The 57671-nt window shown below is 37.0% G+C and carries 59 protein-coding genes, 1 other RNA gene and 1 pseudogene (2 of these 61 cut by a window edge); 33 read left to right on the top strand and 28 right to left on the bottom strand.

All coding sequences use genetic code 11. The features are described 5' to 3' along the window. From ESU54_RS03395 to ESU54_RS03385, 3 genes are all read left to right on the top strand, one after another. Window positions 1–227, top strand: the 3' portion of a protein-coding gene (locus ESU54_RS03395) for an ExbD/TolR family protein (protein ID WP_160113255.1). The gene continues 325 nt to the left of window position 1, outside the view; the window shows 227 of its 552 coding nt (coding positions 326–552); its start codon lies beyond the left edge, outside the window; the stop codon is at window positions 225–227. 213 nt (window positions 228–440) lie between these two features. Then, on the top strand, window positions 441–2114 hold the full coding sequence (locus ESU54_RS03390) for a SulP family inorganic anion transporter (protein WP_111843739.1): 1674 nt from the start codon (window positions 441–443) through the stop codon (window positions 2112–2114). A 16-nt stretch (window positions 2115–2130) separates the two neighbouring features. Then, complete coding sequence (locus ESU54_RS03385; RefSeq protein ID WP_111843971.1) at window positions 2131–2700, top strand: DUF4256 domain-containing protein; 570 nt, start codon at window positions 2131–2133, stop codon at window positions 2698–2700. Window positions 2701–2742: 42 nt separating this feature from the next. Here the strand turns inward: ESU54_RS03385 and ESU54_RS03380 are convergent, their stop codons facing one another. The 10 genes from ESU54_RS03380 to ESU54_RS03335 all read right to left on the bottom strand — a co-directional run bounded on the left by ESU54_RS03380 (window position 2743) and on the right by ESU54_RS03335 (window position 11447). Further along, a complete protein-coding gene (locus ESU54_RS03380) occupies window positions 2743–4008 on the bottom strand; it encodes an MFS transporter (protein ID WP_111843738.1) in 1266 nt (421 codons plus the stop codon). 70 nt (window positions 4009–4078) lie between these two features. Continuing rightward, the gene (locus ESU54_RS03375; RefSeq protein ID WP_111843737.1) at window positions 4079–4693 is read right to left on the bottom strand and encodes a YqaA family protein; all 615 of its coding nucleotides are present in this window, start codon (window positions 4691–4693) and stop codon (window positions 4079–4081) included. Window positions 4694–5360: 667 nt separating this feature from the next. Next, window positions 5361–5669, bottom strand: coding sequence for a DUF1456 family protein (locus ESU54_RS03370; protein ID WP_111843736.1), 309 nt, complete (start codon window positions 5667–5669; stop codon window positions 5361–5363). Window positions 5670–5734: 65 nt separating this feature from the next. After that, entirely contained in the window at window positions 5735–6193 is a 459-nt protein-coding gene (locus ESU54_RS03365) for a universal stress protein (protein ID WP_111843735.1), read from the bottom strand. Between the two features lie 18 nt (window positions 6194–6211). Beyond that, window positions 6212–7738 (bottom strand): FMN-binding glutamate synthase family protein, encoded by a 1527-nt coding sequence (locus tag ESU54_RS03360; protein WP_111843734.1) that lies wholly within the window; start codon window positions 7736–7738, stop codon window positions 6212–6214. Window positions 7739–7763: 25 nt separating this feature from the next. Beyond that, complete coding sequence (locus ESU54_RS03355) at window positions 7764–9506, bottom strand: thiamine pyrophosphate-dependent enzyme (RefSeq protein ID WP_111843733.1); 1743 nt, start codon at window positions 9504–9506, stop codon at window positions 7764–7766. A gap of 146 nt (window positions 9507–9652) precedes the next feature. Beyond that, on the bottom strand, window positions 9653–9853 hold the full coding sequence (locus ESU54_RS03350) for a helix-turn-helix transcriptional regulator (RefSeq protein WP_111843732.1): 201 nt from the start codon (window positions 9851–9853) through the stop codon (window positions 9653–9655). Then, window positions 9850–10299 (bottom strand): hypothetical protein, encoded by a 450-nt coding sequence (locus ESU54_RS03345; protein WP_111843731.1) that lies wholly within the window; start codon window positions 10297–10299, stop codon window positions 9850–9852. Before ESU54_RS03345 ends, ESU54_RS03350 begins: the two co-directional genes overlap by 4 nt. A gap of 197 nt (window positions 10300–10496) precedes the next feature. Then, window positions 10497–11150, bottom strand: coding sequence for a hypothetical protein (locus ESU54_RS03340; protein ID WP_111843730.1), 654 nt, complete (start codon window positions 11148–11150; stop codon window positions 10497–10499). 87 nt (window positions 11151–11237) lie between these two features. After that, window positions 11238–11447, bottom strand: coding sequence for an adenylosuccinate synthetase (locus ESU54_RS03335; protein WP_111843729.1), 210 nt, complete (start codon window positions 11445–11447; stop codon window positions 11238–11240). A gap of 126 nt (window positions 11448–11573) precedes the next feature. Here ESU54_RS03335 and ESU54_RS03330 point away from each other — a divergent pair, with 126 nt between their 5' ends. From ESU54_RS03330 to ESU54_RS03315, 5 genes are all read left to right on the top strand, one after another. Next, a complete protein-coding gene (locus ESU54_RS03330) occupies window positions 11574–12440 on the top strand; it encodes a sigma-70 family RNA polymerase sigma factor (protein ID WP_111843728.1) in 867 nt (288 codons plus the stop codon). 101 nt (window positions 12441–12541) lie between these two features. Continuing rightward, on the top strand, window positions 12542–14368 hold the full coding sequence (locus tag ESU54_RS03325) for a sodium:proton antiporter (RefSeq protein ID WP_111843727.1): 1827 nt from the start codon (window positions 12542–12544) through the stop codon (window positions 14366–14368). Window positions 14369–14379: 11 nt separating this feature from the next. Continuing rightward, window positions 14380–15270, top strand: a complete 891-nt coding sequence (locus ESU54_RS03320; protein ID WP_111843726.1) for a mechanosensitive ion channel family protein — start codon at window positions 14380–14382, stop codon at window positions 15268–15270. 38 nt (window positions 15271–15308) lie between these two features. Then, a complete protein-coding gene (locus tag ESU54_RS17765; RefSeq protein WP_170253255.1) occupies window positions 15309–15446 on the top strand; it encodes a hypothetical protein in 138 nt (45 codons plus the stop codon). Window positions 15447–15540: 94 nt separating this feature from the next. Then, the gene (locus tag ESU54_RS03315; protein ID WP_111843725.1) at window positions 15541–16383 is read left to right on the top strand and encodes an OmpA/MotB family protein; all 843 of its coding nucleotides are present in this window, start codon (window positions 15541–15543) and stop codon (window positions 16381–16383) included. 80 nt (window positions 16384–16463) lie between these two features. Here the strand turns inward: ESU54_RS03315 and ESU54_RS03310 are convergent, their stop codons facing one another. Then, on the bottom strand, window positions 16464–17189 hold the full coding sequence (locus ESU54_RS03310; RefSeq protein WP_111843724.1) for an SDR family oxidoreductase: 726 nt from the start codon (window positions 17187–17189) through the stop codon (window positions 16464–16466). A gap of 70 nt (window positions 17190–17259) precedes the next feature. Here ESU54_RS03310 and ESU54_RS03305 point away from each other — a divergent pair, with 70 nt between their 5' ends. Then, complete coding sequence (locus tag ESU54_RS03305) at window positions 17260–17874, top strand: M15 family metallopeptidase (RefSeq protein WP_111843723.1); 615 nt, start codon at window positions 17260–17262, stop codon at window positions 17872–17874. A 62-nt stretch (window positions 17875–17936) separates the two neighbouring features. Next, the gene (locus tag ESU54_RS03300; RefSeq protein WP_111843722.1) at window positions 17937–18677 is read left to right on the top strand and encodes an SDR family NAD(P)-dependent oxidoreductase; all 741 of its coding nucleotides are present in this window, start codon (window positions 17937–17939) and stop codon (window positions 18675–18677) included. A gap of 61 nt (window positions 18678–18738) precedes the next feature. Here ESU54_RS03300 and ESU54_RS03295 read toward each other — a convergent pair whose 3' ends face one another. Then, window positions 18739–19662 carry a mechanosensitive ion channel family protein gene (locus ESU54_RS03295; protein WP_111843721.1) on the bottom strand — a complete coding sequence of 308 codons (924 nt, stop codon included), beginning with the start codon at window positions 19660–19662 and terminating at the stop codon, window positions 18739–18741. 114 nt (window positions 19663–19776) lie between these two features. Here ESU54_RS03295 and ESU54_RS03290 point away from each other — a divergent pair, with 114 nt between their 5' ends. Next, window positions 19777–20055 (top strand): DUF3817 domain-containing protein, encoded by a 279-nt coding sequence (locus ESU54_RS03290; protein WP_111843720.1) that lies wholly within the window; start codon window positions 19777–19779, stop codon window positions 20053–20055. Next, window positions 20055–21317: a mechanosensitive ion channel family protein gene (locus tag ESU54_RS03285; RefSeq protein ID WP_111843719.1), complete on the top strand. Its 1263-nt coding sequence runs from the start codon at window positions 20055–20057 to the stop codon at window positions 21315–21317. Before ESU54_RS03290 ends, ESU54_RS03285 begins: the two co-directional genes overlap by 1 nt. Window positions 21318–21319: 2 nt before the next feature. On the opposite strand, the gene ESU54_RS03280 is transcribed toward ESU54_RS03285, so the two are convergent. Genes ESU54_RS03280 through ESU54_RS03270 form a run of 3 tightly spaced genes read right to left on the bottom strand, consistent with a single transcriptional unit; the run spans window position 21320 to window position 23295 of the window. Continuing rightward, on the bottom strand, window positions 21320–21709 hold the full coding sequence (locus tag ESU54_RS03280) for an acyl-CoA thioesterase (protein WP_111843718.1): 390 nt from the start codon (window positions 21707–21709) through the stop codon (window positions 21320–21322). Continuing rightward, on the bottom strand, window positions 21710–22597 hold the full coding sequence (locus ESU54_RS03275; RefSeq protein WP_111843717.1) for a DUF72 domain-containing protein: 888 nt from the start codon (window positions 22595–22597) through the stop codon (window positions 21710–21712). It abuts the gene before it with no gap. A gap of 5 nt (window positions 22598–22602) precedes the next feature. After that, window positions 22603–23295: a hypothetical protein gene (locus ESU54_RS03270; RefSeq protein WP_111843716.1), complete on the bottom strand. Its 693-nt coding sequence runs from the start codon at window positions 23293–23295 to the stop codon at window positions 22603–22605. Window positions 23296–23373: 78 nt separating this feature from the next. Here ESU54_RS03270 and ESU54_RS03265 point away from each other — a divergent pair, with 78 nt between their 5' ends. Further along, window positions 23374–24150, top strand: coding sequence for an outer membrane lipoprotein-sorting protein (locus ESU54_RS03265; protein ID WP_111843715.1), 777 nt, complete (start codon window positions 23374–23376; stop codon window positions 24148–24150). A 94-nt stretch (window positions 24151–24244) separates the two neighbouring features. Next, complete coding sequence (locus tag ESU54_RS03260; protein WP_111843714.1) at window positions 24245–27337, top strand: WD40/YVTN/BNR-like repeat-containing protein; 3093 nt, start codon at window positions 24245–24247, stop codon at window positions 27335–27337. 88 nt (window positions 27338–27425) lie between these two features. Here the strand turns inward: ESU54_RS03260 and ESU54_RS03255 are convergent, their stop codons facing one another. Then, window positions 27426–28787 carry an NAD-dependent succinate-semialdehyde dehydrogenase gene (locus ESU54_RS03255; protein WP_111843970.1) on the bottom strand — a complete coding sequence of 454 codons (1362 nt, stop codon included), beginning with the start codon at window positions 28785–28787 and terminating at the stop codon, window positions 27426–27428. Between the two features lie 143 nt (window positions 28788–28930). Between ESU54_RS03255 and gcvT the strand changes: the two genes are divergently transcribed. The 5 genes from gcvT to ESU54_RS03230 all read left to right on the top strand — a co-directional run bounded on the left by gcvT (window position 28931) and on the right by ESU54_RS03230 (window position 33030). Then, window positions 28931–30013, top strand: a complete 1083-nt coding sequence (gene gcvT, locus ESU54_RS03250; RefSeq protein ID WP_111843713.1) for a glycine cleavage system aminomethyltransferase GcvT — start codon at window positions 28931–28933, stop codon at window positions 30011–30013. Next, window positions 30013–30927, top strand: coding sequence for a glutaminase (locus tag ESU54_RS03245; RefSeq protein ID WP_111843712.1), 915 nt, complete (start codon window positions 30013–30015; stop codon window positions 30925–30927). Before gcvT ends, ESU54_RS03245 begins: the two co-directional genes overlap by 1 nt. Window positions 30928–30948: 21 nt before the next feature. After that, window positions 30949–31806 carry a sugar nucleotide-binding protein gene (locus ESU54_RS03240; protein WP_111843711.1) on the top strand — a complete coding sequence of 286 codons (858 nt, stop codon included), beginning with the start codon at window positions 30949–30951 and terminating at the stop codon, window positions 31804–31806. Between the two features lie 41 nt (window positions 31807–31847). Then, complete coding sequence (locus ESU54_RS03235; protein WP_111843710.1) at window positions 31848–32129, top strand: 4a-hydroxytetrahydrobiopterin dehydratase; 282 nt, start codon at window positions 31848–31850, stop codon at window positions 32127–32129. Window positions 32130–32307: 178 nt separating this feature from the next. Next, on the top strand, window positions 32308–33030 hold the full coding sequence (locus ESU54_RS03230) for a YebC/PmpR family DNA-binding transcriptional regulator (protein ID WP_111843709.1): 723 nt from the start codon (window positions 32308–32310) through the stop codon (window positions 33028–33030). A 74-nt stretch (window positions 33031–33104) separates the two neighbouring features. On the opposite strand, the gene ESU54_RS03225 is transcribed toward ESU54_RS03230, so the two are convergent. The 6 genes and pseudogenes from ESU54_RS03225 to ESU54_RS03205 all read right to left on the bottom strand — a co-directional run bounded on the left by ESU54_RS03225 (window position 33105) and on the right by ESU54_RS03205 (window position 38767). Then, entirely contained in the window at window positions 33105–34133 is a 1029-nt protein-coding gene (locus ESU54_RS03225) for a hypothetical protein (protein WP_111843708.1), read from the bottom strand. 141 nt (window positions 34134–34274) lie between these two features. After that, window positions 34275–34811: a 1-acyl-sn-glycerol-3-phosphate acyltransferase gene (locus ESU54_RS03220; RefSeq protein WP_111843707.1), complete on the bottom strand. Its 537-nt coding sequence runs from the start codon at window positions 34809–34811 to the stop codon at window positions 34275–34277. 20 nt (window positions 34812–34831) lie between these two features. Further along, the gene (locus ESU54_RS18050) at window positions 34832–35890 is read right to left on the bottom strand and encodes an iron-containing alcohol dehydrogenase family protein (RefSeq protein ID WP_235004554.1); all 1059 of its coding nucleotides are present in this window, start codon (window positions 35888–35890) and stop codon (window positions 34832–34834) included. Window positions 35891–35935: 45 nt separating this feature from the next. Next, a pseudogene (gene kdsB / locus ESU54_RS18045) lies at window positions 35936–36646 on the bottom strand (3-deoxy-manno-octulosonate cytidylyltransferase); the annotation flags it as partial. A 51-nt stretch (window positions 36647–36697) separates the two neighbouring features. Then, on the bottom strand, window positions 36698–37276 hold the full coding sequence (locus tag ESU54_RS03210) for a DUF4126 domain-containing protein (RefSeq protein WP_111843705.1): 579 nt from the start codon (window positions 37274–37276) through the stop codon (window positions 36698–36700). 69 nt (window positions 37277–37345) lie between these two features. Further along, window positions 37346–38767 carry an ATP-dependent DNA helicase gene (locus ESU54_RS03205; protein WP_111843704.1) on the bottom strand — a complete coding sequence of 474 codons (1422 nt, stop codon included), beginning with the start codon at window positions 38765–38767 and terminating at the stop codon, window positions 37346–37348. A gap of 127 nt (window positions 38768–38894) precedes the next feature. Here ESU54_RS03205 and ESU54_RS03200 point away from each other — a divergent pair, with 127 nt between their 5' ends. From ESU54_RS03200 to ESU54_RS03190, 3 genes are read left to right on the top strand one after another with little or no spacing between them, the layout of a single operon-like run. Beyond that, a complete protein-coding gene (locus tag ESU54_RS03200; protein ID WP_111843703.1) occupies window positions 38895–39557 on the top strand; it encodes a hypothetical protein in 663 nt (220 codons plus the stop codon). Between the two features lie 43 nt (window positions 39558–39600). Beyond that, window positions 39601–40356 (top strand): DUF3822 family protein, encoded by a 756-nt coding sequence (locus tag ESU54_RS03195; RefSeq protein ID WP_235004544.1) that lies wholly within the window; start codon window positions 39601–39603, stop codon window positions 40354–40356. Beyond that, window positions 40357–40890, top strand: coding sequence for an RsmD family RNA methyltransferase (locus ESU54_RS03190; RefSeq protein WP_111843701.1), 534 nt, complete (start codon window positions 40357–40359; stop codon window positions 40888–40890). Between the two features lie 394 nt (window positions 40891–41284). On the opposite strand, the gene rnpB is transcribed toward ESU54_RS03190, so the two are convergent. After that, window positions 41285–41611, bottom strand: an RNA gene (gene rnpB / locus ESU54_RS03185) — RNase P RNA component class A. Between the two features lie 91 nt (window positions 41612–41702). On the opposite strand from rnpB, the gene ESU54_RS03180 reads away from it, so the two are divergent. The 11 genes from ESU54_RS03180 (at window position 41703) to ESU54_RS03135 (ending at window position 53145) form a co-directional block, all read left to right on the top strand. Next, complete coding sequence (locus ESU54_RS03180) at window positions 41703–43544, top strand: DNA polymerase III subunit gamma/tau (RefSeq protein WP_111843700.1); 1842 nt, start codon at window positions 41703–41705, stop codon at window positions 43542–43544. 78 nt (window positions 43545–43622) lie between these two features. Beyond that, the gene (gene miaE, locus ESU54_RS03175) at window positions 43623–44204 is read left to right on the top strand and encodes a tRNA-(ms[2]io[6]A)-hydroxylase (RefSeq protein ID WP_111843699.1); all 582 of its coding nucleotides are present in this window, start codon (window positions 43623–43625) and stop codon (window positions 44202–44204) included. Window positions 44205–44224: 20 nt separating this feature from the next. Beyond that, the gene (locus ESU54_RS03170) at window positions 44225–45535 is read left to right on the top strand and encodes a chloride channel protein (protein WP_111843698.1); all 1311 of its coding nucleotides are present in this window, start codon (window positions 44225–44227) and stop codon (window positions 45533–45535) included. A gap of 132 nt (window positions 45536–45667) precedes the next feature. After that, window positions 45668–46441 carry a type II CAAX endopeptidase family protein gene (locus ESU54_RS03165; protein ID WP_111843697.1) on the top strand — a complete coding sequence of 258 codons (774 nt, stop codon included), beginning with the start codon at window positions 45668–45670 and terminating at the stop codon, window positions 46439–46441. A 140-nt stretch (window positions 46442–46581) separates the two neighbouring features. After that, window positions 46582–47424: a DUF4595 domain-containing protein gene (locus ESU54_RS03160; RefSeq protein WP_111843696.1), complete on the top strand. Its 843-nt coding sequence runs from the start codon at window positions 46582–46584 to the stop codon at window positions 47422–47424. Window positions 47425–47528: 104 nt separating this feature from the next. After that, window positions 47529–48140 (top strand): class I SAM-dependent methyltransferase, encoded by a 612-nt coding sequence (locus tag ESU54_RS03155; RefSeq protein WP_111843695.1) that lies wholly within the window; start codon window positions 47529–47531, stop codon window positions 48138–48140. Window positions 48141–48161: 21 nt separating this feature from the next. Then, window positions 48162–48299, top strand: a complete 138-nt coding sequence (locus ESU54_RS17760; protein ID WP_170253254.1) for a hypothetical protein — start codon at window positions 48162–48164, stop codon at window positions 48297–48299. Between the two features lie 45 nt (window positions 48300–48344). Then, window positions 48345–48926: a hypothetical protein gene (locus ESU54_RS03150; RefSeq protein ID WP_111843694.1), complete on the top strand. Its 582-nt coding sequence runs from the start codon at window positions 48345–48347 to the stop codon at window positions 48924–48926. Window positions 48927–49028: 102 nt separating this feature from the next. After that, window positions 49029–49487 carry a tRNA (cytidine(34)-2'-O)-methyltransferase gene (locus ESU54_RS03145; RefSeq protein WP_111843693.1) on the top strand — a complete coding sequence of 153 codons (459 nt, stop codon included), beginning with the start codon at window positions 49029–49031 and terminating at the stop codon, window positions 49485–49487. 382 nt (window positions 49488–49869) lie between these two features. After that, on the top strand, window positions 49870–51843 hold the full coding sequence (locus ESU54_RS03140; protein WP_146848076.1) for an acyltransferase family protein: 1974 nt from the start codon (window positions 49870–49872) through the stop codon (window positions 51841–51843). A 201-nt stretch (window positions 51844–52044) separates the two neighbouring features. Then, window positions 52045–53145: a LysM peptidoglycan-binding domain-containing protein gene (locus tag ESU54_RS03135; RefSeq protein WP_111843691.1), complete on the top strand. Its 1101-nt coding sequence runs from the start codon at window positions 52045–52047 to the stop codon at window positions 53143–53145. 50 nt (window positions 53146–53195) lie between these two features. Here the strand turns inward: ESU54_RS03135 and ESU54_RS03130 are convergent, their stop codons facing one another. From ESU54_RS03130 to ESU54_RS03110, 5 genes are all read right to left on the bottom strand, one after another. Further along, complete coding sequence (locus tag ESU54_RS03130; protein ID WP_111843690.1) at window positions 53196–54107, bottom strand: Ppx/GppA phosphatase family protein; 912 nt, start codon at window positions 54105–54107, stop codon at window positions 53196–53198. A gap of 1 nt (window position 54108) precedes the next feature. Next, window positions 54109–56205 carry a polyphosphate kinase 1 gene (ppk1, locus tag ESU54_RS03125; RefSeq protein WP_111843689.1) on the bottom strand — a complete coding sequence of 699 codons (2097 nt, stop codon included), beginning with the start codon at window positions 56203–56205 and terminating at the stop codon, window positions 54109–54111. Further along, complete coding sequence (locus ESU54_RS03120) at window positions 56205–56690, bottom strand: SixA phosphatase family protein (RefSeq protein ID WP_111843969.1); 486 nt, start codon at window positions 56688–56690, stop codon at window positions 56205–56207. Before ESU54_RS03120 ends, ppk1 begins: the two co-directional genes overlap by 1 nt. 134 nt (window positions 56691–56824) lie before the next feature. After that, entirely contained in the window at window positions 56825–57469 is a 645-nt protein-coding gene (pdxH, locus tag ESU54_RS03115; RefSeq protein ID WP_111843688.1) for a pyridoxamine 5'-phosphate oxidase, read from the bottom strand. A 74-nt stretch (window positions 57470–57543) separates the two neighbouring features. Beyond that, a protein-coding gene (locus ESU54_RS03110) for a ribonuclease Z (RefSeq protein WP_111843687.1) crosses the window boundary here: on the bottom strand, window positions 57544–57671 show its end. Its footprint extends 778 nt past the window's final position; 128 of the gene's 906 nt are visible here — the last part of the coding sequence; the start codon falls outside the window, past its right edge; its stop codon occupies window positions 57544–57546.

The raw sequence follows: 57671 nt of genomic DNA, 5'->3' as shown, positions 1-57671 counted from the left end.
AAGCCTCAGATAATCCGAAAAAAGCTTCAATTTCTTTATCCATTCATCGCGAAGCACCGTATCAAAGCTATATTTCTATTCAAGATCAAATAGCCTCCGCATATTTTGAATTACGCGAAAAGTATGTTTCCGAAATATTAAAAACGGAGGCGAAAAAAATCACCGACGATGAATTAAAAAAGACGCAAGATGCCTATCCTTTCCGAATTATTGAATCGTCTTTATAAAAGTATTTTCTAAATAAAACTTCTAAGCAAACCATCAAAAAACCTCATTTTAGTGGTTCTCTATTTTATAAAAACAAATTTCTAAAACCTAAGGTCAGCAATCAAGTTCCCTCCAAAATAGATTCAAATTGTGCGCTGTTTTAATATCTTTGCCAATCCTAAACCAATACGTTCCGAAAATTTTTCTTTGAATTTAAAGTTGCCTTGCATCCCATGAAAGAATCTCAATTTACACCTAAGTTTTTCTCACTTTTAAAAAAAGGAATTAGCAAGGAACAATTTCGAAAGGATTTTATTGCGGGATTAATTGTAGGTATTGTTGCCCTCCCATTGGCCATTGCGTTTGCTATTGCTTCAGGCGTATCGCCAGACAAAGGATTGATAACTGCTATTATTGCTGGGCTAGTAATTTCCGTCTTAGGCGGCAGCCGCGTTCAAATTGGTGGCCCCACGGGCGCCTTTATTGTAATTGTCTACGCTATTGTACAGGAGTTCAGCGTAGATGGGCTTATTATCGCTACCTTCATGGCCGGAATTATAATGATTGCGATGGGTATTGCGAGACTGGGCAACCTTTTAAAATTTATTCCACATCCACTTATCGTCGGCTTTACCAGTGGAATTGCGATTATTATTTTTTCTTCCCAAATAAAAGATTTCTTCGGACTTTCTATTGAAACGGTACCAGCCGACTTTATTGAAAAATGGAAGGTTTACGCATTAAATTTTAGCAGTATCAACTGGAGTGCTGTAGCCATAGCAACTGGTACCATTCTATTGGCATTTAATTTTCATAGAGTAAGTAAAAAGATTCCTGGCTCCATTGTGGCTATCCTCTTGAGTACATTGGCTGTTTACTTTTTCAATATCCCCGTACCAACAATTGAAACGGTTTTTGGCGAAATTCCCAACGAACTTTCAATGCCACACTTTCCCCATATCAATTTTGCAACAGTCCAAAAGTTGATTCAACCAGCTTTTGCCATCGCACTGCTCGGAGGTATTGAATCTTTGCTATCAGCCGTAGTTAGTGATGGTATGATTGGCGGGCGTCATCGTTCTAATGCAGAACTAGTGGCTCAAGGGGTTGCCAATTGCTTTTCGTCCATGTTCGGCGGAATTCCTGCCACGGGTGCAATTGCTAGAACTGCAACCAATGTTAAGAATGGCGGACGCACACCCATTGCCGGAATAGTCCATGCAATTGTACTTCTGGTTATTATGTTGGTTCTTGCCCCCTATGCAAAATTGATCCCAATGTCATGCTTGGCAGGAATTCTAATTGTAGTGGCTTACCACATGAGCGAGTGGAGGCAATTCCGTTCCTTATTAAAAGGTAACAAATCGGATGTGCTGATATTGTTGGTTACTTTTTTTCTAACCGTTATTTTCGATCTCGTAATTGCTATTGAAATTGGAATTGTTCTTTCTAGTTTTATATTGATGAAAAGAATGAGCGATAACACCACTGTACAACTTGCTAATGATCTCTTTGCAAATAAGGACAATCCCGATGTATTATTTGAGGACGAACTACCTGTTTTGCCCAAAGGCGTAACTATGTTTGAAATAAATGGGCCCTTATTTTTTGGTGCAACACAAACATTTCAAGATACAATGTACCGGTTGCAGGAAAGGCCGAAAGTACTTATTTTAAGGATGCGGCATGTTCCATTTATCGATGCTACAGGTATTTACAGACTAATAGAAATAATCAAAAAATTCTCGGAACAGAACACCGCTATTATACTATCTGGCGTAAATGATAATGTTTTGAGAGATTTGTTGAAAAGTGATATCTATGCAGTACTTAGTAAGGAAAATTTAACCGATAGTATTGAAAAGGCTTCTGAAAGAGCCGCTCAAATAATTGAAAAAAGGAAATAAAGTAACATTATCAGTTATGCAAAAACCAAGTAAAAAAGACCTTACATTGAAGCAGAGCGAAGAATTAATAGCTATTTTGAAAGCTCGCTTCGGAAAACACACAGACCGGCACCCGAGTATTAGCTGGTCTAAAGTACAATTAAAACTTGAGGCTAATCCCGAAAAACTTTGGTCGCTACATCAAATGGAAGAAACTGGCGGCGAACCAGATGTTGTTGGTTTTGATAAAAAGACCAATGAATATATTTTTTATGATTGCTCTGAAGAAAGTCCCAAAGGCCGCCGAAGCTTTTGCTACGACCCTGAGGCCTTGGAAGCAAGAAAAGAACACAAACCAAAACACAGTGCTATTGGAATGGCTTCCGAAATGGGCATTGAACTTTTAACAGAAGATCAATACCGCGAATTACAGCAACTCGGAAATTTTGAAAGCAAAACCTCAAGTTGGTTAAAAACTCCCGATACTATTAGAAAATTGGGTGGTGCTATTTTTGGGGATTTTCGTTTCAATACCGTATTTGTGTATCACAATGGGGTGCAATCATACTACGGCGGTAGAGGGTTTCGTGGGGCGTTAAAGGTTTAACTAACTGGGAAGCCCTAATAATTATTGAACATATTTAAAATTCTACTCCCGCTCGTGTTCCTCCAAATCCTTCCGTAAATCCAGTTTTCGAAGTTTTGGGAAAAAGAATCCAGTCCCCAGTACAGTAAGTATAGTCATACTACCACCAAAAACAACTGCAGTAACCGTTCCCATCAATTTTGCGGTAAGCCCACTCTCAAAAGCTCCCAATTCATTGGAAGATCCAACAAACATAGAATTAACAGAAGCTACGCGCCCTCGCATGGCATCTGGAGTTCTTAGCTGTAAAATCGTGGAGCGGATAACCATAGAAATACCATCTGTTGCCCCACTCAAGAATAGCGCGATTACCGAAACCCAAAACCAAGTGGAAACCCCAAACACAATAATGCAAATACCAAAACCAAAAATGGCTGCAAGCAATTTCATACCCGCATTTTTATTGAGAGGAAAATGTGCTGAAGTAAACATAATCAGTAATGCACCAACTGCTGGTGCTGCACGAAGTATTCCAAAACCCTCTGGTCCCACTTTAAGAATATCCTGTGCATAAATAGGAAGAAGCGCTACCGCTCCGCCGAAAAGTACTGCAAACATATCTAAGGTAAGCGCACCCAAAATTACCCGAGTGTTCATCACGAATTTAATACCTTCTTTTAAGCTCTTCATTATCGGTTCACCGATGTTGGGGTTTAAAATAGGTTTCTTCGGGATTTGAAGCAAAAGCAGCAAAGCCATCAACGAAAATGCGAAAACAAAGCACATGGACCAGTGAACCCCAATCCAATGAATAAAGAAACCTGCTGTTGCTGGACCTACAACAGAACCCATTTGCCAAACGGAGCTACTCCAAGTGGCCGCATTGGGGTATATTTTTTTAGGAACCAATAAAGAGAATAAGGAGAAAATAGTTGGGCCCAAGAAAGCTCGAACAATCCCACCGAGAAAAACCAAAAAGTAAACGGCGTAAAGAACAGTATTGGTGGACAGATCCCCTACAACCCGCGGCCAAGTAAGCAAGAAAAGCCCTAGGCTCACAACTGAAAATCCAAAAATACACTTAAATAAAAGACTTCTTTTCTCACGCTGATCTACAATATGTCCTGCAAAAAGCGCCATAGATACCGCAGGAATAACCTCCATCAAACCGATAATTCCTAAGGAAAGTGGATTTTTGGTAATACTGTAAACTTCCCACTCAATCACTACAAACTGCATGCTCCAAGCAAACACCATTGCAAACCGCACCAAAAGAAATATATTAAACTCCCGAAATCGTAATGCAGCGTAGGGATCGTTTTTCTTCATTTAAAGAGGTTGCTGTTTAAAGATGAATGTGGTTACTTCCAAAGTAAACCACTTCAGTATGCCAAAAGTACTATAGCAAACTGAATATGGCAATGGCATAAAGATAAAACCTCACAAAACGAAGCAATCCAAAAAGAAGATAGTTACTGAATTTATAATGAATCATTCCTGCGGCCATACTAGTCATAGAAAACGGAATGGGCAACAAAGCACCAACAACAATTAAGAATCCACCCCATTTGCGTATTTGCTTTAGGTGTTTCTTCATCTTCCCTTCCATATATGCATAAACCCTTGGAATCGTAAAAATCCATTTCCCGATGAAGTAAGAAATAATTCCGCCTACATAAGAAAGTGTTGCCAAAAGTGTTAAATAAAGAATTGGCTCAGGCATTTTATCACTCCAAGCAATAAATATTTCTGGAGGAACAAGGCCCAATAACGATTCCGAAGCAAGAAAAACAAGCAATATGTTAATTGGCGCGTAGGTTTCAGTAATATATGTAAAGAGATTACTGAAATCTACAACGTAAAGATCCAATACGATGAGTGCAACAATAATCAAAACTATTGGAACAATAGATTTCTTAAGACTTTGACCCACAAAAGAGTAAAACCCAGTGTATTTATAATACAGATGGGCACGCTTTAATTTATTGGTTTCAGATTTTCTTACAGTCTCCATTTCAATTTGGGAATCTAAATATTCGAAGGTGCAAATATATAGCTAAAGCCCCTACTCTGCAACCAATTGGCAAAGGATTCACGGTTAATAGAATGTTAAACATTTACGCAAGATTTTTTGCTGTTAATTCTTTTACAAAAGGTTAATATTTAGTTAAATCATTACTTTGCATTACATAGTACTGTAACAAAAACAAAACTATTGCGTCTTTTAAGTATAACCAGTAAAACTATTTTATTATGAGAACTTTAAACAGCAATTACTTGACTGAAAAAATGAAAACTTCAAAAGGCTATTCATGGAATTTGAAAAGAAGATTTCGCTAAAAAAATTATTAATATTTAAAACTTAAAAATCATGAGAACATTAAACAGCAACGAAAGCATTCACAGACCACACGATTCCAGAGCTTATATATGGAATACAAAAAGGCGCTATAGATAAATGCCCTCACTCAAACCAAAAAAAAAAAATTAACTATGAAAACCTTGAGAAACCTTCAAAAGCGAATTAAATACGGATCGCAAAAGCAAAACATGTTGAATTACCTAAACGGAAACCAACGCCTGTTTGAGGAACCCACAATCAGAAAAACATGCAGAAACTTCTATTAAAAATAAAAATGAAAACTACTAAAGCTGGATTGAAGAAATTTGATCCAGCTTTTTTATTTTTTAAGATTTGGTTTATATTTCGGACGTGGACTCGGGTTGGCTTTTGGTGATACTTTTAGCGGTTGCGCTTTCTTTTCCGGCATCGGCCCTCGCAGATGAATGACTAATCCATTTAGAAAATTACGAAGAAACTGATCGCCACATTCCATATATTTTTCGTGGTTTTCATTTCTAAAGATAGCTCCAAGTTCACTTTTTGTAACTGCAAAATCCACCAACGAACATATTTTCACTATATCGTCGTCACGGAGTTTGTGTGCTACTCGCAGTTTTTTCATGATATCGTTATTGCTTAAAGCCATAATAAAAATTATTTGTCCAAAGATATGTTTAATTATTTACCTTAAAAAGGCCAATCGCTTCCCTCCTATTTTTCTCCTGTTGGAACCATATAAACAGGGATTTTTGTATGCTCCATAACACTTGACGCCACAGTTCCCAAAAATATTTTTTCCAATGTGCCATGGCTGTGGGTTCCCATAACGATTAAATCTGCTTTCCATTCCTCGGCGTATTCCAAAATCATTTTAGCGGTATCGCCTTCTGCTAAGTGTGTCGAAATATCGTTTCCCTGCAAATGTGCTTTTGTTTTGTCAAGATAATCCTGTGCTACTTTTACAAATTCTTCTTGAATTTTATAATCTACAGGAAACGCATAGCCTTCGTAACCCATAAAAGGTTCATATTGCATTCCGTAATAACGTACTTCTGAAAGTACGTGAAAGAGACAGATTTCAGCATCCATCAATTTTGCAAGTTCATAACCCATATTCACTACTTTTTCTGAATGTGGGTTGTAGTCGAGGGTAATCAATACTTTTTTCATCAGTTAATTTGTTTTAGTTCAGAATTCGTTGTAAACTTCTTTAAGAAATTTTTCCCTGTATGTGGGGTAGATTTCTTCGTAACATTTTATTTCGGTTTCAATTTGCTTAAAGATAAAACTTCTATTCATATCTGAAAGGGTTTTACAGCCAGCAGCTGCAAAAAGTTCCAAAAATTCTTTTACCGTTTCACCATGATAATTCTTTACCCGCTTCCACTTATCCTCTACCACTAAACCGCGCATTAAGCTTGGGTTGTTAGTAGTTACACCCGTTGGACACTTGTTGGTGTCACAACGCAAAGCTTGAATACAACCAAGAGCGAGCATCATTCCACGAGCGGAATTACAAATATCGGCACCAATACAGAGCGCTTTAAAAATATCAAACGCAGTAAATATTTTTGTTGCAGTTACCACTTTGATGTCCTTTTTCAAATCAAAACCATTCAGCGTGTCCACCACAAAAACTAGGGCTTTTTCCCACGGCATCCCTACATAATTTGAGAAATCTATAGGTGCCGCACCCGTTCCACCTTCGGAACCATCAACGGTTATGAAATCTGGTTTTATTCCCGTTTCTACCATTTTTTCGCATATGTCAATAAACTCCTTTTTACTACCAATACACAATTTAAAACCGATGGGTTTTCCATCACTCAATTCGCGCATTTGCTTAACAAATCGAAGCAATCCTTCCGCATTACTGAATGCACTGTGTCCGGGAGGCGATAATACCGTTGTATGTGGTTTTACTCCTCTTATTTCAGCAATTTCATCATTGTTTTTTACTGCAGGCAAAACTCCGCCGTGGCCTGGTTTTGCACCTTGCGATATTTTGATTTCAATCATTTTTACGTTTGGAAGTGCTGCTTTTTCCCTAAATTTTTCAGGGGAAAAGTTTCCATCCTCAGTTCTACAACCGAAATAGCCAGTGCCCACTTCATAAACCAAATCACCTCCTTTTAAATGATATTCTGCAATTCCACCTTCCCCTGTATCGTGGAAAAAGTTACCTGCTTTCGCCCCAAGATTTAGCGCCATTACAGCATTTTTACTTAATGCTCCATAGCTCATTGCTGAAATATTAAAGATACTCGCGCTGTATGGTTGCTTACAATCTGGTCCACCAACAAGAACTCGCGGCGCTTCTTCAAGAAGTTTTGACGGATAAATACTGTGTTTCATCCACTTATAATTTTCCGCTTCTACGTTTAGTTCCGTTCCAAAGGGATGAGTTTCATTTTGAAGTTTTGCACGTTCGTAAACATAAGTTCTGTGGTTTCTGTCTATCGGTTTCCCATCGGTGTCGCTTTCCACAAAATATTGATGGATTTCTGGGCCTATCATTTCCAAAAGAAAACGCATATGTCCCAAAACTGGAAAATTACGGAGAATGGAATGCTTCTTTTGAAACAGATCATAAATGCCTATTCCGAAAACCAATGCCCCCAAAATAGAAAAACCATAAATTGGCCAAATTGCGGTGCAAGTGATTATTGCAATTATTCCTAAAGCTATAAACGTAAACTGTATTGCTTCTCTCATTTTAAAAGTTATGTTTTAAAATATTTTAATTGTTAAAGAACGCCTTTATTTCGTCCATCAAATTATTTTTTTGGTCTTTGTCGCTTTTAACCGACAGTAAGATTTCCTTTATTTTTGATTTTCCAAATCCCCACGCTTCTTCCAATGTGATGTGCGGTGGCAATGATAATTCTCCTGGATTGGTAACAGCATCAATAATAAAAGGTTTGGGTGAAGCAATTGCCATCTCGATAGCCTTTTCAATATCTGTAGCATGTTCCACCCGTATCCCATCGCCCCCACAGAGTTTGGCATACTCTGCAAAATTAGGGTTTTGGAGTTCAAGGGCTTCATTTGCCATCGCATAGCCAGCTTCTTCCATTTCAATTTTCACAAAGCCTAACTGGCTGTTATTGTAAACTAAAATCTTTACGGGCCAATTATAGCGAACAGCGGTAATAAAATCATTCATGCACATTCCGAACGCACCGTCACCAACAATCGCCCAAACCTCTCTCCCTGGATTGACAGATTGAATTCCCATTGCAGCTGGAAAACCAACGGCCATGGAACCGTGGTTGAAGGAGCCCAAAAGTCTCCGTTTTCCGTGAAGCGTTAAATGGTGTGCCACCCAAATGGCGCTTTCGCCAACGTCCACAGTGAAGCAGGCGTCATCTGAAGCCTTTCGGTTTAAAACATTCATAAAAAGCTGCGGATGCAAGGGTTCTAAGTCATTGTCTAAATTACTGTTTTCCTCTTTGTGTTTTTTCCATTTATTAAAGTTTTCAACCAGATTATCCAAAAATTCAGAATTTTTCTTTGGAAGAATTTTAGAATCTAATTTCTGAAGGCTTGCTAAACAATCGCCCTGCACACCAATATCAACTTTTACGCGATTGCCAATGTTTTCTATGCGGTTATCTATTTGAATTATTTTTGAATCGTCAGGCAGGAAATTACTATATGGAAAATCTGTACCCAGCATCAATAGTAAATCTGCTTTCATCACAGCGTGATAGCCAGATGGATTTCCAATAAGACCCGTAAGTCCGACCACATTTTTATCATCGTTGTGGATTACATCGGAAGAACGAAGTGTGTGCACTATCGGTGCTTTTATTTTTTCTGAAAGTGCCAAGACTTCTTCCCTGCTATTTCTACAGCCAGCGCCGGCAAGAATTGTAATCTTTTTAGCTTCATTTATAGCACTTGCTATTTTGTTAATGTCATCATCGGAAGGAACCAAAACTGCATTACCTCTAAAGACCGGATGCTCATAGTGTGAACCTTTCGCTTCTTCAACGGCGATATCAATGGGAATTTCAACACGAACTACTGCGCGCTGTTCCAAAGCAATTTGGATTGCTTTTAAAACCACGCGAGGCGCTTCTTCTGCAGATCGGATTACGGCTTGGTATGCACAAACATCGTCAAAAATTTTGGTGAGTCCCACTTCCTGAAAATAATTGGTTCCCATATTTACACGTGCCACTTGTCCACTTATGGCGAGCACCGGAACACGTTCTTTTTTGGCATTGTACAAACCATTTATAAGGTGTAGTGTTCCCGGACCGACGGTCCCAGCGCAAACCGCAAGATTATTTGTCATTTGGGCTTCTGCAGTTGCAGCGAACGCACCGTTTTCTTCATGGCGGACCGCGTTCCATTTTATATCTTCATCACCGCGCAAAGCATCGGTAAATGTATTTAAGGCATCGCCAGTAACACCCCATATTTGGGTTACACCAACATTTTTAAGAATTTGAAGGATTTGTTCGGAAACATTCATAAAACTGTAATTTTATATAAAATTACAGACCTTCAAAAGAAATTTGGAGAATATAAAGAACTATTTCAGTACAATTAAGGGAAATTTAACTGAGTAGAAAAATTATAATTTTAAAAATAATTTCCAAAAAATAAAATATAAGTACGCTAATCATTGTCTTCAAGTTTAAAAAAATCATTCACTGGCTTATTGAAAAGCTTTGACAACTTAAGGGATAAAAGAGTTGAAGGAACGTAACGATTTGTCTCAATTGAATTGATTGTTTGTCTGGAGACTCCTATTTCCTGAGCAAGTTCATCCTGTGTTAGATTGAGAATTGCACGTTCTACTTTTAAAGTGTTTTTCATGCGTTTCTCCTTTTTAATGACCAAAATGCTGTTAAATAAACAACCAAAAGAAACCACAGAATTTGAAAATCACCCAAATCCTCATAATTTGCTTTTTCAGATTGTAGTATAAGCGATACAATATAATTTACCACAGGTTGAGCTAGCACATAAATAACCCCAAATATAAAAGCCAATGAAAATGATTTGCTTCTTAGGTTTTCAATAAATTCATCTTCTATTTTTTCTCTTGAAATTGTAACAATCAAAAGGCCAATTAGCATTGCCTTTTTTAAGATACTTTTTAGCAAATCAAAATCACCATCAATGAATTTTGTAGATAGAATTAAAGCAAGGGATACAACCAGAATACCCCATCCTATCTTTTTCCAATAATTAGGCAGTTTAAAATTAATGAGCCAGTTCAATCTGCGCTCTTCAGCTTCACAAAATTTTTGTTTGTTCATATTATTAGTTTTTGAATTAATGTAAGTCTACTTAACAATATGACAAATATACTACTTATTTTGTAAAATATACTTTACATTTAAATATATATATAATTTATAAGAAATTTTCTTTCAACGAAATTTATCCTGAGCGATACTTAAAAGTTAAGGATACGAAGTTTAAAAGGAAATTAAAAGATTATTTAAAAACACTGTTATTGCTTTACTAATATGGCAGTAGCCTTATTTCCCGTAAGAAGATTCCATTCATAAGAAGCGAGAAGGTTACCTATTTCATCGAAGATATTTAATTGTGCAGTGTTGGGGCCTGAAGAGCCTTGATTTAATGCTTCAAAATCTATTTTATTGAACCCATCCTGAAGTGGAAAATCAAACCCTCTAAAGCTGCCTTCCAGTCTAGCTTGTGGAATTATAACCTCTCCGTTCAAATAAACACGTATCATATCGCCATCCACAAATTCGTGGTCGCGGTACATAATGGTGGCAGTTTTTGCCGTGGTCTTGAAATCGCCGAGATATTGGTCTTTTCCGTATTCAGGTTTTTCTTCTTTATCTTTTGTAAAGTATTTTGGGGCTTTGTTTGTTCCTGTATATTCCAGCAAGCCATCCCCATTTTGCATATCAATTTGATTTTCTTTTTCTTTTCCCAAGTTAGAATTGTTGGGCGTATTCGGGTTCTTTGTATTTGAAAGGGTTGGTGCTTTAATTGCTGGAATTTCAAATCCGGTAGGACTGTCCACATTAGATTGTGGAGAATCAAACCGTACGGAATTATTGGGCAAATCTATTTGTGCAAAAACAGTTCCTGTAATTACAAAAAAACCAACTAAAAGGAATTTTTTCAACATAGCTATAAAATCTTCAAAAGTTCATAACAACTATTACACCAAAAATAGTGTGCAAAGTATTATAAATTGCAGTTAAATCTTAAAAGGTTATTGATTTTTTCTTTTTTGTTTTCCTTTCCATATAAAAAATAGCAATACGGCGCATAATGGCAAAATGATATAGATTATTATATCTGCAGGATTGGTCAAATCAATTGGTTTTTCGCTAGGTTTTGGAACTTCCGTGGGTTTTTGGGCATAACTTGTAGCCAATATCAACAAAATCACCGAAAAAAGCATATTCTTTAATATTTTCATTTTCTTTTTTATTCAAAGTAAGGAAAAAAAAATGAACCGTAAAATTTTAACAACTTGTGTTAAGTTTTTGGAAATTACCCCAAAATGTCTTACTATGCCGTGTTATTATAAAAAACAGAGAGATATATGAGACAACTTAAGATCACGAAGCAGGTAACCAACCGAGAAACTAAATCTTTAAACAGTTATTTACAGGACGTTAGCAAGATAGATTTGATAACAGCCGAAGAAGAAGTGGAGTTGGCACAGCGCATTCGTGAAGGAGATCAAGCTGCACTGAATAAATTGAGCAGAGCAAATTTACGATTTGTTATTTCCGTAGCAAAACAATACCAAAATCAAGGTCTTAGTCTTCCTGACCTTATTAATGAGGGAAACGTAGGCTTGGTAAAGGCCGCCAAGAGGTTTGATGAAACCCGAGGTTTTAAATTTATATCCTATGCAGTTTGGTGGATTCGTCAAGCCATTTTGCAAGCTATTGCAGAACAATCGCGTGTTGTTCGTTTACCGTTGAACAAAATTGGCGATATCAATAAAATAAAAAAAGCTTCAATACATCTTGAGCAAAAATTTCAGCGGGTACCCACTGCTTCCGAAATAGCCCAAGAGTTGGATTTTAGCGAAGCCAAAGTAAAGAGCTCTTTAAAAAACTCAACGAGAAGCCTTTCTATGGACGCACCGTTCCAAGAAGGTGAAAACGACAACAATCTATACGATGTTCTCAGCTCTGGCGAAAGTCCGAACCCTGATAAAAATTTGATGCACGAATCCCTTCGAATAGAAATTAACCGTGCACTCGATACTTTAGCACCTCGCGAAGCTGATGTTGTGAAGTTGAATTTTGGCCTATGTGGACAACCTCCGATGACGCTTCAAGAAATTGGGGATACTTTTGATTTGAGCCGTGAGCGCGTTCGCCAAATTCGCGAAAAAGCAATCAGAAGACTTCGCCAAACATCAAAAAGCCATATTTTAAAAAAATATTTGGGCTAGGCTAAAATGTTAAAAATATTGGCAGTGTCAATATTTTATGAAATTCTTAGGAACGAGTATTATTTCTGCGGTTATCTTTATAAGACTAACCATATTTCAAAATGACTACAGAAATAATACTCGTTTTTTCTATTCTGTTCATTACCATCATTCTTTTCGCATTTGAAGTCTTTTCCGTTGATAAAATTGCGATGCTTATTATTGCTTCTCTTGCCTTGACAGGTTTGGTAAAACCAGAAGAAGCAATTTCCGGCTTCTCAAATACTGCTACAATCACAGTTCTTTCTTTAATGATTATTGCACTTGCACTTGAGGACAACGGTGTAATTGCTTCGCTAGCACGTTTTCTCAAAAACCTTCACATACTCCCGCTCTTTCTGTTGTTGCCTATTTTTATGTTTATAACGGGCGGTATTTCGGCATTTATAAATACTACAGCGGTTGTGATTGTTTTCATAAAAATCATTTCAGAATTGGCGAAACGTTTTAACGTGTCACAATCAAAACTGCTGCTTCCCATTTCCTTTGCAGGTATTTTAGGAGGAAGCTGTACACTGATGGGAACATCCACCAACCTAATTGTAAATTCCGTTGCACGCGATTTGGGAGCCGAAAGATTCAGTTTTTTTGAATTTTCATTCTTTGGAGTTATTTTTTTAATCGTGGGAATTATTGTTGTAACCATTGCCTCAAGATGGCTACCTAATGATTCTAAAGAAGATTTACAAGATGCTTATGATTTGGATAATTATGTGACAACAGTGGTAATTAACAAAGGTTCTAATTTGATCGACAAAAACATTGAAGACACTTTTCTTTATAACAATCCCGAAATATCCATCTTAAAGCTTACGCGCAACAAACAAATAACCAACGCCCCTGGACGCTATATAACTCTAAAAGCAAATGATAAGCTTTTACTTATGTGCGACTTGGAAAATTTAACCAAAATAAATGAGGCTGAAGGTTTGAGTGTTCACAAAACACAGGAAAATGACAAAAAAAAGATAGCGGAGAAATTTGAAGAGGAAAATGGGAACGCAAAAAAGCAAGACGATTTAGGGTTTGTGGAATTGCTGATTCTACCTGGTTCCATATTAATTGGGAAAACATTAAAACAACTCAGAAAACAAACCTTTCAAAGTGCATTGCCCATTGCCATCAAAAAGCGGAGAAACATCAGGAACACCAAAGAGCGCTTAGTTCGAAAAAATATTGAGCAGATCACCTTAAAACCTGGAGATAGATTGTTGGTTGAAATTCCGAAAAATGAAATTGGCCAGCTATACGAAATGGAGAACGTGGCAATTCTTAGGGAACACAAAACCAAGCCAGTAGTAAATACCAGAAAGAAGACGCTATCTTTCGTAATACTGCTCCTCGTCATTGGTTTGGCAGCGAGCGGAATCTTATCTATTTTAATAAGTGCGATTACTGGGGTCAGTTTATTGTTACTAACTAGATGTTTAGATTTGAATGATGTGTATCATCGTATTAACTGGCAAGTAATTTTTTTACTTGCAGGAATGATGCCCCTTGGCATCGCTATGAACAACACGGGTGCCGATAAATGGATTTCGGACCATTTATTAGTCATTTTGAGTGGGCAGTCAAATTTAGTTGTAATTGGCTTAATATTCTTAATTACAATGCTGATGAGTAGCGTGGTGAGCAACAATGCAACGGCAATTATCATGACGCCTATTGCTATTGCGGTTGCCGTTGGTTTGGATCTATCTATGAAACCATTTATCCTTTCTGTGCTTTTCGGGGCTAATTTTAGTTTCTTCACCCCAATGGGCTATCAAACCAACACCTTAATATATGGAATGGGAATTTATAAATTCAAGCATTTCTTTATTATTGGAGGAATTCTTTCTATAATTTTATGGGTTTTAGGTACATTTATGCTTTCTACTCTTTTTTAAATTAAAAACTTATGTCAGAAAAATTTTCAGTAAGCAACTCCATTTCAAATCTTTGGGACAAACTAGACGGCTGGCTTGATGCTATCATCCTAAAACTTCCTAATTTTGCCGTGGCCATTCTTGTTATGGTACTGTTTTACTTTATTGCAAAAGGCCTTAAAAAGTTTTCACGGAAAGTCCTTTTTAAAAAGCTTAGCGATGAATCTATTAAACAGATTCTTTCCAAATTAATTTATACCATTGTCATATTAATTGGTTTTTTTGTAGCGCTGGGCGTTTTGCAACTTGATAAAGTATTAACCTCTATTTTGGCTGGAGCAGGAGTTATGGGACTGGCTATTGGGTTTGCGTTGCAAGGAACATTAAGCAACACAGTTTCTGGTTTTATGCTTTCCTTCCAACCCAAAGTGCGCATAGGTGACTTTATTGAGGCTCAAGGCAAAAGTGGTTATGTAGAAGAAATTGACCTAAGGGCCGTTTCCATTCGCCAAACGGATAATGACTATGTAATCATTCCGAATAAAATTTTTGTTGATAGTCCTTTTACAAATTATTCGTGGACAGAGCGTGCCCGTGTTTCTGTAAGCTGCGGCGTGGGCTATGAAAGTGATCTTCAAAAAGTGGAAGATTTAGTTACCAAAATAATCACAGAAAACTTTGAACAACAAAAAAATGAAGGCGTTGAATTTTATTTTACCGAATTTGGCGACAGTTCCATCAATTTTATTACACGTTTTTGGATTCAAAGTCAACAGCCTAGACCTAAATTTGAAGCACAGCATAAGGCCATCAAGCTTATTAAGAAGAATTTCGATGAAGCTGGAATAAACATTCCTTTCCCTATTCGAACATTGGATTTTGGAAAAAACAAGTTGCAGATGGCACCAAACAAGGACGAATAAATTTATTATAAGAGTTATATCCTTAAAATTCATTTACTATGAAAAAATTACTCAGGATTATATTAGCCGGTTGGGGCGCCAAAAAAATTGGTGGCGGAAAGTGCGGCTGTATTGGCACCATCGTTGTTTTTATATTTCTTTATTGGCTGCTGGGCTACGTTTTTGAGTGGTTTTGAAAACATTTATTAACAAAACAATAGCATCCATTAACTAATTTTTTGGTGAGTTGTGCGGTTATATTTGCATTACAAACCTTAAAAACTTAGTATTATGAAAAAAGCTATTGCACTAACCATGCTGGCGACAGCAATTTTTGCTACATCTTGTGTATCAAAAAAAAAGTATGTAGAACTGGAAAATCAATACAATGATACCCGCTCTACGTTATCTAAAACCCAACTTGAAAAAGAGGAAATTGAAGCCAAGTACGCCAAGATTGAAGAGCGCGTTGCCAGCTACAATTCAAAAATCCAATCATTGACTGATAGTAATAACAGTCGTCTTCAGGAAATTGAAGGCGTTGTGGTTTCAGAAAATGATAAGGAAAAAATGAGGAAAGCTCTTGCCAACGTAGATCCCCAAGAATTGGCACAAGCTAAAACTCTTAAAGATTCAATGAATCTTATCGTTTCCCACAATCTTAAAAAAAACCTTGACAACAGTTTAGTTGGCGAAGGTGAAGAAGATGATATCAAGATTGATATTGATGAAACTGTGGTAATGATTACCATTTCTGATAAATTATTGTTCAACTCAGGAAGTGCTCGCGTAAATTCAAAGGCAAATCCGCTTTTAGAGCGACTTGCCAATGTAATCAACAGCGAACCAGCTTTGGAAGTTATGGTTGAAGGTCATACCGATAGCCAAACTGTAAAGCCTGGTGCTTACGTTAAAGACAACTGGGAACTGAGTGTGGAACGTTCCACAGCCGTTATCCGTAAATTACAGGATGACTACGGGGTAGCTCCTGAAAAGCTGATAGCAGCTGGAAGAAGTAGTTTCCATCCACTAACAGAAAATGAAACCAAGGAAGGCCGCGCAACAAATAGAAGAACGCGCATTGTAATCTTGCCAAACCTTGACAAATTTTTGGCCTTGCTTTCTGCCAACTAAAAAGAAAGTAAATAACTATGGTAAAGGCGGTTCATTTTAAAATGAACCGCCTTTTTTTATTTACTATTCAGAAGTAAAATTTATTTTGAAGGAGGCATAGTGGGCCGCACTTCTATCTTGCTCGGAAGCGTACGAGGGTTCATCTTCAATAAATCAACAACAAGTTCACCAATATCTTCTTTCTGGATTTTCCATGAATCTTTCGCATCCGGCTCGTTACCTGCAAAGTGGGTTGAAACCGAACCAGGCATAATCGTAGAAACTTTGATTCCGTGATCTCGCAAATCCAACATTGCAGCCTGTGTGAAACCTGTCAATCCAAATTTACTTGCATTGTAAGCACTTCCACCTTTAAAGAAATTGGTTCCCGCCAAACTAGAAATACTTATAAAATAACCTTTGTTTTTTTTCAATTGGTCAACGCTCGCTTTCAAGGAATAGAATGGTCCAGAAAGATTCGTGTCTATCGTCTCCTTCCATTCTTCTATAGTAATATCTTCCACAGAACCAAAATGACCAAGTCCCGCATTTGCGATTACAATGTCAACGCCTCCAAAATGTTTAATAGCGTCTTTTACGGCTTTTTGTTGGCTTTCATAACTGCGAACGTCTGCTTCTAAACCAATGGCTTGTGCTCTATCGTTTCCATTGGAGTTTAATTGTTTTGCGGCTTCCTCAGCCGTTTCCTTTGTCCTTCCGGTTATAGCAACATTGATGCCTTCTTTCAACAAAGCTTCAGCAATCCCATAACCTATTCCTTTTGTCCCGCCTGTAATCAGAGCGGATTTTTTTCCTAAATCATTCATAGTTTAACGTTTTTTCCAAAGTTACAAATAGCGAAAGCTAATGTTATTAAATTCTGCTTAAATTTGACAAATGAAGTTGTTGCCAATTTTGCTTTTCACTTTTATGTTCTTCAGTTTTTCTTCGGAAGAAAAATCTCAAGACCCCCTCGTCAACCTTGAAACACTTTCCACTGAATTTAACTATGAAATACGTTACGCCACCCCAAACAATTTCATAGGAGAAACCCTTTACGACTGCCCAAAATGTCTACTCCGCCCCGAAGTAGCCGAGGCGCTGCTAAAAGCTAATCAATATTTCTGCGAAAAAGGCTACCGCATAAAAATATACGATTGCTATCGCCCGTTGGACGTGCAAAAAAAAATGTGGGCAAAAGTGCCAAGGCCAACTTATGTGGGGAATCCTTACGGCAACGGTTCCATTCATAACAAAGGTGCAGCCGTAGATATTACCCTGGAAACTATAGATGGCTATTACATTGAAATGGGTAGCGATTACGATTACTTTGGTAGAGAAGCTCATATTGACAATTACAATTTTTCAAAAGAAATATTAGAAAACCGAAAATTGCTTTTTGAAGGAATGCGCAAATTTGGATTTAATACCATTCGAACCGAATGGTGGCATTTCAGTTTTCGAAAAAATTGGAGCTATAAAACCTTGAATGTTCCTTTGCCCTGTGATTGATTTAATATTTCATTAATACACTTTACGTTAACTTCATTGTAACTTTATACAAAACAAATATCATGAAGAATAAAACAGTAATAGTGACAGGTGCAGGTTCTGGTCTGGGAAGGGCGATTGCTCATAAATTTGCAGAAAAGGGCGCAAATGTAGTGGTTTCGGATATTGCAGAAGAAGCCGGAAAAAAAGTAGTGAAAGAGATAACCGATAAAAATGGTACGGCTTTCTTTATAAAATCAGACACTTCCAAAGCTAAGGAATGTGAAGAGTTGGTTAAACAAACCGTTAAAAAATTCGGCAGTTTGCAGTATGCCGTGAACAATGCAGGTATTGGTGGTGAAATGGCGAAGACTGGAGATTATCCATTAGATAGCTGGGAAAAGGTAATCGGCGTTAATTTAAGCGGCGTATTTTACGGTACTAAATACCAAGTTCCTGAAATAATCAAAGCAGGCGGTGGGGCTATCGTGAATATGGCTTCTATTTTGGGAAGTGTCGGTACGCCAAACTCCGTTGCTTATGTTGCCGCAAAACACGGGGTTGTGGGTTTGACAAAAACCGCAGCTTTGGAATATGCCAAGGATAATGTTCGTATTAACTCGGTTGGGCCTGGATATATAAAAACACCATTACTCGATCAAATTGATGACGAAACAAAAGAAGTGCTGGCACAAATGCACCCGATAGGCCGTTTGGGTAAACCAGACGAAGTGGCAAATCTCGTTTATTGGTTATGCAGTGATGAGGCGAGTTTTGTGACAGGTTCCTATTATCTTGTTGACGGTGGATATACGGCCCAATAACAAATTTTTAGCTCTGTATCCCTGTGGTAGTTTGATTAATGTTGAACCGGGGATTAGCGTATCATTTATTATCTTCTTTAGGAAATACTGGACTATTTCGGAATTTAATAGGGATTGCATCCTCGGTTCCATAAATTTTAAGCTCTTTAATATCCGCAGGAAGATTAAAGCCTTTTTTGAAGAGTTCTTCTTTCACTTGACGAATAACCAATCCTCTCAACACTCGGGAAGCTCTTCTGTAATCAACAGTATCAACCCAAAAGAAAACTTTTAAATTTACTGTACTTGCCGCTAATTCATCTTCGATTACAAAATTTTCGTGGTCGGCATCACGTATTATTTCTTTATTTGCATCTAAAATATCTTGAATAACTTTTTTTGCAGCCTGGATGTCATCTTCATAGCCAATACCCACAGTAAAATCTACTCTGTAAAAGCCATCCGCAGTATAATTTTCAACCGGTTTGGTTAGCACATCGCTATTAGGAATGTAAATATCCCGACCATCAAAAGTTTTTATGTGGGAGTATCGAAAGCTCAATTCCTTTACCTTTCCAAAAATGTTGTCAATCTTAATAGTATCGTTAATATTGAAAGGTCTATTAAAGGCAAGTATAATTCCTGCCAAAAAATTCTTCCCTATATCCTGAAAAGCAAAGCCCAAAATTATTGCCCCACCGCCAACGGCTGTTAGGAGTCCGGTTGCAATACCGTCTAAACCTGCTATTCTCAATGCGAGCATAACGGCAATAATAACGAGAATGATTTTGACCGCTTGCGCTAAAAACCTTGACATAAGTGGGTCTTCAGATTTTTGTTGAAATCGCCGTTTATAAAAGTTAGTAAGCAATTGGGCCAGCAAAACTCCTAAAATTATTACTAAAATCGCCAAAGCAATCCGCGGTAACACTTTCAGGAATTCTTCGTAATAACTTGCAACGGATTTTTGGATTGTTTCAGAAGGAGATTGTAAAAGTGGAAGCATCTATTTTTCTTTTAAAGATAGTAAATCTTCACAAAATAATTCTTCCCATAAATTAACCTTAAAGTCTAGTAGAGAAAGTTGCAACATGTATCTTTGACAAAAAATTTTAAAACATTGGAACTTTCAGTAAAATCATTCAGGTTAATCAGCACTTTGGAAGCAATTTCTTTTCTGGTACTTTTGGGAATAGCGATGCCCTTAAAATATATTTGGCATATGCCCCAAATGGTACAAATTGTGGGAATGGCACACGGTGTTTTGTTCGTCCTTTATGTTGGCGGGGCAATTTATATGTACAAAAAACTGAAGTGGTCCATTACAGATTTGTTTATAGTGATAATGTGTTCAGTACTGCCTTTTGGACCTTTTTATGTAGAGCGTAAATATTTATAATGAATAGCGAAACAATTCAACATTACAGTTGCTTGCTGCAGGATTACCTTATGAATGAGGGAATGGCTGACCAATGGGCTATATTTATGAATGTTGTTTTAAACTGTATTATTGTTTTAGTTGCGGTTTTTATACTTGATATAATTTTAAGGAAAATCATTATTGAAGCTTTTAAAGCATTCAGCAACAAAACCAAAACAACCTTTGATGATTATCTTGTAAAAAGCAATTTTCCTCGGTTTGTTGCGCATCTCTTCCCACTTTCGATTATTTGGTACTTGCTTCCTATAATTTTTGTGGAATCTCCCTTTGTCACAAATCTTTTACAGATTGCCGCACAGATTTATTTAATAGTTCTTTGTATTTATATTTTCAGAAGCATTTTGCGAACCACGCGAAATTTTTTGGAAGAAAACGAGCGCTACAAAGACAAACCGATAGAAAGCTATGTGCAAGTGATGATGATTTTCGCTTGGGGAATTGGAATCTTTTGGACCGTTCAGCTTCTTACTGGTTTTTCGGTTGTCAGCTTGACCACTCTTGGAGCTGCCTCTGCAGTAATCCTTTTGATCTTTAAAGATACCATTCTCGGTTTTGTAGCAAGCATTCAGGTTTCTGTGAATGATATTGTGCGTATCGGTGATTGGATTACTTTCAGTAAGTTTGGCGCCGATGGTTATGTTACGGAAATCAATCTGGCAACCGTTCGCGTCCAGAATTTCGACAATACTTTTACAACCATTCCCACCTACAGTTTGATTGCAGATTCCTTCCAGAACTGGCGTGGAATGCAGGAAAGTGATGGCAGAAGAATAAAACGTTCCATTTTTATTAAACAATCTTCCATCAAGTTTCTTTCTTTCGAAGATCTGGAAAGGTTAAAGAAAATTCAACTTATTAAACCTTATTTGGAGCATCGGCAAAAAGAGGTGAACAAATTCAACGAGAAAAACGAAATTGATAAAGAATTATTGATAAACGGGAGAAACCAAACAAACCTGGGAGTTTTCCGCTATTACGCAGATGCGCTCTTAAATGAAAACTCTGCCATCAATAAAGATCTATTTTTAATGGTGCGCCACTTAGCCCCTACCGATAAAGGAATTCCGATAGAAATATTCTGCTATAGCAAGGATAAAAATTGGGTGAATTACGAACACATTCAAGCAGATATTTTTGACCATTTACTGGCTGCTATCCCATATTTCGATTTAGAAATTTTTGAATTGCCCACAGGCAAAGATTTTCATGACTTGAAATAATTTTATTTAGCCAAACGGTCTTTTACGTATTCCGTTTCAATCTTTCCATGCGGTGAAGGGTGTCCTTCCTCGTCCAAGCTAACCATGATAATTTTGTCGATGCTGATAATTACTTCCCGCGTCATTTTGTTGCGTACCTCGCAGGCCAGTGTCAACGAAGTTTTTCCAAAGTTGCTTACCTCCAGCCCTATTTCAATAATATCTCCCTTTTTAGCAGAGCTTCTGAAATTTATTTCGCTCATAAATTTTGTAACCGTTCGTGGATTTTCAAGTTGAATGATGGCGTAAAGTGCAGCTTCCTCATCAATCCATTCCAGCAGTCTCCCTCCGAAAAGTGTTTCGTTGGGGTTTAAGTCTTCGGGTTTAATCCATTTTCTTGTATGAAAATTCATCTAAAATAAAGTATCAGGGTTATCCATTTGTGGTATGTGAAGGGTTGTTCCAAACCGTTCATTCGCTTTTTTAATAAAATGTGCCGAAAGCAAAGGTGATGCTTTTTCAAGGTTTTGATGAACAAAAAAGTAAATGTTCTGCAAGCCTTGGTCAATCCAAGTTTCCAAACGGTCTATCCAATCGTCCAAACGAACGTAGTCACTCTCGTGGTTTGCGCCATTGTAACGGATAAAAGCAGTGGGTGTGGTTAACCGCATATGAAGTAAATCGCGCCTTCCTGCAGAATCTACGATTGCATTGGTAATATTGTAATTTTCAAGAATTCCATAGAGTTCTTCGGCTACTTTTTTATCATTAAACCAATCTGTATGTCGAAATTCTATGGCAGGTTTTATGTCCTTCGGAAGCATTTTGAAGAACGGCTCCAATCTATCAATATTTTTAGGACCAAAATTGTCTGGTAATTGTACAAAGGGCATTTGTAGCTTTTCCTTCAAATTTGACGAATTCAAGATGTATTCATTTAAAGTAGCTTCGCAATCTTGAAGCCTTTTCCAATGTGAGATTCCTTGAAAAAACTTTGGGAAAAACCTGAAATCGGCAGGTGTTTTTTCATACCAACCCGCAAAGGTATCGGCTGGAAAAATTCTATAAAAGGTAGCGTTCAGCTCAATACTGTTAAACTGGGTTGAATAATAAGCCAACTCGTCTTTTGTGCCTCGCGGATAAAAGCCTTTTAAATCAGTTTTGTTCCATTTTGCACAGCCAACATATAGATTAGGCTTTTCAGACTTCTTCTGTTTAGACAGAATTACCTTCGTTCCAATATGATCTGGAGGAAGTGTGAAATCTATATTCTCGGGGTTGTCAACTTTTCCGAATTTCATACTTTTTAATTACATTCAATGTTTGACAAAAGGTTTACCATTCTTCCATCTTCTACATGAAATAAAAGAAAATATGTTTTCATCATTCCTCTCTTTTCTGGGTGAGAAAAATTTACTTCCAGCTCTTCCATCAAATCGGTGCAGTCTCCAAAATATTCTTTTACTTTTTCCATTGCTTTTTCTGATACTTTTTTTGTAACAGAATGTGGAATTCTTCGTTCCACAAGATTTTTATCAGTATCAAAAATGTAGAAAAAATGTACGTCTTGCCCTATATAATCTCCCAAAATATATTTATCACTTTTTGCAATAATTCTATGCACCCGAAGTCCGCCTCCATCCTTGCTATGAGGGAGTGTCATAAATAAAACTTCTCCGTTTCCAAGTTTAACTTCAGAATATTCTGTATTCTCTATATTTTGAATTTTTCCATCAAAATCAAAGTAATACAATAATTTTTCATTAAAAGCTATTGGGCCAAATGTACCAGCAGCCATTCCTCCAATAGACTTTTTATTGTTGGAGTTTGAGCCATCGTAAATTGTAATTTTATCTCCTGAATTTTTTAAGATAATCCCAACTTCGTTTTGCGAATAAAAAGAAAAAGATATACATAAAGTAATAATAAATAAAGCGCTTTTCATAATGTATAGTTTTATTTTGCAATATAAGGTTTTCAGAGTTTTTAAATAAAACATTTTTTATATTTACACTGAACCTTGTAACACATTGTTTTTCTGTTAGTCATATATTTACTAAAACTTAAAAATTTATTTATGAAAATTTTGAAAACACTTACCATCGCATTTTTATTAACTGCCATCGCGCCAGTATCAGCTCAGACAGCTGATGAAATATTAAATAATTATTTTGAAAATACTGGAGGTATTGAAAACTGGAAAGCAATTAAAGGGATACAATTTGAAGGAAAAGTCAACTTTCAGGGAATGGAACTTCCTGTTGAAATGATTCAAACTAAAGATGGAAAATCTATGGCTAAAGCGAGTTTTCAAGGACAAAATTTCTATCAAAATGTCTTTGATGGAGAAACACTTTGGAGTACAAACCAAATGACTATGCAAGAAGAAAAGAGTGATGCAGAAGCAACTGGAAATTATAAAAATGAAATAAATGATTTTCTAAGTCCTTTTATTGACTATAAACAAAATGGATATACTGTGGAGCTTATAGGAAAAGAAACTATTGAGGGAACTGAAACCTATAAAATAAAATTGGTTAAAGAACCTGTAATGGTTGATGGAAAAGAAGAACAAGATATTTCCTTTCATTATTTTGATACCGAAAACTTTGTGCCAATTGTTGTTGAGCAAGAAGTTAAATCTGGGCCAGCAGCAGGCATGGTAAGCCAAACAAAATTAAGCGATTATCAAGAAGTGAGTGGACTTTATTTCCCTTTTTCAATATTAGAGGGCGCAAAAGGACAACCTGGCGGGCAAGCAATTACAATCACAAATATTATCTTGAACCCTGAAGTAGATGACGCTATATTTGCTTTTCCCGTTACAGAAACTAATCCTGTTATAAAAGAATAACAATTATCGTTCAAAATAATCCCTGCTCGTTCGGGGATTTTTTTTTCATTACATTTTCCTTTATTTTTTTTAGAATAACCAAAAGCTAACCATAATGAAAACGTTCTTCTTTACATTTCTCACCGCTTTATCTTCTCTCACATTTTTACAAGCCCAGGAAAACTCCTTAAAAGGAAAAGAGCTCTTCGGCAATATGAAAGCACGGCATATAGGCCCAGCGCTTATGAGCGGACGTATTAACGATATTGAAAATCATCCCACGAACGCACGTATCCTTTATGTGGGTGCAGCTGGCGGTGGCGTATGGAAGTCTGGCGATGGCGGGGCAACCTTCGCTCCTATTTTTGATAAACATGCTCAGTCCATTGGTGTTGTAAAACTAGATCCAAAAAACCCCGACGAAGTAATCTGGGTAGGCACAGGTGAAACTTGGACTAGAAACTCTGTTTCGGTGGGAAACGGTCTCTATAAATCTACCGACGGCGGAAACAATTGGAAAGAGATTCCAGGTTTTGAAAATTCCGAAAGGATTGCTTCTATAGTTATCAATCCAAATAATACTGATGAAGTTTTTGTTGGTGTTTTGGGTGCGCTTTGGAGCGATAGTGAAGATCGCGGTGTTTATAAAACCACAGATGGTGGGAAAACTTGGAACAAAATTCTATACATTGGACCGTCTACAGGTGTTTCAGATGTCTTAATGGATCCAAAAAATCCAAATGTTTTGTTTGCCTCCATGTGGCAATTCCGAAGAACCGCTTGGGGTTTTAATTCTGGTGGAGAAAACAGCGCCATCTACAAATCTACCGACAGCGGAAAAACTTGGAACAAATTAATTAATAATCTTCCCTTAGGAAAGTTGGGAAGAATAGGGATTGCAATGGCACCAAGCGACAGTAAAATTATTTATGCGGTAATTGAAACTGGAGAAAAAAGCACAAACGGTCTTTGGAGATCGAATGACAGCGGGAATTCTTGGGAACATTTAAACAATGACTTTGGCCTTACCGTACGTCCTTTTTACTTTTCACGAATTACGGTTGATCCAAAAAATCCTGACATTGTGCTGAAAGGTGGTTTAACAGGCTCCATAAGCCGCGATGGCGGGAAAACATTCAAAAATCTTGGGAATATGCACAGCGACATTCACGATGTAGTTCTCGATATAAATAATAGTGATATCATTTATTCAGGAACTGATGGTGGCGTTTACCGTTCTTGGAATGGAGGCTCCACTTTTGAAATTGTTGAAAACCTCCCGCTTTCACAATTTTATCACATAAGTGTTGACAATGCTGAGCCTTACAATGTTTACGGCGGTTTACAGGACAACGGCTGTTGGTACGGCCCTTCCTCCGCTCCCGGTGGAGTTACCGCTCGCGACTGGAATAGCGTTGGCTACGGCGATGGGTTTAGAGTTTTGAGGCATCCTACAAAAAATATAATATATTCCGAAATGCAAGGCGCAGCCAATGTCTGGCGCTATGACGTGGATAGAAACAGAACCACAACCGTCCAGCCACAACCAAAAAAAGGCGACCCTGAATTGCGTTTCAATTGGAATGCACCTATGGCAGTAAGCAATTTCGTCCCTGATAGATTTTACATGGGAAGTCAATTTCTGCATCGCTCGGACGATATGGGAGATAGCTGGACAATTATTTCACCAGATTTAACCACAAACGATAAATCGAAACAAGATCAAGCCAATTCAGGCGGACTTTCGGTAGATAATAGCGGAGCAGAAAAACATACAACTATTTTCACAATTGCAGAATCTTCGCTTGACCAAAATATAATTTGGGTGGGAACCGATGACGGAAATGTTCAGCTTACAACCGATGGTGGAAAAACGTGGACAAATCTTACCGAAAATCTTGTTGGTATTCCAAAAAATACTTGGGTATATCATATTGAAGCCAGCGTTCACGGAAAGGGTACAGCTTATGCAGTTTTTGAAGGTCACACTACTGGTGATATGAAACCTTATGCCCTGAAAACAAGTGATTACGGCAAGACATGGAAAACTATCATTTCAGAAGATATTGATTCAAAAGCTTTCGTTAGAAATGTTCAAGAAGATTATGTAAATGAAGATTTACTTTTCCTTGGAACTGAATTGGGTCTGTATGTGACAATAGATGGTGGAAAAAACTGGTCCGAATTCACAAATAACATGCCTCCTGTAGCGGTTCATTTTATAGATCTTCAAAAACGCACTAATGATTTGGTGATGGGCACACACGGTCGTGGTGTGATTATTATTGATGATATAAGTCCGTTACGTCAACTTACGCCGGAAATTATGAATAAAGATGTTCATTTTTTCGAAACAAAACCTTTCACAATGACTGAAGATAGTGATTTTAGCGGAAGTTTTGGAGCCGAAACTCAATTTGTAGGTGAAAATAAAAACACAGCTGCTCAAATTGTTTATTACCTCAAAAAGCGCCACACTTTCGGGAAAATGGAAATTGAAATCCAAGATATTCAGGGAAACAAAATAACGACCCTCACCCCTGGAAAATCGAAAGGGATAAATATTATAAGTTGGAATTTCATGACTACAGCTCCAAAAATGGCACAAGCAAAGACGCTTGCTTTTAGTGGTTTTACAGCGCTAAGAGTTCCAGCGGGAAAATACAAGGTTGTACTTACAAAAGGCAATGAAACCTACAGCCACGATATTGAAATAAAATATGATGAGAAATCGGTAACCACTTTAGAGCAGCGAAACGAGCAGGAAGCACTTACCAGAAAACTTTATGATATGGTTGAAGATTTAGCTTATATGGTTTATGAGATCAACGAAACTCAAACCAAAGCTACTGAGATTATAGAAAATTATCCTAAGGGGAAGAAAGATTCCCAGAAACTTTACAATGCCCTGGAAAACCTCAGAAAAGATTTGGTGATTACAACTGGCGATAATTACGTTGCTTCCGCTGAACCTGAATTACGCGAAAAGATGGGAGACCTCTACAGCAATGTAGCGTCTAACTTTAATAAGGTTTCGGGAGCTTCGAAAGCTAATTTTGAATTGATTTCTGAGGATTTTTCAAAAGCTAAGAAGCGCTATGAAACCATAATGAATAAGGAAGGAAAAAAATTCAATTCTTTTTTGGAAAAAAACAACATCGAAAAACCCGAAATACAAAGCAAAGAAGCGTTTTTGAAGAGAGGATAATGTTTGGTTTAGCGCAGTCGAAACCTAATAATATTCAAGGGTTAAAAGTTCTCGACTGCGCTCGAACGGGCAAAAAGAAGTTTGTTTTCTACTTATTAAGAAAAATAGTTTTACGATTAACAAATTCGCGGATGCCGTGCTCACTTAGCTCACGTCCGTAACCACTTTGCTTAATTCCGCCGAAAGGTAATCGTGGATCGCTTTTCACTAATTCATTTATAAAAACCGCGCCTTCATCAAACTGAAGCGCCAGTTTTTCAGCTTCTTCAATATTTTTTGTGAAGAGCGAAACGCCCAATCCAAATTTTGAACTGTTTGAAAGTTCAATTGCTTCTTCCACAGTTTTAAAAGTTGTAATAGACAGTGCTGGACCAAAAGTTTCTTCACTAAAAACAGCCATGTTTTTTGTCACATTCGTTAATATTGTCGGTTCAAAATAGGCACCTTGTCGCTTACCTCCTATTGCCAGTTTTGCTCCAGCTTTCACCGAAGTATTCACTTGCTTTTCTATGTCTTTAGCTAAGTCTTCGCGCGCCATAGTACCTATATAAGTTTCTTGGTCCATGGGGTCGCCACTTTTAAGTTCACGAACTTTTACAAGCATCTTTTCCACAAATTCTTCCGAAATGTATTCGTCGATAATCAACCGTTTTCCCGCAATGCAACTTTGTCCGGTATTTTGAAAGCGGGCTTGAACACAGGTTGCGATGGTTTTATCCATATCGCAATCTTTCAAAACAACCAAAGCATTGCTTCCTCCCAATTCCAAAACAGTTTTTTTAATATTTTTCCCAGCAATGGAAGCAACAGAAGAACCTGCTGGTCCGCTTCCAGTAAGGGTTACAGCTTTTATCTTTTCATTTTCAATTACATCTTCTACAGCATCACTACCAATCAATAAAGTGGTAAAACAATTATCTGGAAAACCTGCTCTTTTGAAAACTTTTTCAATATTTAAAGCACTTCCAAAGACATTGGATGCATGTTTCAAAACACCAATATTTCCGGCCATAAGCGCTGGAACTGCAAAACGGAAAACTTGCCAAAATGGATAGTTCCAAGGCATTACCGCCAAAACAACTCCCAAAGGCTCGTAACTCACATAACTTTTATGGGCGTCCGTTTTAATCACTTCGTTTTGAAGTTGTTTTTCGGCATTTTCGGCGTAATATTCACACACCCAAGCACACTTTTCTACTTCGGCGATTGCTTGTGAAATTGGTTTGCCCATTTCAAGCGTCATCATTTCAGCATATTCCTTTTTATTCTTTTTTAATTCCGAAGCGGCAGCCAACATTAATTTTTTCCGTTCTGAAAACGAAGTTTCGCGCCAACTGTAAAAACGATTATCAGCTTTGTCAATTATTTCTGAAACTTCTTTTTTTATGTGATTTTTATAGGAATCTAAGGCTTCTCCCGTATAAGGATTTAGTGAAGTGGTTGTGGCCATGGTTTTTATTTTAAAAGTATTGAAAACATTGGGAATATAGCAGCCGATTAAGATGATTTTAACGCGAAAATTGTTGAAAATAAACCCTCGAAACAATCGGTAACTTCTACCTATTGTAATACATTTGCGAAAATCTTTTTTATATGAAAAATACAGCACTTTCACATATACACGAACAATTGGGTGCCAAAATGGTGCCATTTGCAGGTTATAATATGCCCGTTTCATACGAAGGCGTAAACGCAGAACACGAAACCGTCCGCAAAGCAGTTGGCGTTTTTGACGTTTCGCATATGGGCGAATTTTTGATTACTGGTCCAAAAGCATTGGATTTAATTCAAAAAGTATGCAGCAACGATGTTTCAAAAATTGTTGACGGACAGGCACAGTACAACTGTCTTCCCAATGAAACTGGTGGCATTGTGGACGATTTAATTGTTTATAAACTGACAGACGAAGAGTATTTATTGGTCGTAAACGCTTCAAACATTGATAAAGACTGGGATTGGATTTCAAAAAACAATACAATGGGTGCTGAAATGCGCAACCTTTCCGAAGATTATTCATTACTCGCCATTCAGGGTCCAAAAGCTATTGAGGCAATGCAATCAATAACTTCTGAAGATTTAAGCGCCATAAAATTCTATCATTTTAAAGTCGCTGATTTTGCAGGAATTGAACACGTAATCATAAGCGCAACTGGCTATACCGGAAGCGGTGGTTTCGAGATTTATTGCAAAAACAGCGAAGTGGAACAAGTTTGGAAAAAAGTGATGGAAGCTGGTAAAAATTTCGGCATTAAACCAATTGGCCTTGCCGCGCGTGATACACTTAGACTTGAAATGGGCTTTTGTCTTTACGGAAACGATATAAACGATACCACTTCACCCTTGGAAGCTGGTTTGGGCTGGATTACAAAATTCACCAAGGATTTTGTGAACTCTGAAAATTTAAAAAAGCAAAAAGAAGAAGGCGTAAAAAGAAAATTAATCGGTTTTGAATTGAACGAACGCGGCATCCCACGCCACGATTATGAAATTGCTGATAAAGACGGAAATAATATCGGTATTGTAACCAGTGGAACGATGGCACCTTCATTAAACAAGGGTATTGGGATGGGGTATGTTACTGTTGGGAACAGCGCTCCAGGAACTGAAATTTTTATTCAAATAAGAAACAAACCCGTTGCCGCAACAGTTGTGAAAACTCCATTTTACAAAGGGTAATGTTGGATTATCAAGCTATATTAGAAGAAATTCACGAGTCACTCAAAAAAGTTGAAAATACGGGGAAAGTTGCAGCTTATATTCCAGAATTGGCGAATGTTCCCAAAGATAAATTCGGAATACATTTACATCTAATTACTGGCGAAAATTACTCGGTTGGTGATGCTTCCGAAAAATTATCCATCCAAAGTATTTCAAAAGTACTGTCGCTTGCTAAAGCATTTCAGTTAGTGGGAAATGATTTATTGGAACGTGTCGATGTGGAGCCTTCTGGGCACCCTTTCAACCATCTTTCACTTTTAGAACTTGAAGATGGAATTCCAAGAAACCCCCTGATTAATTCTGGAGCCATTGTAGTTGCTGATATTTTACTTTCACATCTTAAAAATCCGAAAGAAGATTTTTTGAATTTCGTGAGAGAATTAGCGCACGACGAAACCATTTCATATAGCGAAAAAGTAACCGAGTCAGAAAGATTGACCGGTTTCAACAATTATGCTGCGGCCAATCTTTTAAAGGCCTATGGAAATCTTCACAATGATGTGGAAGATGTTTTAGACTTCTATTTCCATCAATGTTCAATAATGATGGATTGCAGACAACTTACCAACGCTTTTTTCGTTTTTGCAAACAAAGGAAAGTGTTTAAAGAACGTACAACATTTAACTTCCAGCCAAGTAAAACGTATCAACGCGATTATGCTTACCTGTGGTTTTTATGACGAAGCTGGTGAGTTTGCATTTGAAGTGGGGCTGCCTGGGAAAAGTGGCGTGGGCGGAGGAATTGTAGCTTTATTACCACATTGTTTTACCATTGCAACTTGGGCGCCAGCATTAAATCCTAAAGGAAATTCATATTTGGGAATGCAGGCTTTAGAACAATTCACTACAAAAACGAAACTCTCTATTTTTTAAGAAATTTCGAAGCGGATTTTAATGAAAAAGAAAGTAGAAAAACAACGAATTTTAATTTTGGGCGGTAGCGGCTTTATTGGCAATGGTCTCTACAAAGAGCTTCTGCCCTACTTTGAAGTTCACTGCACCTATTGTCAACAGCAAGGCGCTTTTTCAGAAAATCAGGTTTTCCATAATTTTTGTGTGGAGGAAGATTCTATGTTTTTGCTGCTAAATAAAATTCAACCTACTATTATAATTTCAGCGATAAACGGAGATTATAAAAACCAGTATGAAGCCTATCAACAAATCCTGAATTATGCATTGATAAATTCAGCTTGTTCGGTACTTTACATCTCTTCTTCTGAAGTATTTAATGGAAAATTTAGACATCCTTCTTATGAAAACGATGTAACATTGTCGGAAACAGCTTCGGGAAAATTTAAAATTTCGATAGAAAAATTATTGTTGGAAACAATACCACAGCAGACTGCCGTAATAAGATTGCCGATGGTTCTGGGCATCAACTCACCACAAATTTTGCATTTAAGACAGTGCATACGTCATCAAGCTACTTTTGAGGTATTCCCCAATTTGGTAATTACCACAACAACAATTAGTAAAGTGTGCCAACAAATCCATTATATCATTAACCAATCACTGCTAGGTGTTTTTCATTTAGCCAGTAATGATATGGTGCACCACGAAGATCTTTTTAGGGAAATCACTTCAAAAATGGGCGATAAAATGCCTATCTTTAAAAGTGTTTTTCATAGTAATGAATTTAGATACAGTTCAATTCTCCCGAAGGACAATATATTGCCTAAATCTCTTCAAATTACTGTTTCACAAGTTATTGAAGAGTGTAGTTTAAATGAAGAGATTATGTCAATAAAGTAAAGCCGTAATATATTGCGGCTCCACATTTAAAATAAAAAAGGATGAAAGCATTAACAGAAAAACAGATTAAAGAAAAATTAAAGGAATTTGAAGGGTGGGATTACCAAGAAGGTGCACTACATACCATTTTTGAATTCGATGATTTTAAAGAGGCGTTTTCCGCAATGACCCGAATTGCTTTTGAAGCTGAAAAATTACAGCATCATCCAGAATGGAGCAATGTTTACAATTCATTGGAAATATATCTTTCCACTCACGATGCTGAAGGTGTAACTGAAAAGGATTTTGAGTTGGCTAAGATTATTGATGAGTTAATAGGTTAGAAATAATAATTCACAAGTGCCAAATTCCAAAAAAAAATTCAATAAATAAAACATCAAATTTCAAGAGTTAAACCTTCTGAAAGGTGAGTTTTGTAATTTGGGTTCGGAGTTTGGATTTTTTTATATTTGAACTTTCTTTTAGGATAGAAAATAATCAATAACAATAGATAATAATAGTATGGGAAGAGCTTTTGAATTCAGAAAAGCAAGAAAAATGAAGCGTTGGTCCGCAATGTCCAAAGCTTTTACGCGTATTGGCAAAGACATTGTAATGGCAGTAAAAGAAGGCGGTCCTGATCCGGACGCTAACTCTAGGCTTCGTGCAGTAATTCAAAACGCGAAGGCGGTAAATATGCCCAAAGACAATGTGGAACGTGCCATAAAACGTGCCAGTGATAAAAGTCTAGGCGATTATAAAGAAGTGCTTTTTGAAGGCTACGCTCCACACGGAATTGCTATTTTGATTGAAACAGCAACCGATAATAATACCAGAACTGTTGCAAATATTCGTAGTTATTTTAATAAATGTGATGGCAGTATGGGAACTTCTGGCTCAGTTTCTTTTATGTTTGACCACACGTGTAACTTCCGCATAAACCCAGAAGGCTTGGATATTGAAGAGCTTGAACTTGAACTAATAGATCACGGCGTTGACGAAATTTTTGAGGATGAGGACGGAATACTAATCTACGGTCCTTTTGAGAGTTTTGGTGCGATTCAATCTTATTTGGAGGAAAATAAAATTGAAATCCTTTCTTCTGGTTTTGAACAGATTCCGCAAGTAACCAAGAAATTGACCGAAGAAGAAGCTGCTGACGTTGAAAAACTATTAGAAAAGATTGAAGAAGATGATGACGTTCAGAACGTTTATCATACTATGGAGGAGTCTTCGGAAGAGTAAAACTCTTATGAAATCAATAAAAAATGCCACCTGAAATATTTCAGATGGCATTTTTTATTGATTATCAGTTTGCTTTATTTATTATCAAAATATAGGGAAGATGCTCCTAGAAACTCTGAGCTCATAGTAGGTGTTATGTTTCCTCCTATTCCTATTTGGTCAAAAAACAAAACTTTTCCACCTCCATTGGCACGTTCGGCAATAAAAATTGTTTGACTGGGATTGTCGTATTCAACCGCCACAGGGTTGCCCATATCGGTCATAGAGCCTGATACTCTCAATTGGTTTCCTGCGAATGGTAAAGTTCCGCCATCGGGAATAGCATTGAATCTATTAACAAAATCCCCAATAAGTTGAAACCCTCCATCGGTATCGTTTTGAGCATCACCAATATCGGTAAGAATTACAGTTCCGCCATCTTGGGTAATTCCGTGGGTTCGGGTAATACCTCCTATAGTAATCTGCTTGTCTGGCGTGGCAGTAACATCAGTTGTATAAGTTGTAATGAAATTTTTAAGCACAGCTACATCGGAAGTTTTATCAACCACGGTGTAAAGATCATTTCCTATTAGTTCAATACCCCAAACAGCATAATTGACTTTTACTTTATTGCGCAGCGTATAGGCGTTGGTATCTTTCGTAAAAATAAAAAACGTCCCATCATCTGTATTAGGGTCTCCATCAGTATCGGCGTTATCTGAAATAATATAAAAATTATCCTTTACTGCAATATCTCGAGGACTATTAAGCAGAACATCACCAGATGCCACTAGACTCAAATCTCCATTTGCAGGTGTATCATTAATATTGCGATAGGTATTTATTACTTTTTGTTCTCTAGAAACAATCGTTAATTCGTCTGCAACATCGTTATAGTAAATTCCTTCATTGTCATTTGAACTACTTTTCATAGGGCGGATAAAAACGCCATTTGTTGTAATATCATATGAAATAATTGAATTGGTTGTATTGCTCGTTGCATAAAGGTTTGCCAATATGGTTGGAGGAATTTGAGACCCATCTTCGGAGCCGTCGTCAACAGTACAAGAAATAATAAATGGTGTAATGACCAAAAAGGGTATTAGAAGTCTTAGGCTTTTCATAGTTTTTTTAAATTTTTATAAAAATAACGGGAAATCTTAATTTAATTTATGAATGTTGGATGCTTAACTATTATTTAACAAATTCATCTTAAGATCAGTTGGTTAATAATTAAGAAACTCTTTTTTAAGGATTTCTGGAAATTACGAATATTCAGCTTTTTTTCCAACAACACCTTCAAAATAGACGCGAAGCTTTTCAGAATCTAAATCTATATTTCCTGTTGGATAAAAGGGCTTGTTTATAGTTATAGTCTTTTTGCTATAATCAAAAGGAACGCAGATTATAGGCACATTTGCCGCTAAGGCGATATAATAGAAGCCTGTCTTCCAATCCGTTACTTTCTTTCGGGTACCTTCAGGCGCCAATGCCAAGCGGAACTCTTCTTTATTCTTGAAAATTTCAGCAATTGCTTCTACCTTGTTCTGCCCGGGCGTTCGATCTAACATTTCACCTCCTGTCCAGCGAAAGTACCAACCAAAAGGCCAGCGAAATAATTCTTTTTTAGCGATATAGTTAATCTGGGTTTTTGTTATTCTACGGGTAAATAATCCAAGATAGAAATCGTGCCAGCTGGTGTGGGGAACTACTATTATAACGGCTTTTTTAACTGTTGGGTCAAAAACACCATCAATGCGCCAGCCCATCATTTTTTCAAAAACAAATTTTGCGATTCCCATAAACGGATTTTATCCTGAAACTACATTTTCAGATACAATTGTTTCAGTTTTTCGTGGGTAATTATAGTTTCCCAATTATTGCCAAGGGCGTTTTCCCAAAGTGGAACCATCCCTAATGCCACGGTAATCATAGTATCCATCTGTTCTTTTGAAAGGTTTTTACAAATTCCCTGTGGAATTTCCACCCCATGTTTTTCAACCATTTTTTTGAAAAGCACCACGTCTTTCGGATAAAATTCTTCTAAAAATTGAAAAACAATACAGTTACCTACACCGTGTTTAGTGCCCAAGACGTAGCCAAGTCCGTAACTCATAGCGTGCGCCACACCCACTTGCGAATAAGCAATGCTCATTCCGCCGTGCCATGAAGCCATCATCAACTTGGCGCGCGATTCTTGTTCAGAAAGGGAATCGCTCAAGAATATTTCCATACACAAATCGTAGGCTTTTTCTCCATAACTCTGGCTGAAGGCATTCAAAAAAGTTCCGTTCAGTGATTCTACACAATGGATAAAACAATCCATTCCCGTAAAGAACCATTGGTTTTTAGAAACTCCTTTGGTGAGCTCTGGATCAAGAATTACTTGATCAAAAGGTGTAAAGTCACTGTTAATACCCAATTTTCGTAAAGGACCAGTTAAAACAGTTGTTCGTGAAACTTCGGCACCAGTGCCAGAAATAGTTGGAATACCCACGTGATAAACCGCTTTTTGTTTAACTAAATCCCACCCTTGGTAGTCAGCGGCACTTCCTTGGTTAATCAACATAATAGAAACGGCTTTTGCCAAATCCATAACGGTTCCACCTCCAATGCCTATGATCCCAGAAGGTGTGTAGGTGAATTCTGCTTTAATATCTTTTACCAAATTGTCAACCTGCGAGGTTTTTGGTTCATCTTCTGCCGAAACGAATATCAATTTATCATTAAAGCGAAGGTTTATTCTATCAGTAAATTCAGTATTTTCTTCAAAAACATCATCCACCAAAAATATGAAAGGAGCTTTTTCTTTTTTCTGAGAAACAAGAATTGAGGAAAGCTGGTCAAAACATCCTTCCCCAAAAACCACTTTTGGTACCATAGGGAAGTTTCTAAACTTATTGTTGACGGTATCCGGTTTGCTCTCTTTTAATATTTTATTAGCTCTTGCAAGATCTTCCGGTGTATCTATTTCTACACCAACAGTGTTTGAAATTGCCATCTTTATATTTTTTCCGTATTCCAAATAACGGATACATTCTATTTTTTCCACAGCTTCCAGAGAACGCATCGGCAAACGGTAAAAATCCATGATGGCCTGCTTTCTAAAAGCGTAAATTCCTTTGTGCTTATAATACTGCATTGCCACATTTTTATCGCGTGGATACGGAATGGGCGAACGTGAAAAATAAAGTGCAAAATTATCTTTATCTACGATAACCTTCACGCAGTTGGGGTCGCTTATTTCTTTCCAGTCGTGGATTTCAGTCATCAGCGAGGCTAGATCTATTTTATCTGCGTCGGGTTCGTTGAAGACAGACAAAACCTTCTCTAATCCTTCACGATTTGTGAAAGGTTCGTCGCCCTGCACGTTCACAACAATATCGACATCCATATTTTCAACGGCCTCGGCGATACGGTCGCTACCGCAATCGTGTTCTTTTTGACTCATAATGGCTTTTCCGCCATTCATTTCAATTTCTTGAAAAATTACATCGCTATCTGTTACCACATACACTTCATCAAAAAGATTTGTAGCTTTTGCGGCTTCATAGGTTCTCACTATCACGGGTTTTCCCCCTAAATCCTGCATTAATTTTCCGGGAAATCGAGACGCGCCATAACGCGCGGGAATCATTGCTATTATTTTCAAGACAAAGTTTTTAAAATGATTTCAAAAATAAGAAGATTATGTTCTTGGTGCTCTCTTTTTGAGAAGCTTTTTATAAAACCTAAAAATTACGAAAAAAAGAAATAGAACTAATACAAAAGCAATAATAGGAACAAAGATGGATGCCATTGCCATAACTATTGAAGTGCCAGTTTCTACTGTTGTCAAAACTGGGTTTGCCAATCCTCCAGTCGTGGTGCTAGACGTAAGCCGAGCAGCTGAAGTATTCCCTTTTATTGCCGCTGCGGTTCCACCACCGGCAATTATGGCCAAAGTCCAAGTTACAACCGGACTCAAGTCCGTCACTGTTGCGACCATCACAGCAGTTCCAGCCAAGGTTGCCAAAGGTAAGGCTATGGTATCCAGAAAATTATCCAGCCACGGAATATAGTAACCGAAAATTTCAATCAAAGTGGCAACTCCCATAGTGATTACAGCGGTAAGACTTCCAACCCACTGCCAACTCTCGTTTAAAGGAATGACATCATAGAAGCCTGCCAAACTTAAAATAAGTAGCGGTAAAAACACACGAAAACCAACGGCTGCCGCAAGGCCGACACCTAGAAATATGCTTATGATTATATTGAAAGTTTCCATTTTTTAATTAACGAATTGAATTGTTAAGAAGTTAATGAATTACTGCGTTGACTATTGAACACTGAAGAACTAATCTACAAAAAATTCATCCTTAAAACCTATTAAATACAATTTTTCCTGAGCACGAGTAACGGCCGTGTAAAGCCAGCGCAGGTATTCCTTGTCAATTCCGTTGGGAAGATAAGGTTGTTCCACAAAAACCGTATTCCATTGTCCACCCTGCGATTTATGACACGTAATAGCATAACTGAACTTCACTTGCAATGCGTTAAAATATTTGTTGTTCTTTACTGCCAAAAACTTCTTGTATTTAGATTTTTCGGAAGCGTAATCTTTCATCACTTCTTGATATAATTTATTTGATTCATCATAAGTGAGTGAAGGGCTTTCAGATGTTAAAGTGTCCAAAAGTAGGACAGTTTCCAAAGGTTTCATATTTGGATAATCCACCATCCTGATTTTCACTTCGGCAAAACGAAAGCCGTATAATTCCTTAAAATTGAAAATTTCCAAAACCTCTACAATATCACCATTCGCAATAAAACCTGCCTCACTGGTATTATCCACCCAAAAATAATTGTTTTTCACCACCATTAAATAATCGCCTGCCGAAAGTTCTGATTCCTGAAACAATATCCGCTCTCGAATACTTTGGTTGTAAAGATTTGCTCTTTTGTTTGAACGTACAATAATTACCGTATCTTCATTTCCCAAGGAAGAATAACTGTCATTGATAGCATCCATAATTTCCTGTCCATCTACAGGGCGAATGATATCGGGAAAATTTGCTCCAGAAAATTTAAATGCTTCATATAATTCATCGTCCAAACGTTCCCTAATTCTAGTGGCATTCTCCAAAATACCGCTGTCCTTTTGCTGGCGGACCACTTCATCCAGTTCGAGCAGGATTACTTCACGGTTGTATTGGTTTTCCAAAACTCTAGCATCCAGTGCTGGGCTGATGGAAAGATGCACTGGCGGCAACTGTGCCGAATCGCCTATCAATAGTAGTTTACAGTTATTGCCACTATATACATACTGCATCAAATCGTCCAACAAGGAGCCATTACCAAAAAGCTTCGATTCTTGGTTAATGTCTGGAATCATCGAGGCTTCATCAACTATAAAAATGGTATCGCGGTGTTTGTTTTCCTGTAAAGTGAAGGAAACAGAACCTTTTTCGCTCTTCGGAAAATATATTTTTTTATGAATGGTAAACGCCTGCTTGTTTGAATAGTTGCTGATTACCTTCGCAGCCCTTCCTGTGGGGGCTAAAAGCACGGAACGCTTTTTTACCTTTCCTAAATTTTTCACCAAAGAACCCACAATTGTGGTTTTTCCGGTTCCGGCATATCCTTTCAGTAAAAACGTTTCATTTTTGTTCGTGCTCAGCACAAATTTAGCCAACAATTGAAGCGCAATATCCTGTTTTGTGGTGGTGTTATGTGGGAAATCATTTTTTAAAAAACCGTAAAATTCTGATACATTCATCATTCACTACTATCAATGAGGGTTTAAAGATAGGTATGATTTTTTCGGAATATACTTTTACGAACAAAAAAAAATTGTAGATTTGCGATAGACCTTTTAGTAAATCAACACTTAAATAAAATCAATAATGAAATTAATAATTCAGATTGTTCTTTGGATTGTCATCATCTTTTTGGGCTGGAAATTATGGAACTCGGTTATGGGCCCGGTGCAATTCAACAAAATTAAAGAAGCACGTTACGTTAAAGTAATTGAAAATTTAAAAGACATTCAGGCTGCAGAACTTGCACACAAGGAGATAACAGGAAGTTTTACTGGTGATTGGGACAGTTTAGTAAGTTTTATTGATACCGCAAAATTCGCTATTACACAAAGACGTGACACTAGTTATGCCGATGTTGCCAAAAACAAGGCTTTCGGAATAACTGATGGTTATTTTATTGAAAGATCATTAATTGACACCTTGGGCTTTACACCAGTTAAAGATTCACTTTACGGTACTACAGACCGATACAAAACAATGATGAATGTGCCGGTAGATGGCGTTACCGCAAAATTTGACCTTAAATCTGGTAAAATTGTAAAAAACGATGCCACCTACTCTGTATTTGAAGCAAAAGTTTCAAAAACAATAATATTATCAGATCTTAATAAAGACCTTTTAGCGCAAGAACTCCAAGTGCAATCAGTAGATGGTGTGAACGGACCCGTTTTAAAAGTAGGTTCCTTAGAAGAAGTGAATACTTCTGGAAACTGGCCAAAAATTTACGATTCTGCAAAAGATAAATAACATATTAAATACATTAAATAACAGACTGTCCGTTCAAGTTTCTTTGAACGGGCTTTCTTTTTTGGTAACAAATCCTGAATGCGAAGAACCAGTGTTTTTCATTGAAAAAATACTTGACCACAGCACCACTCCCGAGGAGTTATTGATGGATATTGAGACCATTATGTTCAAAAACGATATTCTGAATGAATCCTTTTCTGAAGTATCCGTTATTTATTCAACACCAATATACAGTCTTATCCCAGGCGCACTTTTTGATGAGACAAAGGCCAGTGAATATTTAAAATTCAATTCAAAGATCTTGGCCAATGATTATATGGCGCACGATGTAATTGAAAACCAAGACATCGTTGTAGTCTATGTTCCTTTTATGAACATCAACAACTTTTTCTTCGATAAATATGGCTCTTTCAGCTATTACCACTCCACAACCATTATGCTGAAAGCAATTCTGGATAAGGAAAAATATGCACTCCCGAAAATGTATTTACATTTTCAGAAAAATAGTTTTGATTGCATTGTCTTGAAAAACGGCGAACTTCAACTTTGTAATAGTTATACCTATAAAACTCCCGAAGATTTTATCTATTACACCCTTTTCTGTATGGAACAGTTGAACTTGAACCCAGAGACTCTTCCGGTAATGCTTTTAGGTGAAATTGAAAAAGAAGACGAAAATTATAAAATTGCATACACATACATCCGTAACCTTGAGTTTTTAGATTCAAATTTTTCCAATAAGAAAAGTCTGAGCCATGACGGTCAACACAATCATTTCATATTAAAAAATGTGCTCTAAATGCGAATAATTTCAGGGATATATAAAGGTAGAAGGTTAACCGCACCGAAGAATCTACCCGTGCGTCCAACTACTGATTTTGCAAAGGAGGCGATTTTCAACATTTTACGAGTTCGGTATTTTTTTGACGAACTCACTGTACTGGACCTGTTCAGTGGTACAGGAAACATTAGCTTTGAATTTGCTTCACGTGGGGTGCAGAACATAACTGCAGTAGATGGCCACATTGGTTGTGTGCAGTACATCAATAAAGTATCAGAAGAATTTTCTTTTCCTATTACTGCAATAAAGTCTGATATAAAAAAATATTTGGAAAACGCTTCGGGTAAATATGATGTTATTTTTGCTGATCCGCCGTATGACTTCACTTCGGAAACTTTAAAGGATTTAATAGAAGAAATTTTCAAGAATTCTTTGTTGAACGCCGAAGGATTGCTTATTATTGAACACGCAAAACAAAATGATCTTTCCTCACTTCCCCATTTTGTAGAATCTCGAAAATACGGAAGTTCCGTATTCAGTTTTTTTAATTAAATTAAAATATCTTGTCGTTTACAAACAAAACTATCGATTTAGGTTTCGTTCACATGGACCTATCAAAACATTGTGTAGTGGGAACAGTGGAAGAAGGCGTTTTAATTGAATTAGAACACATTGCAGCTCTTCACGAGGTTTTTGCGGAATATTATTCCGAAGGAAATTTTGGATATATTGACAATCGCATAAAGCAATACGCCATAAATCTAAATCCTGAACTCTACAATACACGATATCCAAAAATGGTTGGTATTGCCATAGTCTGTTACACGGAAAATTGTATCAAAAATGCAAACTTCGAAAAAACTTTCTACAATTGGCCCTTTGGTGTTTTTAGAAGTTTGGAGGAAGCACAACAGTGGATCGCTAAGTTAATAGCCGAAGAAGAAGAAAAAAAAGCAGGCCTATAAGCCGGGTTCTGTATCCATCAAAAAGACGAATCCTTATCATTTATCTAGGCGTTTCGTTACCAAAACGCTCAATCTGCCTACCCTCCTGCATCGGGCGGGAACCCTCAAGCACAGGTTTACGTGGCATTTCACCGCATAGAGTTTACCTGGTTTCACTACAGCATTACCTGTACATACTTTCTGCTGCACTTGTCCTATCCTCCGTAGCTTCAGCGAAGGAGGACGACGGCCGTTAGCCGCTATGCTTCCCTATGGTGTCCGGACTTTCCTCCCCGAAGCAAGTTCGGGACGATAAGGCGGCCTGCTGCACAAAAGTACTCCAATGTTAATAAATATGGGAAAATACGGACGTCTATTTTTTTAAAACCCGTTGTACATCTTTATATTTGTTTCCGCACTATGGAACACTTCATTGTATCAGCCCGAAAGTACCGCCCCGCCGTTTTTAAAGACGTTGTTGGGCAACAAGCCATTACCAATACTTTGGAAAACGCCATAGAAAACAACCACCTAGCGCAAGCTTTGCTTTTTACGGGTCCTCGTGGCGTAGGTAAAACCACTTGCGCACGAATTCTTGCCAAAAAAATAAACCAAGATGGCACCGAAAGGGAAGACGAAGATTTCGCTTTCAATATTTTTGAACTCGATGCGGCATCTAACAATTCGGTAGATGATATTCGTAATCTGATAGATCAAGTTCGGATACCACCACAAGTAGGACAGTACAAAGTTTATATTATTGATGAGGTACACATGCTATCCTCTGCGGCTTTCAACGCTTTTTTGAAAACATTGGAAGAGCCGCCAAAACACGCCATTTTTATATTGGCAACTACCGAAAAACACAAAATAATACCCACCATACTTTCACGCTGCCAAATTTTTGATTTCAGAAGAATTGGCGTTCGTGACATAAAAGAACACTTGGCAGATGTTGCCAAAGCCGAAGGAATAGAAGCCGAAGACGACGCACTACACATCATCGCCCAAAAAGCCGATGGAGCCTTGCGTGACGCCCTTTCAATTTTTGATCGCGTAGTTAGTTTCGCAGGAAAAAACCTTACCCGCGAAGCCGTTACCGAAAACCTAAACGTACTGGATTATACGTGGTATTTCCAGGTTACAGATTTACTTTTGGAAAACAACATTCCACAGGTTTTAGTTACATATAACGATATTCTCTCAAAAGGATTTGACGGGCATCATTTTATAATGGGCCTTGCCTCCCACTTCCGTGATTTACTGGTCTGCAAAAACCAGGAAACTATAGATTTACTTGAAGTTGGCGAACAAGTTAAAGCCATGTATTTTGAGCAATCACAGAAAACAAATCAGCAGTTTTTAATTGATGGTATCGACATTGCAAACACTTGCGATCTAAAATATAAAAACAGCCAAAACCAGCGGCTTTTGGTTGAGCTATGCTTAATGCAGCTTGCTTCTCTGACTTTTCAGGGCGAAAAAAAAAACTCCAATAGCGACCGTTTCGTAATACCTCCCTCCTATTTTAAGAGTGAAAAGATTATTTCAGAAAAAATTACTTCTGCAGGAAGCATTGCACCGAAGCCTTTGAAAAAAGTTGAAATTGAAGTTGAAGAAAACAAAGTCAGCGAACCTTCCGAAACTATTTCCACTGAAAACAATTCTTCAGAAAATACTATTTCAGAAACAAATAAAGCGGATAAACCACTTGTCAGCCAAAAATTTTCCAGCGAAAGTGAAGACAATGGCGAGCCTCAAAAAGTAATTGAGCGACCACAAATTCTTGCGGAACGAAACGCAAAAAAAGTTTCCGCCCTTTCACTCAAAAGCATTCAAAAAAAGCAGGAAATAAAGCAAGAGATGGTTGCTAACCAACCCGATGCTGAAAACCTTCCCGTCAACGATTTTTCCGAAGAAGATATGCAGGCAGCTTGGACGGAATACACTACCAGCATTGAAAGTGACGGGAAATTCAATCTCCTTTCACATTTAACGATGGGCGTTCCAAAGTTGGACGGTTCCATCATTCATCTTGAATTTCCAAATCAAACTATAAAAACCGAAGTGGAACGTGCAAAGTATGAATTGCTGGGGTTCCTGCGTGAAAAACTTCAGAATTACAACATAGACCTAGACATAACAGTAAATGAAACCGCAGAAAAAAAATACGCCTACACCACTCGAGAGAAATTTGAAAAAATGAAGGAAATGAATCCGTTGATTGAAAAACTGCGAAAGGAATTTGATTTAGATATTTAGTCCCCATAACCCCCAAAGGGGAATAACAAAATCGCAAATCAAAAATCGACAATCATTAATCGTTAATCGTTAATTAATATGTTAGGCTTAAAACTTCCCACAGACCCACGTTGGGTAAATATTGTTGAAAAAAACATAGAAGACATTCTTACCGACCACGCTTGGTGTGAGCAAAAAGCTTCTTCAACAGCAATTTCTTTAATTGTTAGTTTTCCAGAATACACAGATCTTATAGAGGAAATGATTGCGTTGGTAAAAGAAGAAATCAGTCATTTTAAAATGGTTCATGATAAAATCATTGAAAATGGTTGGGTTTTAGGGCGCGACCGAAAAGATGATTATGTAATGCAAATTGTGCAATTCTTCCCAAAAGGTGGAAGCCGAACCACACAATTAGTTCACAGATTGCTTTACGCAGCCTTAATTGAAGCCCGTAGCTGTGAGCGTTTCCGTCTTTTAAGCGAAGAGCTGGAAGACAAAGAACTAGCCGAATTCTACCGAAAACTGATGGTTAGTGAGGCAAACCATTACACGATGTTCCTAGGCTTTGCGCGTCAATACGGTGACAGAAAAGAGGTTGACCAAAAGTGGAACGACCTTCTTTCCTTTGAAGCTAAAGTAATGAAAGATCTTGGCAAGCATCAATCCATTCACGGGTAAAAATTTTTAAATTCTTCGAAATGAAACTACAAAGAAGAAGAAAACTCGTTAAATACAGTGACATACTGGACCGTCCCATTCGGTTCAACCCTTTTGTTTTTAGCCGAATGTTCATTCTTTGGGCCATTCTTGGTCTGATTGGAGGAATAATTTCTGGTAGCTATTGGGTGGTATTGATGTTTCTAACCGAGGTTTTAGGAGCTTATCAAGGCTGGCTCGTAATTCCCGTAATGGCAATCTGTGGTCTTTTGGCAGGTTTAATTATCTATTTTATTGGCGATCCTGGCGAAATGCAACTTATTGTTAACAACATTCGCTTCAACAAAGGAAAACTGGATCCTAAAAATAATCCTTCAATGATCCTTTCCTCCCTACTCTGTGTTGCCTCGGGTGGAAGTTTAGGTCCAGAAGCTCCATTGGTTCAAGTTACTGGTTCAACGGGAAGTTGGTTGGGTAAAATTTTCAGATTAAAAGGTGAAGAATTACGCTCCTTAAGTATTGCTGGTATGGCTTCAGGTTTTACTGCTTTGTTTGGGGCTCCGCTAGGCGGCAGCCTTTTCGCTTTAGAAATTTTACACCATAAACACGCTGTAGAATACTACCAAGCCATTATTCCAGCGCTTGTTGCGAGCGGTTTTAGTTACATTGTTTTTGCGCTTATTGTACATTTGGGGCTTGGTCCCGCTTGGCATTTGCCCGCTTACGAAATGGCTACTGTTTTCGACTTTGGCTGGGCGGTCTTTTTTGCTGTAATTGCCACTTTTGTAGGTTGGTGTTTTATTTTCTGCACCAAATTCTTTAAAAATCTCTTCGGAAAACTAAAAACTCCCATTTACGTCAATACTCTAATTGGTGGCCTTTTATTAGGAACCATTGCCTTTTATCTTCCAATTACAAGATATTTCAGCCATTTTGAGATAAATGAACTACTTACAGACGATCTCACGATGGAATTTCTGGCTGCCGTGTTAATTTTTAAAATTATTGCCATTGCCATAACCGTAACATCTGGATGGCGTGGCGGATTTATTATTCCGCTTTTTTTCTGCGGAACGGCGCTTGGGTTGTTAATTCACAGCATCTTTCCGTCTATAAGTTTATCACTCACTATTGTAAGTTGCATGGCTGCCATCAATGCCTGCGTTACTCGAACACCTATGAGCACTACCATTCTACTGGCGACGCTCACGGGTTTCACCTATTTTATCCCGATACTATTCGCGAGTTTAACTGGTTATTTTCTGGCGCCGCGCATTCCGTTTATTAGTGCGCAAATGGAGGAAGAGGAGCTGAAAAAAACAAAGAAAAAATTTCGAAACAACCCAGAATAAAAGTCAGCTATTATTCATTTTTCAGTAATCATCATTCATTGTTTTTTAAAACTGAAACATTTCGAGTAAATCATTTGATATCTTTTGTACTTTTATTATTATCGGTTCATTATATGTTTAAAAAAGAATAGTATGGCAACTCTATCCAACATCTCCAAGGACAGTTTAAAAGTAACGCTGACATTTATATCACTATTTCTTTTATATCATCTTGCAGAATATATGATACTATTCCAAAACAATGTTTTGGGTTTTTTCGTTTTCCAAACTTTATTTTTTTTAGCTGCATGGCTTTTTGGAAAATGGTACAATAAACAAGGTTTAAAATGTTGGGGACTTTCTTTTTCAAAGAAAATATTAAGGAACATATTAGTGGGTATATTTCTCGGCTTGTTATTGTATGCAGTACCATTTGGAGTTTCTATTGCTTTGGGAATTGAAACCATTGTAAATATTCCCAATATATCTACTCTTATAACGGCCAGTTTGCCCTTTGCCTTTGGAGTTTTATTTTCGTCATTTTCTGAGGACATACTAACACGGGGGGTAGTTTACACTTATTTTAATAAAAAGATTACAATCCCATCGCTAATAATTCTTTCTGCAAGTATCTATTTATTAAACCATATTTATAGGCTTTCAGATGGTCCGGATACAATCCTCTATCTTTTCTTATTGGGAATTATTTTTATCATACCTCTCGTCAAAACTAAAAACCTATGGCTCACGGGCAGTATGCACTGGGCAGGCAATACCTTCTTTTTTATAACCCATAGTGTTATTCAAATAGAAAGTGGCAAAAACCTATTTTCTGGAAACTATGTATTTGCAATATGGATGGTATTGTTTATCCCCATTCTATTGTATGTTATTAAGTGGGAATATCTTTCGATAAACGAGATATAAATATTTAAGAAACCGTATTTTTATTTTTAAGTTAACAACTGCGTGAATAACTCCCTCTTTTTTCAAACTTAAATAAAAACACTTTCGTTTATATATAAAAAATTAAACTCATTCAAAATATATTAATATAAAATATCAAAATGAAAAACAACAGATTCCTCCTCACTGCTCTTTTAATAAGCATATTATCAATCTCCTGTTCCTCTGACGATGACAACTCAGACGAGCCATTGGAAACCCGAAAATACGTAAAAACCGAAAAAGTCTCAGAAAACCTAAAGATAGATTATGAATACAACATAGAAAACATTTTAACCAAAGCCAAAGGCAATTATCCAAATTTTGGTTATGAGTCAACGTTTACCTACACAGGCAACTACCTAACAAAGTGGAAAGAAGTAGAAACAGGACAATTTCCCTCAAACTCCGAACAAAACTTCACCTATGACGCCCAAGGCCGCCTTTCAAAATATATTGGCCCTTCAGAAGACGTTACCCTAACCTACTCCGCAAACAAAGTAACGCTGACCGGAACCATTGAAGGGGACGCAAACGCAACCGTACAACTGGAGCTGAACAGCGACGGCCTAATCACCAAATTTACTGAAGCCAACCAATACACAATCTTTCAGTATGACAACATTGGAAATATGGTGAGTGCCGAATCTTTTGACAATAACAGCGACCCAATAGCTGCCTTTACCATAACTTATGACGCTAAAATAAACCCGTTTTACGGCCAATTCAGATCCATTTATATTGAGCGTTTCATAGAGTTCTTTTGGGAGTTTGATGGCATCTATGTTAGTGGAATGGAGGGCTATAGCTTCCCTTTTCAAAAGAACAACATTACCGCTATCAAAGAAAACACTATAGCAGTAGCCTCATACGTCTATATGTATGACGCTGAAGGTTATCCAACAGACGTAAACGAAGAGTATTACGGAGACCCTTCACAATACACCCTTGAATACACAAGATAAAAGTGCGATAGTTTAAAATTTCGCCATCAGTGGGACATTTATAAAATCTCTCTTTTCACGAACCTTGAAAAGAGAGGTTTTTAAATCACAAAACGCAATAAAAAATGCAAACAGACAAAAAGACCCATTGGGAAGCAGTTTACAATACCAAAACCCCAGACCAAGTAAGTTGGACTCAAGAAATACCAAAAACCTCGCTTGAATTTATACATTCCTTTAAACTAAAAAAAACCGCCAAAATTATAGACATTGGTGGTGGCGATAGTAAACTTGTAGATTATTTGCTAGAAGAAGGTTTTGAAAAAATTACCGTGCTGGATATTTCAGCAAAAGCTCTTGAAAAAGCACAAAAAAGACTCGGCAAAAAAGCAAAAAAAGTAAGTTGGATTGTAAGCGATATTACAGATTTTAAGCCCACAACTACTTTCGACGTCTGGCACGACAGAGCAACCTTTCATTTTTTAACAACCACAGAACAAATTGAAAAGTATAAGCAAACGGTTAAGAATGCTATAAATAGATACTTGATAATTGGGACATTTTCAGAAAATGGCCCTTTAAAATGTAGTGGACTTGATGTAACACAATACAGCCAAGAAAAACTAACAACAGAATTCAGTGAAGCATTCGAAAAAATTAGTTGCCTAACTGAAGACCATAAAACGCCTTTTGATACGTTTCAGAACTTTTTGTTTTGTAGTTTTAAGAAAAAATAAGTAAACCTAAATCACAATTCTATGAGCACCTTTTCCATTATTGTAATAAGTGTTATTGTACTACACTTGGTAGCGGGTTTTGGTTGGTTAATGTATAAGCTGTCTCCAAGAAAAGAAGATGAGAAGGAGAAGGACAATGATAAATCCCAGACAGAGTAACAAATACTTTTAAAATATAAGTTTAGTTTCCAATAATCATTACACATGAAAACCTTAATCGCCATTTTATTTACCTTTAATTCAATTTTAAGCTACGGTCAATCCACTAAAGTAGATAACACCTTTCAGCTCGAAGTTAAAAAGGTTGACCAGCGATCTCGGCTCTTCCAAATGCATTTCAAGGGGTATTATATAAGAATACCTGAAGACAGCAAGAAAATCCAGTTTAAGCTAAAAGCAAAATCATTAACCAACGAAAAAGAAACATTCAATCCCAATAATCTATACGTGGTGTTGAGAGATAAAAATCTTAGACTAAGACCTTTTGATGGCGACTTCATTCAGTTGGTTGATGTAAAACCCGACGACAAAACCCCTTACTATGGCTACCATTACAATCCGGAGGTTACTGATACTTTTAAAGATTATCAAATGGAAGGCTTTAAGGATGTTGAAACCTGTATAGATTATGGGACCAATAAAAAACCACATATAAAACCTATTTATTTTAATACCAGAGAGTTTAAAACGGAAACATTCAACCTCTATTTTGCAATGCCCAAAGACCAAATTTCGGGCGAATTGTATTATGGAAATATCAAATTGATGGATTTTAAACTAGACTAAGCGTGTTGTTTTCAACCATAAATCCGTGAAAACTCCACAGTCTTAAATCCTTTAAAAGGAAGGTTTTTGGATTATATTTGAAAGCAAAAAAAAACATAAATAATGGCTTTTAATATTGTATTATTTGAACCAGAGATTCCTATGAATACAGGAAATATTGGTCGCCTAAGTTTAGCATCTGGCTCAAAATTACATCTCGTAAAACCATTTGGATTCGAAATAAACGATACCCGATTAAAAAGAGCTGGATTAGATTACTGGAAGCATATCACTCTCTTCATATATGAGAGCATTGATGACTTTTACGAAAAAAATAAAGGGAAACATTTTGCCTATTTCTCAAGTCATGGAACTCATGATTATTGCGCTATTGACTATAAGGACGACATGTTTCTGATTTTTGGAAAAGAATCAGTTGGCTTACCTGAAAATATAGTAGCGGAAAATGCCGATTTAGTATATAATATCCCTATTTACAGTCCTCATATCCGAAGCTTAAACCTGGCCAATGCTGTTAGTATAGTAGTCTATGAAGGTATCCGAAATATAAAAGCGCAGTAAAACAAAGTTTAAAAAAAGAGTAGACTTCAATAATAGCAACCGCTTTCTAACCACAATTTAGCCCCGTTAACAACTCCGTTTATAACTCCTCCCCTATAAAAATTTGAAAAGAGGGGTTATGGTTATATTTGAAAGTAAGAAGCTAATAAAAGGTTTAAACATATAATAGGAATAAACACAAAATTGTGTTTATTCCTATTTTACCTGCGATACCCTCATTTTGAAGGAATAAAATAATTGCTCAAAAGAAAAATTAATGAGATTTTTACTCCTTAAGAAAATGATAAACAACTACCTATAATGCTCGATATTGAATATTATTAAAAAATTTTATTTCTGCTTTATCAAAACTTATTACTGGAAAAATTGACAAGATAAAAAAATGAATGAAACTGGTCAGAAGAAGATTGCAATAAATCTTGATGAATATAGCAAAGCTATAGACGGATTGCGCGCACTTGCGGTTATAGCGGTTATCTTAAATCATTTTAATAATTCGATATTGCCAAGCGGTTTTCTAGGGGTAGATATTTTCTTTGTAATCTCTGGTTTTGTTATCACAGCATCTCTAGTAAAAAGAAAAGATGGTGATGTTAGTAGCTATATAAAAAACTTTTATAAGAGAAGAATAAAAAGACTATACCCTGCACTGATTTTCTGTATTTGTATTACAATGATTCTTATAAGCTTTTTCAGTGAATTTCCTAACGAATCAATACTTACTGGAATTTTTGCTATTCCAGGATTTTCAAATATTGACCTATATTATAACGCAGTAGATTATTGGGGCAAATCCGCAAAACTGAATCCATTCACACACACATGGTCACTAGGTGTAGAGGAACAATTTTACTTGATTTTTCCTATTGTTTTATGGATTACGGTGAAAAGAAATAAAAAATTTACAAACCTTAAGAAACTAAGGGGGTTTTTAATATTTGCGTGTATTACATCTGCGATTTTATATGTTTATTTCTCAAGAACAAACCAAATGTTAGCTTATTTTATGATGCCGTTTAGATTTTGGGAAATTGGAATGGGGTGTCTTTTATATGTACAATTGAAAATAAACGGATATTATATTGAAAAACTACTTGGAAAGATTCCATTTCATTTGATATTTATTTCATTAATAGGAGTACAATTTCTTTCAGAGAAATACATCATATTTACAACGATCATGGTTACGGTTTTAACGGTTCTAATTATTGCAAAAATAAAATTTTTAGAAGCTACATCTAGTGAAAGTGTATTCTCAATATTGACCAATTCCATCTCATTATATATTGGAAAGATTTCTTATTCTCTTTATTTGTGGCATTGGGTGGTAATAGTTATAAGTTACTGGACTATAGGAATTAATAAATACACCTTACCCATTCAATTAGTTCTTATCTTCATGCTAGCTTCATTTTCATTTTATTTTGTCGAAAAACCATTACGGCATGTAAATTGGAGAAAATCTACATATGTCAAAATAATAATTTTTCCGTTTTCTTTGATTATTATGCTATTTATGCTGCAAATGAAATTGAGCCCCAACTCTAATCATTTATATTTAGGGACGACCAGTCAGAAGCAATCACAAAGACTAATTCCAAATAAATTAATGCAAGATTATAATACCGTTAGTAACTGCTCAAAAATTAGAGTAATCGGAAATTCTCATTCTCTGCATATAATCCCTATGTTAAGTCAAATTACGAATCATTTTAATCTAGAGCTTATTTATGAAAATCATCCAGACTATATTAATATTCCAATGGGGGATCAAAAAGATATAGAGAAATTGGATATTGTTTTATCTGTATTGGATAAAGATGACATATTAATCCTATCTAGTAGAAATAGATATTTGTACGAAAGACCCTATTTGAGTGGAAATGGTGATAAATGGATTGATCATTCTCAACTAAAAAAGGAAAGAGGCTATGGATTAAGTATTTGGCTTAAAGAACTTGACAAAGTGATTTCAGAAACAAAAAAAAAAGATATACAGGTGATTTTATTTTTACCCAATGTTGAGTTTGATAAGCAAATATTTAACGAAGAAGATATATGTAAAAATGAATGGTTTAGGATTCCTGATGAAAGATGTAACCCAAACGTAAGTATAAACTATTTAAATAGTAGATTTCCAGAAGCATTTTACAAAGAGGTTAATAATAGAGCATCTGTAGATACTAATTTTTACGTGTTCAACCCAATGCCAATTTACTGCCCAGATTTAACCACATGCTATAGAACAATAAACGGTGTAAATGCTTTCAAAGACACCAATCATCTCACTGCTGAAGGAGCTAATTTAATGTTAGATGACTTTTTTTCTTTTTTAACTTCAAATCATCTTTTATAATATTCGAAGTAATTCTTCAATAAAAAAGAAAAAAACAAACCTCCAAACACCGTAACAGACAACTGACAACCGCAAAATGTTCCAGCCATAAGATTATAAACAACAAAAATCCATAAATCATTGATATTCTGTATATTTGATAGTAACTAACCAAAAACAAATGAAGTTTGAACGCAAGTGCAACTTCATTTAAAAATTACTATGAAAACATACACAATTAAAAGCGGAGACTCCCTAGGTTCAATAGCATTTAAACAATTGGGCGCAACAGCAAAATGGCGTGAAATTGCGGAATTGAACAATATAGTAAACCCAAGCAAAATTGAAGTGGGCCAAGTATTGCAATTACCAATAGAAAGTGAGCCAGAAGCCAGTACCGAAAGGGCTGACGTGATTATTATTGAAGAAGACCCTCGGGTATATTATCAATATCAAAACAACCCTGCTAAAAACTTTTTGGGCAAAAAATTCAGAAAAGGAATTTATAGACGTGGTGTTCATACTACAGAAAAATTTATTGAAGAAAATCCAGCGCTCTTAGCTGGCCTCAAAATTAGCAAATCAGAAGTGAATGCCCTATTGGCTACCTCAGAAAACGAAGGAAATCTGGATGCCGTCAATACTTGGGATAACTCCTTTATGAGTTTCGGCATGTTTCAATGGACACTTGGCGCAGGAACCGCCCAAGGTGAATTACCGGCCCTCATTAAACTGGTAAAAGAAAAATACCCCGATGCCTTTGAGCAGTTTTGTGGTCAGTTTGATGTTGATGTATCAGCAGATACTAATGATACGTATGGTTATTTGATTTACAAAAACAAAAAGGTAAACTCTGATGCTGATAAACAATTTTTCCGAAGCAATATAGTGGCGTATCGTTTCGCTGCTGCAGGCATGGACAATCGAGTTTGTGCTGTAGAAGTTTTGCACGCCATTAACCGTTTCAACCTTTTTTATTTTAACAGAATAGATAAATTAGGCGGCAATGCACTATTTGATCTGCTCTCCTCTGAATATGCTGCAGCTCTGTTCCTGGATAACCACGTGAACAGGCCAGCCTATCTTTGGCCTAGTGTTGCAAAGGCTGTTAGCAATGCCGGACTTTCCTATGATCAACTAAAAAATGGTGGGGACAGGGAAGAAATGAAGGTAATCAATCAATACCTCAACATACGCGAAACCTATGGGTCATCACCTATGACGGATGCCAAAAACAGGGCCGCTGTAACCAAACGTTACCTTGATGCGGGCAAGATATCTGCCTCAAAAGGAAGTTTTAAATCCAACCGGACATTAAGGTAATTGTTACAAATTCAATTATTAATTACTCATTAATAATTATTCATTAAACATTAATTCACCTCAAGCTCCGCAGCAATTTTCTCATTATAAAGACTCTTCACAATCCCATCACTAAGTCCAATTTTGGGTACAAACACGTTTTTAGCTCTGCTCCATTTCATTGCAGAAAGATAGATCCGCGTGGCGGGAACCACAACGTCCGCACGATCTGGATTCATATCCAGTTCCGTAATGCGCTCTTCAAAAGTGAGCGATTTAATTAGTTCGTAATAAGAGGAAAGATAAAAATAGCTAAGAGGCTTCCCAATCTTCTTCCCACTCTTTTTGAAGATAGTATTAATATTTCCACCACTGCCAATCAATGAAACTCTTTTAAAACCCTTCGTTTCCTTTTTAATCCAAGTCTCCATCTCGTCCCAAATCCGATCATCAACAAGGCCTTCCAACAACCTTACCGTCCCTAATTTAAAACTTTGGGAAGTTACATTGTTACCATTGGCAAAAACGGTCAGTTCCGTGCTTCCGCCGCCTACATCTACATACAGAAAAACCTTATCGTTCTGTATCAAGTTCTTTAAATCGGTTGAAGCAATAATAGCGGCCTCATCGTTACCGTCTATAATATTTATGGAGAGTCCTGTTTTTGTTTCAATAATTTCAGCAAGCTCCCTCCCATTGGAAGCTTCCCGCATCGCCGAAGTGGCACACGCCCGAAAACGGGTAATATTGTGGGTTTTCATTAATAGCCTAAAAGCTTGCATGGCATCAATCATCCTATTGGCACTGTTATCAGAAATTTTTCCCTCAAGAAAAACTTCCGCCCCCAATCGTATGGGTACCCGCACCAAAGAGGTCTTTTTAAAAAGAGTGTCCTTGCCTTCTTGCTCAATCACAGTAACCACAAGCAAGCGGATAGCATTACTTCCAATATCTACTGCACCGTATTTTTCAATTTTCAACAAATCAGTTTACTTCAAGTTTTTCTAAATAATAATCATACATTTTGAATTGGGAGCGCACGGGCGGTTTATTGTTTTTCAAATAAGCATTGTCGTTCTTAATGCTTATTACACGTGCTTTCACATTGTCATTCCAGCCTATTTCAAAATTTTCAAGTATTTCTTTCTTGATATCTTGATCATAAATGGGACAGGATATCTCAACTCTATTGTCCAGATTTCTTCCCATAAAATCTGCGGAAGAAATATAAACTTTGGTATCGCCACTATTCTCAAAAATAAACAAGCGCGGATGCTCCAAAAATTTTCCAACAATACTGATAGCCTCAATATTCTCGCTCATCCCCTTCACTCCGGGAATTAAACAGCAAATACCGCGGACAATCATTTTTATCTTCACGCCCGCACGACTCGCTTCATATAACTTATCTATCATCTTATAATCCGAAAGACTATTCAACTTCAGTTTTATTCCGCTGGGTAGTCCGGCCTTTTTATTCCTTATTTCAATATCAATCAAATGATATATAGCCTTACGGGTATAATGCGGCGATACGATTAAATGGTTGTATTTGCGCACTTGATAGTTCACTTCAAAAAAATCAAACACCCTGTTTATCTCTTTGCAAATTCTTTGGTCTGCTGTAAAAAGAGTGTAATCCGTATAAAGTCGCGCTGTAGATTCATTGAAATTCCCAGTGCTAATGATACCATAACGCACCAGTTTATGGTTCTCTAGTCTTTCAATAACACAAACTTTAGTGTGCACTTTTAATCCTTTAACGCCAAAAATCAAGCGAATGTCTTCACTCTGCAACAATTCAGCATATTCAATATTCGCCTCTTCGTCAAACCGGGCCTGTAGTTCTATCTGCACGGTAACATCCTTACCATTTTTCTTCGCATTGATAAGCGAACTGGCAATGTGCGAAACTTCTGCCAAACGATAAATAGTTATTTTTATGGTTTTCACCTTTGGGTCCAGTGCAGCTTCCCTTAAAAACTTCACCACATACATAAACGTTTGGTAGGGCGTGTGCAGGAGATAATCCTTTTCAACAATTTTATCAAAAAGACTTCCCTGAAGACTCAAGCCTGGAATGGGCAAAGGCTCCTTTGGCTCATATTGCAAATCTGGCCTTCCCAAACGCGGAAAGTTCATATAATCACGGCGGTTGTGATAACGGCCACCAGGAATAATACTGTCTGTTTTATCAATCCCCATTTTCTGCAATAAATACTGAAGTGTTCTTTTATCGATACTGCTGTCATACACAAAACGAACGGGGTCGCCTGTGCTTCTATCCTTAACACTTTTTGAAATTTTATCAATAAAACTTTTACTCAAGTCGCTATCTATGTCCAACTCTGCATCGCGCGTAATTTTTATCATATGCGCCGAAATAGATTCATACTTAAAAATGCTAAAAATATTGTGCAAACAATGGCGAATAAGGTCGTCCAGAATGATAACATACTGCTTGTTCCCTTCCTGCGGAAGTACCACAAAGCGATCTATGGTGCGTGGAATTTCTATAAGTGCGTAATTGTGCTTTGCTTCAAAAGTATCGTCCTCTTTGCTCATCACCATCGTTATTGCTAGATAAGCAGCACTATCGCGTAGACTTGGGAATTCATCTAGTTCCCCAATCATAATAGTCATCATGGCAGGGCTCACTTGCCTCACAAAGTATTCTGAAATAAATTTGCTCTGTGTAGGTGTTATTTCCGTTTCATTGATAATGAAAATATTCTCTTTCTGAAGCTCTTTCTGAATATCGCTCAGAATTTTTAGACTGTGGGCCTGTTGCTCAATGACCGTTTGCGTAATTTCCTCCAAAAGATCTTTTGCAGAAATACCGCCCAGAAAACTACGCCCTGTTTTTCCGGCTTCCACAATCCGTCTGATAGTGGCATAGCGCACTTTGAAGAATTCATCTAGATTATTTGAAAAAATACCCAAAAAGCGAAGCCTTTCCAGCAAGGGTATTTTTTTGTCATTCGCTTCCTGTAAAACCCGTGCATTAAACTGAAGCCAGCTTAATTCCCTGTTGTTGTACTGATTGCGATTGTGAATATGTGTGTCAACTTTTTCAGTCATTATTTAAGGTCCCGAGGGAAAATTGTTTTTACGGTTTTGCCCGTGGTTATATTGCTCCATTTTTTTTCATCAAACTGAAGCATCACGAAGCCACAGGTTGGAACATTTTCAATATAGCGGTTTCCAAGCATATTAACAACAGATGTGAAGGCATGGTTATGGCCAACAATCATTACGGTATCCAAATCATCATCCAACGATTTTATGATCCGCATCACATGCTGACCACTAAAATCATAAAGATCGTGATTGGTTTCAAAGTTTTCATCGGAAATGTTTAGAGCTTCCTTAAAAAATTGAGCCGTTGAGAATGCCCGAGTAGCATCACTGCTGATTATTCTCTGTGGTGGTTCAATTTCTTTTGAAACTTTTTTTGAAACTAGTTGCCCATCCTTCTCTCCCCTTCCTTTTAAAGGCCTCTTATGATCATCAACATCGTGTTTCCAAGATGATTTTGCGTGGCGGACTAAGTATAGTGTTTTCATCGTTTGGTTAATTCGGGATTTGATATTCGTTAATTTAATATTTCTAGATTCTGTAAATCTCATAAAAGTCAAGATCATTCAGTAATCTTTTTTACTTCAAAAATCAACAATAGTTAATCTACAATCGTTAATCATTAGGGCGCCAATCTTTCAATAACCCAATCATCATCTTTTAAAGTATATCGAATTCTGTCGTGCAACCTGTTGGGTCTGCCCTGCCAGAACTCAATAGAAATTGGTTTTACTAAAAAACCACCCCAATCGGTAGGCTTTGGAACTTCTTGATTTTCATATTTCTTTTCGAGCTCAGCAAGATTTTTCTCCAAAACTTCGCGTGATTCCACTACTGTACTTTGGTGCGAAACTGCTGCACCCAATTGGCTTCCCTTAGGTCTTGAATGAAAATAATTGGTTGAATCTGCTTCTGAAGTTTTTTCAACGATTCCTTTTATAATTATTTGCCGTTCCATATTTGGCCAAAAGAAGGAAAGTGAAACCTTGTTATTATTGGTTATGGATTTGCCTTTTTCACTGTTGTAGTTGGTGTAAAAATAGAAACCGTATTCGTCGTATTTTTTCAAAAGAACTACGCGCCCTTTGGGAAAACCGTCTGAACCGATTGTGGAAATGGTCATTGCGTTTACTTCATCCACACCTCCGTTATCCTTCACTTCAAAAAACCACGTTCGGAATTGCTGCATCGGATTTTCATCTACAGATACTTCAGAAAGTTCTCCTTTTTCGTAGGATTTTCGGTAATGGTGAAGTTTTTCGGCCATAGTTTAAGATTTAACGCAAGTTAAGAGTTTTAAAGAAGCTATAAAACAGTGGCATATTAAATATGTATTAAAATTTAGAAGGAAAACATCCTCCCATCCTCAGCCAATTCCACGTTCTCAAAAACCTCCTGCGCTTCTTTTCGGAAAAGTTCTAAATTGTCATACCGTCCCGAATAATGTCCAAGTATCAAAGTTCCAACTT

It is taken from the genome of Aequorivita antarctica (genome assembly GCF_007997155.1).
Lineage (GTDB): Bacteria > Bacteroidota > Bacteroidia > Flavobacteriales > Flavobacteriaceae > Aequorivita > Aequorivita antarctica.
This window is presented reverse-complemented; position numbering and strand designations above follow the sequence as displayed.

Coding starts and splice junctions, on each gene's coding strand:
- ESU54_RS03390 (WP_111843739.1), top strand. CDS start 441: ATGAAAGAATCTCAATTTACACCTAAGTTTTTCTCACTTTTAAAAAAA.
- ESU54_RS03385 (WP_111843971.1), top strand. CDS start 2,131: ATGCAAAAACCAAGTAAAAAAGACCTTACATTGAAGCAGAGCGAAGAA.
- ESU54_RS03380 (WP_111843738.1), bottom strand. CDS start 4,008: ATGAAGAAAAACGATCCCTACGCTGCATTACGATTTCGGGAGTTTAAT.
- ESU54_RS03375 (WP_111843737.1), bottom strand. CDS start 4,693: ATGGAGACTGTAAGAAAATCTGAAACCAATAAATTAAAGCGTGCCCAT.
- ESU54_RS03370 (WP_111843736.1), bottom strand. CDS start 5,669: ATGGCTTTAAGCAATAACGATATCATGAAAAAACTGCGAGTAGCACAC.
- ESU54_RS03365 (WP_111843735.1), bottom strand. CDS start 6,193: ATGAAAAAAGTATTGATTACCCTCGACTACAACCCACATTCAGAAAAA.
- ESU54_RS03360 (WP_111843734.1), bottom strand. CDS start 7,738: ATGAGAGAAGCAATACAGTTTACGTTTATAGCTTTAGGAATAATTGCA.
- ESU54_RS03355 (WP_111843733.1), bottom strand. CDS start 9,506: ATGAATGTTTCCGAACAAATCCTTCAAATTCTTAAAAATGTTGGTGTA.
- ESU54_RS03350 (WP_111843732.1), bottom strand. CDS start 9,853: ATGAAAAACACTTTAAAAGTAGAACGTGCAATTCTCAATCTAACACAG.
- ESU54_RS03345 (WP_111843731.1), bottom strand. CDS start 10,299: ATGAACAAACAAAAATTTTGTGAAGCTGAAGAGCGCAGATTGAACTGG.
- ESU54_RS03340 (WP_111843730.1), bottom strand. CDS start 11,150: ATGTTGAAAAAATTCCTTTTAGTTGGTTTTTTTGTAATTACAGGAACT.
- ESU54_RS03335 (WP_111843729.1), bottom strand. CDS start 11,447: ATGAAAATATTAAAGAATATGCTTTTTTCGGTGATTTTGTTGATATTG.
- ESU54_RS03330 (WP_111843728.1), top strand. CDS start 11,574: ATGAGACAACTTAAGATCACGAAGCAGGTAACCAACCGAGAAACTAAA.
- ESU54_RS03325 (WP_111843727.1), top strand. CDS start 12,542: ATGACTACAGAAATAATACTCGTTTTTTCTATTCTGTTCATTACCATC.
- ESU54_RS03320 (WP_111843726.1), top strand. CDS start 14,380: ATGTCAGAAAAATTTTCAGTAAGCAACTCCATTTCAAATCTTTGGGAC.
- ESU54_RS17765 (WP_170253255.1), top strand. CDS start 15,309: ATGAAAAAATTACTCAGGATTATATTAGCCGGTTGGGGCGCCAAAAAA.
- ESU54_RS03315 (WP_111843725.1), top strand. CDS start 15,541: ATGAAAAAAGCTATTGCACTAACCATGCTGGCGACAGCAATTTTTGCT.
- ESU54_RS03310 (WP_111843724.1), bottom strand. CDS start 17,189: ATGAATGATTTAGGAAAAAAATCCGCTCTGATTACAGGCGGGACAAAA.
- ESU54_RS03305 (WP_111843723.1), top strand. CDS start 17,260: ATGAAGTTGTTGCCAATTTTGCTTTTCACTTTTATGTTCTTCAGTTTT.
- ESU54_RS03300 (WP_111843722.1), top strand. CDS start 17,937: ATGAAGAATAAAACAGTAATAGTGACAGGTGCAGGTTCTGGTCTGGGA.
- ESU54_RS03295 (WP_111843721.1), bottom strand. CDS start 19,662: ATGCTTCCACTTTTACAATCTCCTTCTGAAACAATCCAAAAATCCGTT.
- ESU54_RS03285 (WP_111843719.1), top strand. CDS start 20,055: ATGAATAGCGAAACAATTCAACATTACAGTTGCTTGCTGCAGGATTAC.
- ESU54_RS03280 (WP_111843718.1), bottom strand. CDS start 21,709: ATGAATTTTCATACAAGAAAATGGATTAAACCCGAAGACTTAAACCCC.
- ESU54_RS03275 (WP_111843717.1), bottom strand. CDS start 22,597: ATGAAATTCGGAAAAGTTGACAACCCCGAGAATATAGATTTCACACTT.
- ESU54_RS03270 (WP_111843716.1), bottom strand. CDS start 23,295: ATGTTTTATTTAAAAACTCTGAAAACCTTATATTGCAAAATAAAACTA.
- ESU54_RS03265 (WP_111843715.1), top strand. CDS start 23,374: ATGAAAATTTTGAAAACACTTACCATCGCATTTTTATTAACTGCCATC.
- ESU54_RS03260 (WP_111843714.1), top strand. CDS start 24,245: ATGAAAACGTTCTTCTTTACATTTCTCACCGCTTTATCTTCTCTCACA.
- ESU54_RS03255 (WP_111843970.1), bottom strand. CDS start 28,787: ATGGCCACAACCACTTCACTAAATCCTTATACGGGAGAAGCCTTAGAT.
- gcvT (WP_111843713.1), top strand. CDS start 28,931: ATGAAAAATACAGCACTTTCACATATACACGAACAATTGGGTGCCAAA.
- ESU54_RS03245 (WP_111843712.1), top strand. CDS start 30,013: ATGTTGGATTATCAAGCTATATTAGAAGAAATTCACGAGTCACTCAAA.
- ESU54_RS03240 (WP_111843711.1), top strand. CDS start 30,949: ATGAAAAAGAAAGTAGAAAAACAACGAATTTTAATTTTGGGCGGTAGC.
- ESU54_RS03235 (WP_111843710.1), top strand. CDS start 31,848: ATGAAAGCATTAACAGAAAAACAGATTAAAGAAAAATTAAAGGAATTT.
- ESU54_RS03230 (WP_111843709.1), top strand. CDS start 32,308: ATGGGAAGAGCTTTTGAATTCAGAAAAGCAAGAAAAATGAAGCGTTGG.
- ESU54_RS03225 (WP_111843708.1), bottom strand. CDS start 34,133: ATGAAAAGCCTAAGACTTCTAATACCCTTTTTGGTCATTACACCATTT.
- ESU54_RS03220 (WP_111843707.1), bottom strand. CDS start 34,811: ATGGGAATCGCAAAATTTGTTTTTGAAAAAATGATGGGCTGGCGCATT.
- ESU54_RS18050 (WP_235004554.1), bottom strand. CDS start 35,890: ATGGTACCAAAAGTGGTTTTTGGGGAAGGATGTTTTGACCAGCTTTCC.
- ESU54_RS03210 (WP_111843705.1), bottom strand. CDS start 37,276: ATGGAAACTTTCAATATAATCATAAGCATATTTCTAGGTGTCGGCCTT.
- ESU54_RS03205 (WP_111843704.1), bottom strand. CDS start 38,767: ATGAATGTATCAGAATTTTACGGTTTTTTAAAAAATGATTTCCCACAT.
- ESU54_RS03200 (WP_111843703.1), top strand. CDS start 38,895: ATGAAATTAATAATTCAGATTGTTCTTTGGATTGTCATCATCTTTTTG.
- ESU54_RS03190 (WP_111843701.1), top strand. CDS start 40,357: ATGCGAATAATTTCAGGGATATATAAAGGTAGAAGGTTAACCGCACCG.
- ESU54_RS03180 (WP_111843700.1), top strand. CDS start 41,703: ATGGAACACTTCATTGTATCAGCCCGAAAGTACCGCCCCGCCGTTTTT.
- miaE (WP_111843699.1), top strand. CDS start 43,623: ATGTTAGGCTTAAAACTTCCCACAGACCCACGTTGGGTAAATATTGTT.
- ESU54_RS03170 (WP_111843698.1), top strand. CDS start 44,225: ATGAAACTACAAAGAAGAAGAAAACTCGTTAAATACAGTGACATACTG.
- ESU54_RS03165 (WP_111843697.1), top strand. CDS start 45,668: ATGGCAACTCTATCCAACATCTCCAAGGACAGTTTAAAAGTAACGCTG.
- ESU54_RS03160 (WP_111843696.1), top strand. CDS start 46,582: ATGAAAAACAACAGATTCCTCCTCACTGCTCTTTTAATAAGCATATTA.
- ESU54_RS03155 (WP_111843695.1), top strand. CDS start 47,529: ATGCAAACAGACAAAAAGACCCATTGGGAAGCAGTTTACAATACCAAA.
- ESU54_RS17760 (WP_170253254.1), top strand. CDS start 48,162: ATGAGCACCTTTTCCATTATTGTAATAAGTGTTATTGTACTACACTTG.
- ESU54_RS03150 (WP_111843694.1), top strand. CDS start 48,345: ATGAAAACCTTAATCGCCATTTTATTTACCTTTAATTCAATTTTAAGC.
- ESU54_RS03145 (WP_111843693.1), top strand. CDS start 49,029: ATGGCTTTTAATATTGTATTATTTGAACCAGAGATTCCTATGAATACA.
- ESU54_RS03140 (WP_146848076.1), top strand. CDS start 49,870: ATGAATGAAACTGGTCAGAAGAAGATTGCAATAAATCTTGATGAATAT.
- ESU54_RS03135 (WP_111843691.1), top strand. CDS start 52,045: ATGAAAACATACACAATTAAAAGCGGAGACTCCCTAGGTTCAATAGCA.
- ppk1 (WP_111843689.1), bottom strand. CDS start 56,205: ATGACTGAAAAAGTTGACACACATATTCACAATCGCAATCAGTACAAC.
- ESU54_RS03120 (WP_111843969.1), bottom strand. CDS start 56,690: ATGAAAACACTATACTTAGTCCGCCACGCAAAATCATCTTGGAAACAC.
- pdxH (WP_111843688.1), bottom strand. CDS start 57,469: ATGGCCGAAAAACTTCACCATTACCGAAAATCCTACGAAAAAGGAGAA.